General features: G+C 64.4%; 61 protein-coding genes and 1 tRNA gene (1 of these 62 cut by a window edge). 10 read left to right on the top strand and 52 right to left on the bottom strand.

Annotation, left to right across the window (positions count from 1 at the left end; all coding sequences use genetic code 11):
- On the bottom strand, positions 1-518 hold the beginning of the coding sequence (locus tag AS26_RS01695; RefSeq protein ID WP_062305616.1) for an NRAMP family divalent metal transporter. The gene continues 742 nt to the left of window position 1, outside the view; 518 of the gene's 1,260 nt are visible here — the first part of the coding sequence; it begins with the start codon at positions 516-518; its stop codon lies off the left edge, out of view.
- A gap of 146 nt (positions 519-664) precedes the next feature.
- On the opposite strand from AS26_RS01695, the gene csaA reads away from it, so the two are divergent.
- Positions 665-997, top strand: a complete 333-nt coding sequence (csaA, locus tag AS26_RS01690; RefSeq protein ID WP_062305613.1) for a chaperone CsaA — start codon at positions 665-667, stop codon at positions 995-997.
- Between the two features lie 9 nt (positions 998-1,006).
- On the opposite strand, the gene AS26_RS01685 is transcribed toward csaA, so the two are convergent.
- The 3 genes from AS26_RS01685 to AS26_RS01675 all read right to left on the bottom strand — a co-directional run bounded on the left by AS26_RS01685 (position 1,007) and on the right by AS26_RS01675 (position 3,931).
- Positions 1,007-1,963, bottom strand: coding sequence for an Mbeg1-like protein (locus AS26_RS01685; RefSeq protein ID WP_062305612.1), 957 nt, complete (start codon positions 1,961-1,963; stop codon positions 1,007-1,009).
- 188 nt (positions 1,964-2,151) lie between these two features.
- Positions 2,152-2,391, bottom strand: a complete 240-nt coding sequence (locus AS26_RS01680; protein WP_062305610.1) for an RING finger protein — start codon at positions 2,389-2,391, stop codon at positions 2,152-2,154.
- A gap of 175 nt (positions 2,392-2,566) precedes the next feature.
- Positions 2,567-3,931 carry a UDP-N-acetylmuramoyl-tripeptide--D-alanyl-D-alanine ligase gene (locus AS26_RS01675; RefSeq protein ID WP_062305609.1) on the bottom strand — a complete coding sequence of 455 codons (1,365 nt, stop codon included), beginning with the start codon at positions 3,929-3,931 and terminating at the stop codon, positions 2,567-2,569.
- A 49-nt stretch (positions 3,932-3,980) separates the two neighbouring features.
- On the opposite strand from AS26_RS01675, the gene AS26_RS01670 reads away from it, so the two are divergent.
- Positions 3,981-5,132: a D-alanine--D-alanine ligase gene (locus AS26_RS01670; protein ID WP_062305607.1), complete on the top strand. Its 1,152-nt coding sequence runs from the start codon at positions 3,981-3,983 to the stop codon at positions 5,130-5,132.
- Positions 5,133-5,168: 36 nt separating this feature from the next.
- Here the strand turns inward: AS26_RS01670 and AS26_RS01665 are convergent, their stop codons facing one another.
- The 7 genes from AS26_RS01665 to surE all read right to left on the bottom strand — a co-directional run bounded on the left by AS26_RS01665 (position 5,169) and on the right by surE (position 10,937).
- Positions 5,169-5,921: a DnaD domain-containing protein gene (locus AS26_RS01665; RefSeq protein ID WP_062305606.1), complete on the bottom strand. Its 753-nt coding sequence runs from the start codon at positions 5,919-5,921 to the stop codon at positions 5,169-5,171.
- 20 nt (positions 5,922-5,941) lie between these two features.
- Positions 5,942-7,237, bottom strand: coding sequence for an asparagine--tRNA ligase (gene asnS / locus AS26_RS01660; protein ID WP_062305605.1), 1,296 nt, complete (start codon positions 7,235-7,237; stop codon positions 5,942-5,944).
- Between the two features lie 93 nt (positions 7,238-7,330).
- Positions 7,331-8,842, bottom strand: coding sequence for an ATP-dependent metallopeptidase FtsH/Yme1/Tma family protein (locus AS26_RS01655; RefSeq protein WP_062305604.1), 1,512 nt, complete (start codon positions 8,840-8,842; stop codon positions 7,331-7,333).
- Positions 8,839-9,375: a hypothetical protein gene (locus AS26_RS01650; RefSeq protein WP_062305602.1), complete on the bottom strand. Its 537-nt coding sequence runs from the start codon at positions 9,373-9,375 to the stop codon at positions 8,839-8,841. Before AS26_RS01650 ends, AS26_RS01655 begins: the two co-directional genes overlap by 4 nt.
- Before the next feature lie 101 nt (positions 9,376-9,476).
- A complete protein-coding gene (locus AS26_RS01645) occupies positions 9,477-9,989 on the bottom strand; it encodes a hypothetical protein (RefSeq protein WP_062305601.1) in 513 nt (170 codons plus the stop codon).
- Positions 9,986-10,165 carry a YpmA family protein gene (locus AS26_RS01640; protein WP_012810959.1) on the bottom strand — a complete coding sequence of 60 codons (180 nt, stop codon included), beginning with the start codon at positions 10,163-10,165 and terminating at the stop codon, positions 9,986-9,988. Before AS26_RS01640 ends, AS26_RS01645 begins: the two co-directional genes overlap by 4 nt.
- 16 nt (positions 10,166-10,181) lie before the next feature.
- Complete coding sequence (gene surE / locus AS26_RS01635) at positions 10,182-10,937, bottom strand: 5'/3'-nucleotidase SurE (RefSeq protein ID WP_245629551.1); 756 nt, start codon at positions 10,935-10,937, stop codon at positions 10,182-10,184.
- 89 nt (positions 10,938-11,026) lie between these two features.
- Here surE and AS26_RS14380 point away from each other — a divergent pair, with 89 nt between their 5' ends.
- Positions 11,027-11,194 carry a hypothetical protein gene (locus tag AS26_RS14380; RefSeq protein WP_169793462.1) on the top strand — a complete coding sequence of 56 codons (168 nt, stop codon included), beginning with the start codon at positions 11,027-11,029 and terminating at the stop codon, positions 11,192-11,194.
- Here the strand turns inward: AS26_RS14380 and AS26_RS01630 are convergent.
- The 4 genes from AS26_RS01630 to AS26_RS01615 are packed head-to-tail and all read right to left on the bottom strand — an operon-like array spanning position 11,191 to position 15,305.
- Complete coding sequence (locus AS26_RS01630) at positions 11,191-12,507, bottom strand: amidohydrolase (RefSeq protein ID WP_062305598.1); 1,317 nt, start codon at positions 12,505-12,507, stop codon at positions 11,191-11,193. The two genes, AS26_RS14380 and AS26_RS01630, sit on opposite strands and share 4 nt — an antisense overlap.
- Before the next feature lie 19 nt (positions 12,508-12,526).
- Positions 12,527-13,558: an S-methyl-5-thioribose-1-phosphate isomerase gene (mtnA, locus tag AS26_RS01625; RefSeq protein ID WP_083515944.1), complete on the bottom strand. Its 1,032-nt coding sequence runs from the start codon at positions 13,556-13,558 to the stop codon at positions 12,527-12,529.
- Positions 13,555-14,352 (bottom strand): S-methyl-5'-thioadenosine phosphorylase, encoded by a 798-nt coding sequence (mtnP, locus tag AS26_RS01620; protein ID WP_062305596.1) that lies wholly within the window; start codon positions 14,350-14,352, stop codon positions 13,555-13,557. Before mtnP ends, mtnA begins: the two co-directional genes overlap by 4 nt.
- A gap of 35 nt (positions 14,353-14,387) precedes the next feature.
- The gene (locus AS26_RS01615) at positions 14,388-15,305 is read right to left on the bottom strand and encodes a DNA polymerase domain-containing protein (protein ID WP_062305595.1); all 918 of its coding nucleotides are present in this window, start codon (positions 15,303-15,305) and stop codon (positions 14,388-14,390) included.
- A 60-nt stretch (positions 15,306-15,365) separates the two neighbouring features.
- Between AS26_RS01615 and AS26_RS01610 the strand changes: the two genes are divergently transcribed.
- Entirely contained in the window at positions 15,366-16,310 is a 945-nt protein-coding gene (locus tag AS26_RS01610; RefSeq protein WP_062305594.1) for an ATP-dependent DNA ligase, read from the top strand.
- A 5-nt stretch (positions 16,311-16,315) separates the two neighbouring features.
- Here AS26_RS01610 and ku read toward each other — a convergent pair whose 3' ends face one another.
- The 7 genes from ku to AS26_RS01575 form a co-directional block, all read right to left on the bottom strand.
- Positions 16,316-17,140, bottom strand: coding sequence for a non-homologous end joining protein Ku (gene ku, locus AS26_RS01605; RefSeq protein WP_062305592.1), 825 nt, complete (start codon positions 17,138-17,140; stop codon positions 16,316-16,318).
- Between the two features lie 27 nt (positions 17,141-17,167).
- A complete protein-coding gene (locus AS26_RS01600) occupies positions 17,168-20,026 on the bottom strand; it encodes a helicase C-terminal domain-containing protein (protein ID WP_062305591.1) in 2,859 nt (952 codons plus the stop codon).
- 183 nt (positions 20,027-20,209) lie between these two features.
- On the bottom strand, positions 20,210-21,211 hold the full coding sequence (locus tag AS26_RS01595) for a biotin--[acetyl-CoA-carboxylase] ligase (protein WP_062305590.1): 1,002 nt from the start codon (positions 21,209-21,211) through the stop codon (positions 20,210-20,212).
- Positions 21,198-22,391 (bottom strand): tRNA cytidylyltransferase, encoded by a 1,194-nt coding sequence (locus AS26_RS01590; RefSeq protein WP_245629550.1) that lies wholly within the window; start codon positions 22,389-22,391, stop codon positions 21,198-21,200. The genes AS26_RS01595 and AS26_RS01590 overlap by 14 nt, the downstream gene beginning before the upstream one ends.
- A gap of 4 nt (positions 22,392-22,395) precedes the next feature.
- Positions 22,396-23,550: an N-acetyl-alpha-D-glucosaminyl L-malate synthase BshA gene (bshA, locus tag AS26_RS01585; RefSeq protein WP_062305587.1), complete on the bottom strand. Its 1,155-nt coding sequence runs from the start codon at positions 23,548-23,550 to the stop codon at positions 22,396-22,398.
- 31 nt (positions 23,551-23,581) lie between these two features.
- A complete protein-coding gene (gene dapB / locus AS26_RS01580; protein WP_062305585.1) occupies positions 23,582-24,310 on the bottom strand; it encodes a 4-hydroxy-tetrahydrodipicolinate reductase in 729 nt (242 codons plus the stop codon).
- Positions 24,303-24,659: a nucleotide pyrophosphohydrolase gene (locus tag AS26_RS01575; protein WP_245629549.1), complete on the bottom strand. Its 357-nt coding sequence runs from the start codon at positions 24,657-24,659 to the stop codon at positions 24,303-24,305. Before AS26_RS01575 ends, dapB begins: the two co-directional genes overlap by 8 nt.
- Before the next feature lie 130 nt (positions 24,660-24,789).
- On the opposite strand from AS26_RS01575, the gene spoVV reads away from it, so the two are divergent.
- Positions 24,790-26,079 carry a dipicolinic acid transporter SpoVV gene (gene spoVV, locus AS26_RS01570; protein ID WP_062305583.1) on the top strand — a complete coding sequence of 430 codons (1,290 nt, stop codon included), beginning with the start codon at positions 24,790-24,792 and terminating at the stop codon, positions 26,077-26,079.
- A 72-nt stretch (positions 26,080-26,151) separates the two neighbouring features.
- Here the strand turns inward: spoVV and AS26_RS01565 are convergent, their stop codons facing one another.
- Positions 26,152-26,955 carry an undecaprenyl-diphosphate phosphatase gene (locus AS26_RS01565; RefSeq protein WP_062305581.1) on the bottom strand — a complete coding sequence of 268 codons (804 nt, stop codon included), beginning with the start codon at positions 26,953-26,955 and terminating at the stop codon, positions 26,152-26,154.
- A gap of 171 nt (positions 26,956-27,126) precedes the next feature.
- Here AS26_RS01565 and AS26_RS01560 point away from each other — a divergent pair, with 171 nt between their 5' ends.
- Positions 27,127-28,173 (top strand): YkvI family membrane protein, encoded by a 1,047-nt coding sequence (locus AS26_RS01560; RefSeq protein WP_062305580.1) that lies wholly within the window; start codon positions 27,127-27,129, stop codon positions 28,171-28,173.
- 55 nt (positions 28,174-28,228) lie between these two features.
- Positions 28,229-29,107 carry a YitT family protein gene (locus AS26_RS01555; RefSeq protein ID WP_062305579.1) on the top strand — a complete coding sequence of 293 codons (879 nt, stop codon included), beginning with the start codon at positions 28,229-28,231 and terminating at the stop codon, positions 29,105-29,107.
- Between the two features lie 35 nt (positions 29,108-29,142).
- On the opposite strand, the gene AS26_RS01550 is transcribed toward AS26_RS01555, so the two are convergent.
- The 16 genes from AS26_RS01550 to AS26_RS01475 all read right to left on the bottom strand — a co-directional run bounded on the left by AS26_RS01550 (position 29,143) and on the right by AS26_RS01475 (position 44,986).
- Complete coding sequence (locus AS26_RS01550; RefSeq protein ID WP_062305578.1) at positions 29,143-29,715, bottom strand: YpiB family protein; 573 nt, start codon at positions 29,713-29,715, stop codon at positions 29,143-29,145.
- A gap of 134 nt (positions 29,716-29,849) precedes the next feature.
- A complete protein-coding gene (locus tag AS26_RS01545) occupies positions 29,850-31,253 on the bottom strand; it encodes a hypothetical protein (protein ID WP_062305576.1) in 1,404 nt (467 codons plus the stop codon).
- A 248-nt stretch (positions 31,254-31,501) separates the two neighbouring features.
- On the bottom strand, positions 31,502-32,347 hold the full coding sequence (locus AS26_RS01540; protein WP_062305574.1) for a prephenate dehydrogenase: 846 nt from the start codon (positions 32,345-32,347) through the stop codon (positions 31,502-31,504).
- An 8-nt stretch (positions 32,348-32,355) separates the two neighbouring features.
- Entirely contained in the window at positions 32,356-33,387 is a 1,032-nt protein-coding gene (gene aroF, locus AS26_RS01535; protein ID WP_062305570.1) for a 3-deoxy-7-phosphoheptulonate synthase, read from the bottom strand.
- Between the two features lie 85 nt (positions 33,388-33,472).
- Positions 33,473-34,276: a tryptophan synthase subunit alpha gene (trpA, locus tag AS26_RS01530; protein ID WP_062305568.1), complete on the bottom strand. Its 804-nt coding sequence runs from the start codon at positions 34,274-34,276 to the stop codon at positions 33,473-33,475.
- Positions 34,260-35,471, bottom strand: a complete 1,212-nt coding sequence (gene trpB / locus AS26_RS01525) for a tryptophan synthase subunit beta (protein ID WP_062305567.1) — start codon at positions 35,469-35,471, stop codon at positions 34,260-34,262. Before trpB ends, trpA begins: the two co-directional genes overlap by 17 nt.
- Entirely contained in the window at positions 35,449-36,147 is a 699-nt protein-coding gene (locus AS26_RS01520; protein ID WP_062305566.1) for a phosphoribosylanthranilate isomerase, read from the bottom strand. The genes trpB and AS26_RS01520 overlap by 23 nt, the downstream gene beginning before the upstream one ends.
- Positions 36,144-36,947 (bottom strand): indole-3-glycerol phosphate synthase TrpC, encoded by an 804-nt coding sequence (trpC, locus tag AS26_RS01515; RefSeq protein ID WP_062305564.1) that lies wholly within the window; start codon positions 36,945-36,947, stop codon positions 36,144-36,146. The genes AS26_RS01520 and trpC overlap by 4 nt, the downstream gene beginning before the upstream one ends.
- Complete coding sequence (gene trpD, locus AS26_RS01510) at positions 36,944-37,993, bottom strand: anthranilate phosphoribosyltransferase (protein ID WP_062305562.1); 1,050 nt, start codon at positions 37,991-37,993, stop codon at positions 36,944-36,946. The genes trpC and trpD overlap by 4 nt, the downstream gene beginning before the upstream one ends.
- A 156-nt stretch (positions 37,994-38,149) precedes the next feature.
- A complete protein-coding gene (aroH, locus tag AS26_RS01505; protein ID WP_062305561.1) occupies positions 38,150-38,518 on the bottom strand; it encodes a chorismate mutase in 369 nt (122 codons plus the stop codon).
- The gene (aroB, locus tag AS26_RS01500; RefSeq protein WP_062305560.1) at positions 38,515-39,606 is read right to left on the bottom strand and encodes a 3-dehydroquinate synthase; all 1,092 of its coding nucleotides are present in this window, start codon (positions 39,604-39,606) and stop codon (positions 38,515-38,517) included. The genes aroH and aroB overlap by 4 nt, the downstream gene beginning before the upstream one ends.
- Positions 39,603-40,760 (bottom strand): chorismate synthase, encoded by a 1,158-nt coding sequence (aroC, locus tag AS26_RS01495; RefSeq protein WP_062305559.1) that lies wholly within the window; start codon positions 40,758-40,760, stop codon positions 39,603-39,605. Before aroC ends, aroB begins: the two co-directional genes overlap by 4 nt.
- A gap of 102 nt (positions 40,761-40,862) precedes the next feature.
- Complete coding sequence (locus AS26_RS01490; protein ID WP_062305558.1) at positions 40,863-41,846, bottom strand: zinc-binding metallopeptidase family protein; 984 nt, start codon at positions 41,844-41,846, stop codon at positions 40,863-40,865.
- Positions 41,843-42,883, bottom strand: a complete 1,041-nt coding sequence (locus tag AS26_RS01485) for a M42 family metallopeptidase (protein ID WP_062305556.1) — start codon at positions 42,881-42,883, stop codon at positions 41,843-41,845. Before AS26_RS01485 ends, AS26_RS01490 begins: the two co-directional genes overlap by 4 nt.
- Positions 42,874-43,944 (bottom strand): M42 family metallopeptidase, encoded by a 1,071-nt coding sequence (locus AS26_RS01480; RefSeq protein ID WP_245629552.1) that lies wholly within the window; start codon positions 43,942-43,944, stop codon positions 42,874-42,876. Before AS26_RS01480 ends, AS26_RS01485 begins: the two co-directional genes overlap by 10 nt.
- Before the next feature lie 25 nt (positions 43,945-43,969).
- Complete coding sequence (locus tag AS26_RS01475) at positions 43,970-44,986, bottom strand: RluA family pseudouridine synthase (protein WP_245629548.1); 1,017 nt, start codon at positions 44,984-44,986, stop codon at positions 43,970-43,972.
- Positions 44,987-45,228: 242 nt separating this feature from the next.
- Here AS26_RS01475 and AS26_RS01470 point away from each other — a divergent pair, with 242 nt between their 5' ends.
- Both AS26_RS01470 and AS26_RS01465 read left to right on the top strand, forming a co-directional pair.
- The gene (locus tag AS26_RS01470) at positions 45,229-45,432 is read left to right on the top strand and encodes a hypothetical protein (protein WP_062305554.1); all 204 of its coding nucleotides are present in this window, start codon (positions 45,229-45,231) and stop codon (positions 45,430-45,432) included.
- A 77-nt stretch (positions 45,433-45,509) separates the two neighbouring features.
- Entirely contained in the window at positions 45,510-46,583 is a 1,074-nt protein-coding gene (locus AS26_RS01465; RefSeq protein WP_062305552.1) for a lytic transglycosylase domain-containing protein, read from the top strand.
- Here the strand turns inward: AS26_RS01465 and AS26_RS01460 are convergent.
- The 7 genes from AS26_RS01460 to AS26_RS01430 form a co-directional block, all read right to left on the bottom strand.
- The gene (locus tag AS26_RS01460; RefSeq protein WP_062305551.1) at positions 46,576-48,426 is read right to left on the bottom strand and encodes a nitric oxide reductase; all 1,851 of its coding nucleotides are present in this window, start codon (positions 48,424-48,426) and stop codon (positions 46,576-46,578) included. The two genes, AS26_RS01465 and AS26_RS01460, sit on opposite strands and share 8 nt — an antisense overlap.
- An 11-nt stretch (positions 48,427-48,437) precedes the next feature.
- Entirely contained in the window at positions 48,438-49,274 is an 837-nt protein-coding gene (locus tag AS26_RS01455) for a DEAD/DEAH box helicase (RefSeq protein ID WP_245629547.1), read from the bottom strand.
- A 408-nt stretch (positions 49,275-49,682) separates the two neighbouring features.
- The gene (locus AS26_RS01450; RefSeq protein WP_062305549.1) at positions 49,683-49,919 is read right to left on the bottom strand and encodes a biotin/lipoyl-containing protein; all 237 of its coding nucleotides are present in this window, start codon (positions 49,917-49,919) and stop codon (positions 49,683-49,685) included.
- 12 nt (positions 49,920-49,931) lie between these two features.
- Positions 49,932-50,636 (bottom strand): biosynthetic peptidoglycan transglycosylase, encoded by a 705-nt coding sequence (locus tag AS26_RS01445; RefSeq protein WP_245629546.1) that lies wholly within the window; start codon positions 50,634-50,636, stop codon positions 49,932-49,934.
- 12 nt (positions 50,637-50,648) lie between these two features.
- Positions 50,649-51,104: a cyclic-di-AMP-binding protein CbpB gene (cbpB, locus tag AS26_RS01440; RefSeq protein WP_062305548.1), complete on the bottom strand. Its 456-nt coding sequence runs from the start codon at positions 51,102-51,104 to the stop codon at positions 50,649-50,651.
- A 100-nt stretch (positions 51,105-51,204) separates the two neighbouring features.
- On the bottom strand, positions 51,205-51,408 hold the full coding sequence (locus AS26_RS01435; protein ID WP_062305546.1) for a hypothetical protein: 204 nt from the start codon (positions 51,406-51,408) through the stop codon (positions 51,205-51,207).
- A 95-nt stretch (positions 51,409-51,503) separates the two neighbouring features.
- Entirely contained in the window at positions 51,504-52,256 is a 753-nt protein-coding gene (locus AS26_RS01430) for a CheR family methyltransferase (RefSeq protein ID WP_245629545.1), read from the bottom strand.
- A gap of 43 nt (positions 52,257-52,299) precedes the next feature.
- Here AS26_RS01430 and AS26_RS01425 point away from each other — a divergent pair, with 43 nt between their 5' ends.
- On the top strand, positions 52,300-53,169 hold the full coding sequence (locus tag AS26_RS01425) for a patatin-like phospholipase family protein (protein ID WP_062305545.1): 870 nt from the start codon (positions 52,300-52,302) through the stop codon (positions 53,167-53,169).
- 39 nt (positions 53,170-53,208) lie between these two features.
- Here the strand turns inward: AS26_RS01425 and ndk are convergent, their stop codons facing one another.
- The 6 genes from ndk to AS26_RS01395 all read right to left on the bottom strand — a co-directional run bounded on the left by ndk (position 53,209) and on the right by AS26_RS01395 (position 56,578).
- Positions 53,209-53,667, bottom strand: coding sequence for a nucleoside-diphosphate kinase (gene ndk, locus AS26_RS01420; protein ID WP_062305543.1), 459 nt, complete (start codon positions 53,665-53,667; stop codon positions 53,209-53,211).
- Positions 53,668-53,744: 77 nt separating this feature from the next.
- Positions 53,745-54,710 carry a polyprenyl synthetase family protein gene (locus tag AS26_RS01415; protein WP_062305542.1) on the bottom strand — a complete coding sequence of 322 codons (966 nt, stop codon included), beginning with the start codon at positions 54,708-54,710 and terminating at the stop codon, positions 53,745-53,747.
- Positions 54,711-54,722: 12 nt separating this feature from the next.
- Complete coding sequence (locus AS26_RS01410; protein WP_062305540.1) at positions 54,723-55,427, bottom strand: demethylmenaquinone methyltransferase; 705 nt, start codon at positions 55,425-55,427, stop codon at positions 54,723-54,725.
- Position 55,428: 1 nt separating this feature from the next.
- Positions 55,429-56,136, bottom strand: a complete 708-nt coding sequence (locus AS26_RS01405; RefSeq protein ID WP_083515943.1) for a heptaprenyl diphosphate synthase component 1 — start codon at positions 56,134-56,136, stop codon at positions 55,429-55,431.
- 70 nt (positions 56,137-56,206) lie between these two features.
- The gene (gene mtrB, locus AS26_RS01400; protein ID WP_062305539.1) at positions 56,207-56,440 is read right to left on the bottom strand and encodes a trp RNA-binding attenuation protein MtrB; all 234 of its coding nucleotides are present in this window, start codon (positions 56,438-56,440) and stop codon (positions 56,207-56,209) included.
- Between the two features lie 61 nt (positions 56,441-56,501).
- Positions 56,502-56,578, bottom strand: a tRNA-Pro gene (locus AS26_RS01395).
- Positions 56,579-56,647: the final 69 nt, after the last annotated feature.

The raw sequence follows: 56,647 nt of genomic DNA, 5'->3' as shown, positions 1-56,647 counted from the left end.
AGCGCCCCCGGCACCAGCGCCAGTTCGAACAGCCCCATGGCGATCCCGACGCGTTCCACGCGCCTGTAGCTGCCCGTCAGGGCGAGCGCGATCAAGAGCACGGTCGCCGTCGACACCGTGTAGTACGGCGAGATGCCGAACAGTTCTCCGACGCCCGCAATGCCGGCAAACTCGGTCACCAGTGCGCCAATCGCGGACAAGAAGAGCGTGGACACGGAGATCCAGGCCCATCCCCGCCCGAAGTGTTGTCGAATCAATTCCCCATGTCCGCGCCCGGTCACGAGACCGAGGCGCACGGTCACTTCCTGCACCAAATAGACAATCGGGATCAGAACCAACTGAGGCAGCACCATCGCGTAGCCCCACTCCGCCCCGGACTGCGCGGCCGTGATGATACAGCCCGCGTCCGTGTTGGCGAGCATCACGATCACGCCAGGCCCTACCGTCGCGAGGAGCCGCCACCAAAAACCCCGCGCCGAACGCGGCACCTCCGCCTGGAGGATGTCCGTTTGTCCCATCTCGCCCATTCCCCTCGTTGCAAACACCATCTCGCCGCGGATAGGATTAGGGATAGACGGAGTTTGCCGAATCTCTATGCTATCGTTAGTCTAACCTAACACGAAACTTGATTGCAACAGTCAACATTCCGTGGAGGTGCTTGCGCGTGGCGCAGATCGAAGATTTTCAGAAACTCGACATCCGCATTGGAACCGTCGTGAGAGCCGAGCCGTTCCCGGAAGCGCGGAAACCGGCCATCAAGCTGTGGATCGACTTCGGAGACGAGATTGGGGTGCGCGCGTCGAGCGCGCAAATTACGCGGCGGTACACGCCCGAGGGCCTCGTCGGCAGGCAGGTCGTGGCCGTCACCAACTTTCCTCCGCGCCGCATTGCCGGGTTTTCCTCGGAAGTGTTGGTGCTCGGAGGACTGCCGGAGGAGGGCGATGTGGTCCTGCTCACGCCTGACGCGCCCGTGCCGAACGGCACGCCGATTGGGTGAGCGGCCGCGTCACGCCCGCTCTCCGGCGGCCGGCGCGGTCTCCGTGCCGTCGGCGTATGGGTAAAAGTAATGGTAAAACTCATACATCTGGTGTTTATCGTACACGGACGCGTCCGGATCTGGGTTTGGAACGTCGATGACGCTTCCGAGGGAGGTTCCGTAGCGGCTGAAGACGTCGCCGTCAAAGTGGTAGTCCTTGATGGCGACCGATGGATCTGCCATCGGCTGAAACCCTGTGCCGATGGAATTGAACACGATGACCCCTGCGATGTCCCACGGGCCGGCGACCCTGCGCTCCTCCAGGTAGACGGACTGCGCGAGCCAGCCACCCATCGAATGTCCGGTCAGGACCACGTGAATCGGCGATTCGTGGACCGCTTGCGACGCCCGAGCGCACGCCAAGGCGAAGAACGACTTCGCGGGGTTGAGTTGGTCAATCATATTGGGAACGCTCAAATAGATTCCCGCGTCGGCGACCAGATCCATGACGTTGTTGGTCGTACCGCGGTACGAGATGACGACGTCGGGCCCTTTCTGGTACGCTACCGCGTAGAATCCCGCCTGGGCCTCTTCGTTGTCGACCGCCAGAACCCGCCATCCGCGCAAATCGGCGAAGAATTCGTGGACGGCCTCTGCGTACGTCTCATGCCAGTCCATGTTGTTCACGCGTTCGATTTCGTCGAGGAGGGACTTCGGGCCGCGGTGGACGAGCGCCTCTCGTTCCATCTCGTCCATCGACTGCCCCACCTCCGCCGCCAGGTTGACGTACGACAGGTCGGTCATTTTCATCAACACGCCGTCGTAGATTCCGTCCGTGACATCGGACACGGATGAGACGGAGGCCGAGGGCTTTGCATCGGATTCGCGCACAACGGCATTCACGGTGAGAAATCGGAAGGGCACGACGAGCATCGCGGACGCGGCCGTGAACGCGAAGAGTCGCTTCCAAAACGACGGCGATCGCATTCGCTTTGCCTCCTCCCTTCTCCAACGCCAGCAGTATACCACACCCGTCCATCCGCGGGAGTCCATCCCGTGCGCAGAACCTCTGTATATTTGTTGCCACGATCCGACGCATTCAAACAAGTGGCGGGCGCGCCTCCCCTGGGGCACGCCCGCCTCCTCGATGGATTCCGACCTGCGACGAACGGCATCTATACATGAAACTTTCTCGTTTTGGACAGGAGTCGATCTGTTAACAGCTGTGAATTCAAGAAGTCGCGCGGACTAATGGTCGGCGTTTGGATGGCATAGTTGGATGCGAACGTGAGGAACAGGCGCTTCGGCTTGCCGTACTTTTCAATCACGCTCGCCTTCGTCATGCCGTGGCGCGTCATGCAGTGCACCGACGTCAGTTCCTGCAACAGTTCGTTGCAGATCGGACAAGTGACCACGAGGCATTCCCCTTTCGCCGCCTAGCCGAGATTCCGATGCGACAGTTTGAGACCCGCGGTGACATGTTCAAAGGTGCGACAATTCTATTTTACTCGAAAGATGCTGACGAACCGATCCGGATTCGCGCAAAATCTCGTGAAAATTCGGCGGCGAGGGCGGGGTACCCGCCCCGATTCACAGGGCCGCGATGGCGTCCACGGCGCGATCGAGCTGGATCGCTCGCGACGCCTTCACCAGCACGACGTCTCTCGGCTCGAGGTAGGATCCGAGACAGGATAGAAGCTCTTCCAAGGTCGGAAAGTGACGGACCACCGGCACGCCCGCCTCTTGTGCAGCGCGCGCCATCTCGATGGCCAACTCGCCGACGCAGAGCAGCCGGTCCACGCCGGCCGACGCGGCTTTGCGCCCGACTTCCCGGTGCGCCTCGCCGGCCATCTCCCCGAGCTCCAGCATGTCGCCGAGCACGGCGACGCGGTGCCCGGGCTTCGCAATGCGCTCGAGCACCTCGAGGCTCGCGCCGACCGACGAGGGGCTTGCGTTGTACGCGTCGTCGATCACCGTCACCTCGCCGGCATCCACGAGGCGCAGGCGGCCTCGCTGCGCTTCGACGCGGCCGAGACCCGCCTGAACGTCGGCCAAAGAAATGCCGAGTGCCTGCCCCACCGCGACAGCGGCCAGCGCGTTCATCACATTGTGCTGGCCCAGGAGCCGAATCCGCAGGTTCTCGGATCCTTTGGGCGTCTCGACCTTGAAAGACATGCCTTCCTGCGACCAATTGACCGAAGTGGCGCGGACGTCACACCCATCGCTCATCCCGTACCACAGGATGCGCGCGCGCGTGCGGTGCTGCATGCGGCGAAGCCACGGATCGTCTCCGTTTAGCACGGCCACGCCGTCTTGCGGCAAGCCTGCGATGAGCTCTGTTTTAGCGAGGGCGATGTTTTCCTGGCTCCCCAGGAGCTCGATGTGGTTGTACCCGATATGCGTGATGACGCCGATGTTCGGCCGAGCGATGAGGCACAGTTCTTCAATTTGTCCCAAGCCGCGCATCCCCATCTCGAGAACCATGGCACGATGCGAGGCTTGCCGCTGTAGAATGGTGAGGGGTAAGCCCAATTCGTTGTTCTGGTTGGCCGAGGTGTACACGCACGGGCCGAGCGCAGTGAGCACGGCGGCGACCATCTCTTTGGTCGTCGTCTTCCCATTCGACCCCGTGATGCCCACCACGGGACCGTCAAAGTGAGCGCGTTCCCATCGGGCGAGCGCCTGCACAGCCTGAAGGGCGTGTGGGACGCGCACCGACGGACCGAGCGTCTTGACGTCTTTGGTGACGACGGCTACACTGGCTCCGCGGCGAAACGCTTCGTCGACAAACTGGTGCCCGTCGACGCGCTGCCCCACAAAGGCGACAAACGCGTCACCTGGTTGAACCTGTCGATGATCGATGGCCACGCCCGTGACGGTGACGTCCGGAGCTTGGTCGACGAGGGGGATGCCCCCTACGACGTGGACGAAGTCCGCAAATGACATCGGTGTCATATGGTTCGTTCCCCTCTACGCAGGTTTTTGAAAAGGAGATGGATGTTCTGTGCCCAATCGCAAACTGAGGATCGGCGTCATCTTTGGCGGAAAGTCCGGTGAACACGAGGTCTCGCTGCAGTCGGCCAAGTCGGTGATGGATGCGCTGGATCCTCTCCACTATACCACGATACCCATTGGAATTTCGAAGGATGGGCGTTGGCACGTCGGGAAGGGCGCGTGGAAGGCCCTCGAGGCCAAGCAGCCAGCCGCGCTGCCGGCGAAGAGCGCCGAGAACGCCTCGTCCCCGTCGAAGCGGTTCATCAATCGGGAGATTCAGGGACTCTCGTCCGTCGAGGTCAGGCGCTCGCCCGACTGGCTCCCTCCGGCGCTCGTGAACGAGATCGACCTCGTCTTTCCCGTGCTCCACGGAACGTTCGGCGAAGACGGCACCATCCAGGGGCTCTTGGAGATAGTCGGAATCCCCTATGTGGGATCCGGCGTGCTTGCATCGGCTTTGGGCATGGACAAAATCGCCATGAAGCAGGTGTTTTCCGCGGTGGGAATCCCGCAGGCGCGTTGGGTCGGATTCACGCGCGCCTCGTGGACCCAGGACAACGGCCGGATCGTGCGGGAAATCGAGGAGCAACTCGGCTACCCCTGCTTCGTCAAACCCGCGAATCTCGGATCGAGCGTCGGCATTTCCAAAGCTCGCGATCAGCGGGAGCTCGTGCAAGCGGTGCACCTCGCCCTGACGTACGATCGACGCGTGATTGTCGAGGAAGCCATCGACGCCCGCGAGATCGAGATCGGCATCCTCGGCAACGACCACCCGATGGCCTCAGTGGCTGGCGAGATCCTACCCGAGCGCGAATTTTACGACTATGAAGCGAAATATCAGGACGGGGGCGCGGAACTGCGTATTCCTGCAGATTTGTCCGCGGAGGAGCGGAAGGCCGTGGAGTCGTACGCCATCCAAGCCTTCCAGGCCATCGACGGCGCGGGGCTCGCGCGAGTGGACTTTTTCGTCGAGCGCGGGACGGGGCGCGTGCTCGTGAACGAGATCAATACGATGCCCGGGTTCACGCGCTTCAGCATGTACCCGAAGCTCTGGGAAGCAAGCGGGCTCGCGTACGACAAACTGCTGGATCGCCTGATCGAACTCGCGTTGGAACGACATGCAGAGCGAAGCCAGCTTTTGAGATCGTATGACAAGGCGTAATGGACGAGCGCGGCTGGTTCTCCAGCCGCGCTCTCGTCAGTCGGGAAAGAGCTCATAGAAACTGGCGTAACGCTCGTCGCGCACGGGTTCGCGCGCAGTGGCGCGCGGCGAGGCGGATCGCGATCTCGACTTTGGCGGAGCGGCCTGGGACTCGCCCCGCCACTGAGCCTGTCGTTCGCGGTATTGTGCGCGATACTGTTCGAGGTCCTGGCGTGAGCGCACGTTGTGCTTTTGCCAGGTATACAGGACCCTATCGATATAGCGAAAACTGTATTTGTTGGCCAAGACGCTCTCCCTCAGCGCTTCGACGACGAGCCACTCTGGATAGCCGTGTTCGCCGAGCCACGCCCTGAGCTGGTCGCACTCCAAAGACGAGAGAGGGCGCCCAAATTCCTCTTCGAACAAGCTGACGAGGTCCTTCTCCGCGGGCGGTTGCACCATGCGCTGGCGCCCCTTCAGCTTGTCCCAGAGCGGCTGCAGATCGAAGTAGGTCACATGCGCTCCCTGATCGTCGTACCGCTCCCCGATGGCGAGAAACCCTTCCGTCACGAGGCGCTCCACACACGCCATGACCTCCTTGCTGGACATGCCGCAGCGTTCGCCCAGTTCATGGGGCGAGAGCTCCGTCGTGCCCTCTGTCTGCCCGCTCGCGAGGATCTGCAACAGAACGACGAGCTCATGCGGGTGCAGGCCAAGCTGAGCGAAGCGCCGCAGGAGATCGCACGGCACGGCGACGAACGGCGCGCTCAAGTAATCGCTGTTTCCGCCTGGCCGGCCCGAAGGTTCCATATCTTCGCCTCCCCTTGCGCTTACGGCGCCATTCGATACAGCATGCGGGGAAACAGAATCGCTTCTCGGACGTGATCGAGCCCGCAGATCCATGCAATGGTCCTTTCCAGGCCGAGGCCGAATCCGGAGTGCGGCACGGAACCGTAGCGCCGCAGATCGAGATACCACCCGTAGGTTTCCTCCGGCAACCGGTGTTCCTCAAAGCGCGATTTGAGGAGCTCGTAGTCGTGAATGCGCTGGCTCCCCCCGATGATCTCGCCGTAGCCTTCCGGCGCGAGCATGTCGGCGCAGAGGACCACCTCGGGCCGGTCGGGATCGGGCTGCATGTAGAAAGCCTTCAGCTTAGTGGGATACCGCTCGATGAACACCGGCGTGTCAAACTCCTGGGCGAGCGCCGTTTCGTGCGGCGATCCGAAGTCGTCGCCCCACGCGATGTCAAAGCCGTGATCGCGAAGCCAGCGAATGGCGTCGTCGTACGACATGCGAGCGAATGGCGCCCGAACCCGCTCCAGCCGGGAGATGTCCCGTCCGAGCAGCTCGAGCTCCGGCGCGCAGCGGTCGATGACCGACTGCACCACGTGCTCGACGAGCGCCTCCTGGATCCGCAGATTCTCCTCGTGCTCGACGAAGGCCATCTCGGGTTCCACCATCCAGAACTCGATGAGATGGCGCCTCGTCTTCGATTTCTCCGCGCGGAAGCACGGGCCGAAGCAGTACACCTTCCCCAGCGCCATGGCCGCGGCCTCCATGTACAATTGGCCGCTCTGGGTCAGATACGCCGTATCCTCGAAGTAGCGCGTCTCAAACAGCTCCGTGGTGTCCTCGCACGAGGCAGGCGTCAGGATGGGCGCGTCCACGCGCGTAAACCCGTTGTCGTCCAGAAATGCCTGGACGGCGCGCTCCACCTCCGCGCGAATCCGGAGAATCGCCCGCTGCCGCGGCACGCGGATCCACAGATGGCGATGATCGAGCAGAAAGTCGATCCCGTGCTCCTTGAGGGCGATGGGATACTCGTGCGCGACGTGCACCGGCTCGATGCGGCGGACGTCGATCTCGTATCCCCCCGGCGCGCGCGCGTCCTGGCGCACGCTTCCTTCGACGACGAGCGACGATTCCTGCGTAAGCGCATCGCTCGCCGCGAACGTCTCGTCCGAGACGTTGGACTTCACCACCACGCACTGAACAAGCCCCGTCCCATCTCGAACTTGAAGAAAGTGGATCTTGCCGCTTGAACGCTTGTTGTACAGCCATCCCCGCAACCGCACGTCTTGACCGACGTGATCAGCGAGTTGGCGAACCGTGGTCCATTCAGCCACGCGGTTACCCCCCATACACGTGCGAACGCGATACGCACCGATTATAGCAAAAACGCGCAGGGGCTTGGCTGCCCCTGCGCCAGCGGACGGCCCTCAGTCGCTTGCCGCGGTCATGGCCGACGTGAGCTCGGCGGACGCGAGCCCCTTCATCCACTGGCGAAACTCGGCCCCGTCCACACTTTCGTCGCGCACAACCTGCTTCGCGAGGCGGGCGATCTCGCCTTGATACGGCCGAAGCAGTTCTCGCGTCGCCCGCTCCCGTTCGGCGAGGATGAAGCGGACCTCGCGCTCGAGCAGCCGCTCCGGCAAGTGCTCCTCGTCGACAATGCCGAGCCTGGACAGCCCGCACTTCACCAGGGTCCTCGCCAACTGAGAGGCCTGCTGAAAATCGTTCTGCGCCCCCGTGCTCCGATTTCCGTACTGAAGCTCTTCCGCCAGACAACCGGCCAGCGCGATGTCAATCTGCTGTTCCAACTGTTCCTTCGTGTAGAGATACTGGTCATCTTCCGGGATCTGTCGAACAAAGCCGAGCGCTCGGCCCCTCGGAGCGATGGTGATGTGCGAGACCGCGCCCGGCCGCAACAGCTCCGTCACGATGGCATGGCCGATCTCGTGCACCGCCACGCGTTCCAGCTCCTCGTCCGTCGGACGCCGCCCCGTCTTTTCCCCCATCAGGACCTTGTCCACCGCGTCCCGGAACATCTCCTGCCGAATGACGGACTCTCCCTTCCGGAGCGCCATGATGGCCGCTTCGTTGACGACGGCTTCGAGCTGGGCACCCGAGAACCCAAAGGTTTCTCGAGCAATGTGTTCGAGATCCACGTCCGGCGCGAGGGGCTTGTTTTTCGTCTGGATGCGGAGAATGTGCAGCCGCCCTTCCTTATCCGGGAGATCGACGCGAATCTGGCGATCAAAGCGCCCGGGCCTGAGCAGCGCCGGATCGAGCATATCGGGCCGATTGGTGGCCGCCATGACGAGCACGAACGGATGCTGAGACGTGTTCATTCCGTCCATTTCCGTGAGCAGTTGGTTCAGCGTCTGATCATACTCTTGATGGCTGTGTTGCCCGCGCCGCCCGCCCACCACGTCGATCTCGTCCAGGAAGATGATGGCGCTGTCCTTGTTTTCCCGCTTCGCCAGCGCCCGAGCGCGGCGAAACAGATCGCGCACGCGGCTTGCACCCACGCCGACGTACATCTCGACGAATTCCGAACCCGACGCGGACAGAAACACCGAATCCGTGTAAGTGGCCGCGGCCTTGGCCATGAGCGTCTTCCCCGTCCCAGGAGGTCCTGTGAGCAAGATCCCTTTGATGGGGCGAATCCCGAGTTGCGAAATGCGGTCGCGATACCGCAGGAAGTCGAGCGCCTCCATCAATTCGCGCTTCGCAGACTCCTGTCCGCCGATCTCGTCAAACGACACGTCGGGCCGGACCGAAACGTCTCGGCCGGCAGGCGCTTGCCCATTCCGCCGGTCCAGGATCACCCAAAGCATGGCCCCCAATCCCGCGAGAAAAAGGACAGGGATGATTTGAATGACGTGGAGGATGCCCAAGAACGCCACTACAGCGATGCCGGTTCCGATGAGCCATTCTCGCATGGTCATGACGCCGCACCTCCCGCGCGCGCGTATGGAATCACGCGATACAGGTAGTAGGGGCCCTTTTGCAACTGGAGATAGATGTCGTTATTGTCCATCGTCAAGCGATAGGCCAGGTGGTACGACTTCGCCAGCCGCGCCACTTCCGAAGCCATTTGCGTGTAGTCCTCTTTGGCGATGCCCTGTTGAATGTAGAGCTCGAACACGCTCTCGAACAGCTGCGTCAACGGCCCCTCATGTGCATCGCCAAGGCGAACACTGACGTTTGTGCCAAGTTTCTGCTCTATTTCGTCGGATATGGCGTCGTAGGTCATCTGGAGATCGCCTTCTTTCAGCGCCTGAAAGGGCCCCAGTTGAACGACCACCACATCCGGGCTTCCCGTCGTGATATCGACTCGTTCCACACCGGCCACCGACTGCAGGCTTCTCTTCAGCGGGTTCAACAAGTTATAGTGTTGATAGGCCTGCCAGCCGCCGATGAGGAGCGCGAGCATCAGGAGCGCCGTCACGAAGATCGGCACAACGCGGATGCGAGACAACGACCTCGCCCCCTTCTATCGCTGGTCTGTGCGGCTGAAACCAGTATAGCACGCTGTCGAACATGTGTTCAGTCGCACTTGTTTCCCGCGTTTCCAGCCCTTCAGGAACGAGCGAGCGCGTTCTGCCACAGGAGCTGCCCCGTCCTCGCATTGAAATACAAAAAGGCCAGGCGCCCGTTCAGGCGCCCCATGACCTCGTACACCGCAGTCCCGGATTTGGCCCAGCTTGGCGCGCCCTCTTCGCTCGCCACATAGCCGAGCGTGATGGACTGGACTTCGAGACCGCGCGACGCCGCCCGCTTTTTCACCTCGCCGGGGGCGAGCACCGCCGTCGACGGCAGGACAAACGCTCTTTGCATCGCCGGGATGTAAAAGGCGTACCACGTCCGCCCGAAGCTATCTTCGCCGCGGAACACGTCCTCGACGCCCGCCGCGGTGAACACGCTGTAGGATTCCAACTGGTCGAGAGGCGTGTGATTCAGCACGTAGGCCGCGGCCTTTTGCTCAGCCGCCCAGTACGGGGTCAACAAGTTCCACAAGTACGTGAGAACGCCGATGCCGATCACGACCATCGCGATCGGCACCGAAGTCCATATGGTCCTGCGCTTCGTCATGTTGCATCCGTCCGGTAAATCGTAATCTGAACTTTGTCAGGATGCTGCTCTGACTTGGCCATCCCGAAAATGACGTCCTTATCTTTCAGATTTCGGTTGAGAAAATCGATCAGGCGATACAGGTCTTCCGAATTCGAACAGACCATGGTTGCATAGACGCTCCATTTGGAATCCAAACCATTCCACCCGCCGTCATGAACGAGATATCATGTCCTGCAAGAAAGAGTCGTTGGTGAAGTGGTATCGCAAGGGGGTCAAACTGATCTTGCCCGATCGCACCACGCCGATGTCGACAAGCCCATCGCCTGTCTCGTCAAGAATATCCCCTCCATAACGATACACTTCGTGCCCTTCCACGTCGAGTTCGCGCGAAAAAATGTCATGGTACCTCCGCACACCGAGGTCACACCACACGATGTCGGCGCGGGTCCACGTCTTCTTGCCGACGAAGGGAATATTGGCGCTGAGGAAGGTGTCGGCAGGCAGAGTGAGCTCGATGGCGAGTTCGATGAGCAATCGACACGCCTCTTGCGCCGAGGCGAAGTCGAACGGTGGCCCGACGTGGGACAGGGCGAGCGCCTTGACCCCTTGCAAGGCCGCCTCGCCCGCGATGGCGACGGTACCCGAGTAGAGCACATCCGTTGCCAAATTTGCGCCGGCGTTGATCCCGGATAGCACGAGATCAAACGGCCGCTCGGCGTGCAGCACGGCGAGCGCCCACTTGCAACAATCCACCGGCGTCCCGGAGATCGCGAACGCGTCCGACGCCCCCGGAACCTCACGTCGCTCCACGCGGATGGCTCGGTGCAGGCTGATCCCGTGGCTCGAGGCGCTTCGCTGCCGGTCAGGCGCAGCCACAATGACCTCCCCAAACGTCGACGCGACTTCCACCAGTGAAACGAGCCCCGCGGCCTGAATGCCATCGTCGTTGCTAATTAAGATGCGCATGACGGCGTTCTCCTCTCTCCTCACCTCACGCCTCATACGACCGCGGCGCGTCGCTCATACTTAGGAGTACGATACGGGGAGGTGGGCATATGACAGAGCGTGATGAGGCGATTCCCCCGTGGACGAACCGTACGTCGTTGCGCGATGACGTCCGCCGCTTTGTGCTTGAGGCGTACATGGACATTGCCGTGGCCGACATCCTGGACGAAAAGGACCTGATGGAACCCGACGTCCACGGCGAGATCGAAGACGACTAAGCGCGCGTCAACAGGTCCTTGAGCCGCCTCGCCTCGAATCGGATGCGTTCCACGTCGAGCGCCGTGGGCTCTCGGTTTTGCAGGACCCACTCGCCCGCGATCATCACGTCTCGAACGTCGTCGGCGCCAGCCGCGTACACCAAATCCGAGAGCAGGTCATGCGAGGGCGCAAAGTGCGGCGAGTGCGCATCGAGCAAGACCATGTCGCATGGCGCGCCGGCGCGCAGGGTGCCGTGGCCATCTGGGAGGAAGAGGGCGCGCGCGCCCCATTCCGTGGCGAGTGCGAAGGCCGTGGCCGCGTCGATGGACGTCGCGTCCTCCCGCACACCCTTGTGCAACGTCGCGGCCAGGCGCATTTCTTCAAACATGTCCAGGTTGTTGTTGCTCGCCGCGCCATCGGTGCCGAGCCCGACGGTCACGCCACGACTCAACATGTCGGGGAGCGGCATGATGCCGGAGCCAAGCTTCAGATTGCTCTGCGGATTGTGCGCGACGCGGACGTCGTGCGCGCTCAAGATCTCGATGTCGTTCTGCGTCACGTGCACGCAGTGCGCGGCGAGCGTCGGCACTTGAAACAGCCCTGCGCGCTCGGCCAAACCAATGGGCGTGAGTCCCTCCTGCGAGAGAAATTGATCCACTTCGCCGCGCGTCTCACTCAAGTGGATCTGGATACCTACCCCGAGTTCTGCAGCGAGATCGGCGATTTGCGACAGAAACGGTTCGGGGCACGTGTAGGGAGCATGCGGGCCCAGGGCCACCTGAATGCGCCCGTCCGCCTTTCCGTGCCAAGCCTGGACAAACGCGCGGCTCGCCGCAAGTCTTTCCGCCTGCACCTCGGGGTCCGTGGCGGCCAGGCCAATGGACAAGAGCGCCCGCATGCCCGAATCGGCCGCGGCCTCTGCCGCATGATCCATCATCATGTACATGTCGGCGTAGGCCGTCGTCCCCGATAACAGCATTTCCCAACACGCGAGCTGCGTACCCCAGTACACGCATTCGCCTGTGAGACGCGCCTCCAGAGGAAAAATGCGCTCCTGAAGCCACGTCATGAGCGGCAAATCGTCGCCCACACCGCGGAGAAGCGTCATCGCGGCGTGGCCGTGCGTGTTCACGAGGCCCGGAATCGCGATTCGATTCCGCTTCCGCCACCTCCGCACCACCACCTCGCCCGGCTCAGGCTCATAGTCGCCGTGGCCGTGGCGCACGACGTTGGCACCTTCGATCACGAAGTACGCCGGGCCAGGATACACGGTCTGCGAATCCACCACCGCGCCACCCACCTCGAGCACGGTGACGGCTCGTTCATGTGCCATTCTCCTTCATCCCTTCGTCCTAGCTTTTTCCGCGCGTGTCGCAGATCCGTGCCAACGATTCGCCGTAGGGCGGCAGGGCGACGCCGCGCTCCGTGATGATGCCTGCGATGAGGTGACCCGGCGTGACGTCAAACGCCAAGTGCCTCGCTGAGGCTCCTGCGGGCGCGATCGGTCTCCCCATCCAATGCGTGACTTCAGCCGCGCTTCGCTCCTCAATCGGGATGTCATCGCCGGATGGGGTGGACAGGTCTAAGGTTGTCGTGGGCGCCGCCACGTAAAACGGGATGCCGTGGAATGAGGCGAGGACGGCCAACGAGTAGGTGCCAATCTTGTTCGCCGTGTCGCCGTTTTTCGCAATTCGGTCGGCTCCGACAATCACCACGTCCACCCAGCCGAGCTTCATCGCGAACCCCGCGGTGGAGTCCGTGATGATGTCGTAGGGAATGCCCTCCTCCTGGAGCTCATACGCCGTGAGCCGAGCGCCCTGGAGATACGGGCGCGTTTCGTCCACGTAGACGTGTTCGAGCGTGCCCGCGTCTCGCATGGCCCGCAGAATTCCGAGCGCCGTGCCATATCCGACGGTCGCGAGGGAACCCGTGTTGCAGTGCGTCAGGACGCGCCCGCCGTGTTTCGCAATCCACTTCGCGCCGATCTCGCCAATGCGTCGATTCGTCTCGATGTCGCGCTCCGCGATGGCCACCGCGCGCTGGTAGAGCGCGTCCGCCTCTCCTCCCCGCGGCGCCTCTTCGAGCGCAGCCATGACTTCATCCACGGCCTGCATGAGGTTCACGGCCGTCGGACGAGCCGTCTTCATCCACGCCGCCACTTCCGGCAGCCGGGCTCGCACCTCGGCCGGTGCGAGCCGCCGGGCTTCGAGCGCGAGGCCAAACGCCGCCGCGGCCCCGATGGCCGGCGCTCCCCTCACCTGCATCGACCGAATGGCCTGGTAGACGTCCTCGGCGGTGCGGCACGTCACCCAGACGGTCTCATGAGGCAGCCGCGTCTGGTCGAGCAACATCAACCGGTCGGGCTCGTACCGGATGGCGTTCACGCCTCACTCTCTCCCATGAGCGGCACCTGGCCGCCGACCGCCGTTTTGCACGCGCAATCGCGCACTCCTGCGTCGCGAGCGATATAAGCAAAGAAGAGCCGCCGGATGTCCGCGACGTTCTCCCGCATCGCCTCGAGAACCTCCTCGTGGGACAGCGGCTTCGCGGCCATGCCAGCCGCCCAGTTGGTCACCATGCACACGGTGGCGTAGCACATCTCGGCTTCCTTCGCCAACGCGGCCTCCGGCATGCTCGTCATGCCCACCACGTCGCCCCCGAGGCGCGCGAACAGGGCGATCTCGGCTTTGGACTCGAACCTGGGCCCCTCCGCGCAGACGTACACGCCGCCGTGATGCACGCGGAGGCCGAGATCGCGCGCCACGTCAATCAATCCCTTTCGCACGCGGCCGCAGTAGGGGTCCGAAAAATCGATGTGCACGACCGGCCCCTCCTCGAAGAACGTGGAGGTCCGCCCTTTCGTCCAGTCGATCACGTCGTCGATCACGACGAGATCGCCAGGCCGAAACAGGCGGTTGAGCGAGCCCACGGCCGCCGTCGCCAACACGGTCTCGACGCCCAACTGCTTCAAAGCCCAAATGTTGGCGCGATAGGGGACGCGGTGCGGGGGCACACTGTGGCCGCTCCCGTGGCGCGGGAGAAACACCACTTCCTTGCCCTCGTAAGTTCCGACGGTCACCTCGACGTCTCCGTACGGGGTATGTACGCGTTCACGCGTGGCGCCAGGCAGATCTCCGGGTTGGTACACGCCTGTGCCACCGATGATGCCGTAACGCATGACGAGTTCCTCCACTCCGTAAGTCTTGTCCTCGATTATACTGAACGGACGCGCATTTGTCGCCAAGGTAAGGGGAGCGCGTCGTAGACGGCCTGGACCCGCGAGGCGGCGTTGCGCGGCGCGAGCGCCAACAGATCGCCTTCTCGCGCCAATCGGTCGCGCACCGCGTCGATGTCGAGTGCGCCTGGCGACACGCCGGATTCCAATTCGGGCCAGGACACCGGCGCCGACACGAGGGCTCGATCGACCGCGCGGGCGCTGTAGGCCGCGATGAGCGTACGCGTCGGCCCGTGCTGCGGCGCGTCCACGTACACCCGGCGCCCCCGATGGCGCACGAGCCTCTCGGTGGTGGCGAGCCCCGGCCAGCGCGACGCACAGTAGGCGGCGATGAAGTTGACCACCGGCCGCGTGACGGCGTACGGAAGCGGCTCCTCAAGCGGAACCCACACCTGCAGCCCGGACGCCCCCGTGGTCTTCGCCATGCCGTCGAGGCCGAGATCGCGAAGCACGTCGCGCAGGCGCAGGGCGAGCTCCCGCACGCGCTCGAAGTCGTGCGGGTCGGTTGGGTCGAGATCGAACGTGAGCGCCGTCGGGCATCCTGCGCCAGGGCCCTGAACGAGGTGAAGACCCGCGTGGAATTCGATGGCGCCGAGATTGCCGTAGTACAAGAGGGTCTCCACGTCGGGAATCGCAATCAGCGGGCGCTCGCCTGGCACCTCGCGCCGCGGCAGCGTCGGCGGCGCGTGCGGCGGGAGGTGCCGCTGATAAAATCGGCGGCCGCCGACTCCGTCCGGACACCGCACCAACGTGACGGACCGATGTCGCAGGTGCCGGACGAGATGTGCGCCGATTTGGGCAAGATAGGACATGTAGTCGCGCTTGCACACCCCGACAGCGGGAAAATACAGCTTGTCCCCATGCGTGAGGGTGGCCCGACGTTCGCAGCGCTTCATCCGCGTCACCTCTCGCCTAGGGTGCCAAGACGCACCCGTCGCTATGAGGGAGGGACCTTCATGCCGTTCTTTCGGCCGTTCGAACCCGTTTCAAGCCCAATCGTACCCACCGGAGACGGGTGGATTGCGCAGGTCAAGTGGGACGGCGTGCGCGCCGTGACCGAAGTGTCGAGCGACGGCGTGGAGATCTGGAATCGGCATGGAAGGCCGCGGACGCACACATATCCTGAGATCGTCTCAGCCCTCAGGCCGTTCCGGGGCTGCGCGTTCGATGGCGAAGTGGTGGCGTTGACGCGGGGCAAGCCCGACTTTTACCGTCTGCTTCGCAGGGACCAGGCGGCTACAGCGCGCCGAATCGAGCGGCTGATGGCCGAGATACCCGTATGGTACGCCGTCTTCGACGTCGTGCGGATTGACGGGACGTGGATTGGAGACTGGCCATTGGCGAAACGGCTCGACTGGTTGCTCGCGAACCTGTCGGGCCTGGACCATGTGCTCGCGACGGAAGGTGTGGAGGATCCCGCGGCGCTGTTTGCCGCCACGAAGCAGCTGGGGCTTGAGGGCATCGTGTGCAAACGGGTGGACTCCACCTACGCGCCGGGCCAGAAAGATGGGCGTTGGGTGAAAGTCAAGCACGCGCGGCACGCCATCGCGGCCGTCGGCGGCGTCCTGTACCGGGACGGGGCTCCGAATGCGTTGATGCTCGGCTTGTATGACGACCAGGCACGCCTGTTTCACGTCGGCAACGCTGGAGCGGGCCGCCTGCCTCGCCGGGCATGGATCGACGTCGTGAACCGAGTCCTCTCTCACGAGACACCGATTCCACCGTTCGCCCGCGCACCGAAGCCTGTGAGCGCATGCCGGTTCGCGCATCCCGTCGTCGCTGTGAAAGTTCGCTTTGCCGAATGGACGCCCCACAAGACGATGCGCCACCCGGTCCTTCTCGCCGCGCTGGACTTCCCTGCGACGCCCGCGGCGTGCGCCTTTGCGCAGGCCGACCCGTGACGAAATCAGGATGTCTTGCGCTTCTTCCGCTTCGCCTCGCGAGGCTTCTTGTCCTGTTTCGCGAGCTCCAGGCTCTTCTTGAGCGCCTCCATCAGGTCCACCACCTCGCCCGAGGCCTCGGCGCCCTTGGTCTTCGCTTCGGCCTCGCCGCGGCGCTCGGCGATCCAAGACTCCAACCGCGCCCTGCTCTCGTCTCGATACTCGTCGGGCACAAACGGCTTGGTGAGTTGCCGGATCAAGGTCTCGGCGACTTCCAGTTCATGCGCGTCGACGTCCACCGCTTCCTGAACATAGGGGAGTTCGGCGGTCGAGCGCACGTCCTCCGGCCAGGCGAGTGCGTGCACCACCAACACGTTCCCATCCGCGTCGCTCGCCCTCACGAGCGCCAGCGACTCCGCGCTCCGCAGCGTCATCCGGGCCACGCCGACGCGCCCCGACGCTCGCAGCGCCTGCCACAACAGCCGGTAGGCCTTCTTTCCGCTCGCCTCGGGCGCAAGGTAGTACGCGCCCTGAAACAGCACCGGGTCGATGTCGTCCGCGTCGGCGAACTGGACGAGATCGATGGTCTCTCCGCGGCGGCCTTGAAACGCGGCGAGTTCCTCGTCTTCCACCACGGCGAATTCGCCCCTTGCGTACTCAAAGCCCCGGACGATCTCGTCCTGGCTCAAGTCCACCTGACAGCGAGGGCAAAACTTCTTGTACGCTATCGGTGTCCGACACGCTTTGTGGAGTTGCCGAAAGTGAATGCCGCCCGTATCCGTCGCTTTGTACAGCCGCACCGGAATGTTCACGAGTCCGAAGCTCACCGACCCTCGCCACATGGCGTGCATGCCGCTCATCCTCCCTCGCGCACGCGCTTAGGGTGAGAGCGCAGCCGGCGCGCCATGCTCGGAGAACACAGGCGCGTCTCGCAAAAACTTCCGAACCTCTTCCACGAGCTGTCGCTCCGGCATGACTCGGGGGCGAAGGCCGGGAATGGACTTCCAAAACATCGATCCGTACCGCTGGGTCACCATGCGCTTGTCGAACACCACAATCACGCCGCGGTCCTGCTTCGTGCGGATCAATCGCCCGACGCCCTGGCGAAACCGCACCACGGCCTCGGGCAAGCTGAGCGCGCGAAACGCATTTTGACCGCTCGCCTGGAGGCGCTCCAACCGGGCGGCCGTCACCGGGTGCGTGGGCGGAGCAAACGGCAGTCGGACGATCACGAGCGAACGCAGCTGATCGCCCGGGAGGTCGATGCCCTCCCAGAACGTCTGCGCGCCAAACATCACGCTCTCCGGGTGAGCGCGAAAGGCTTCCAAAAGCGCGGCGCGGCTCCCGTCCACATCCTGCGCGAGCAGGCTCAAACCGCGCTCTGCAAGTGGCCCACGAGCCTGGCGCGCCGTCTCGCGCAGCAGCGCGTGACTTGTGAAGAGGACGAGCATCCTGCCGCGGGACGCCTCCGCGAGGTGTGCAATGGACGCGGTGAGCCAATTCGCCGCCTCTTCCGGCGGCGCCGACGCGATGTCCGGGACATCGCTCGGAATGTAGAGGCGCGCCTGCTTGTCCATCGCAAACGGAGACGGGACGGTGCGCGCAATCAAGCGGTCGTCTCGAGCGTGCTCCTCGAGGCCGAGCTTTCGAATGGCAAATTCAAACTCGCCGTTCACGGCCAGCGTGGCCGACGTCAGGATCACGGAGCGCAGGGGATCGAACAGGTGTTGCTTCAGCACGCGGGCGACGTCGATAGGAGCCCGATGCAGGCTCACCCGGGCTCGAGATCCGCCGGTTTGCACTTCCGCCCAGGTGACGTCGTCCGGGCCTTCGGTCAACACGTCTTGCATTCGGGCGATCCCGTCCAGCCAAGCGCCGAGGAAGCCGACGGCGTCGACGACCCGCCCGACGTGATCGTCGGAAGGCAGCGATTTGACCAGGTCGGCGAGCCTGGCGCGCAGCTCCTGGAGCCGTTTCACGCCGGCTTTCGTTTGATCCAAAGCCTCGCGGTAGGCCTGAAACGACTCGCTTTGCCGCCACGCCCCGTCGAGGCGCACCTCCGACTGCCCCGCCGGCACGTACGCCTGGATGGCCTGGAACGCCGCGTCCACCTCGGCGCCGACCGTCCCCACCCATTCCTTGCCCTCTTCGAGCCCGTCGATCACGGCGCCTCGCATGTGGAGCTCGTCCAACAGGCGCTCGACTTCCGCCAGCACGCCGGCCCGGCCGCGATCGCGCACGAGGCGATGGGCCAAGGCCGCCATGACGCCGCTGTGGACTTCGAACCCGAGGTGATTCGTCGCCTGTTCCTCGAGGTGATGAGCTTCGTCCACGACGAGATGCTCGTACTTGGGCAGCACGTGGTGATCGGAGCTCAGATCGGACATCACGAGCGAGTGATTGGTCACGATCAGATGCGCCGCCTGCGCGGCCTGCTTGGTGCGAAAGTAATAGCAAGGCTGGAAAAAAGGGCAGCGGCGATGGATGCACGACTCGCTCTCGCTCTGCACGCGAGCCCAAAGCCCTGGTCCCACGGACGACTTGGACAGCGTCTCGCGCGTGCCGTCGGGCGTTTCCGTCAGCCAGACCAGGAGCGACATGATGCCCTGGATGTCCTCCACGGGCGTGGCCATGGTCGCAAGGCGCGCTTCACTTCGCACTTTTCGCAGGCAGACGTAATTGTTGCGGCCTTTCTGGACGACCATCCGAAGCTCGTCCCCGAAGATCCGCCGAAGCAGCGGAAAGTCCCGCTCGGCAATCTGGTCCTGGAGCGAAAGGGTATGCGTGCTTACCACCACGGGTTCCCCCGTCGCCATCGCGATGAGCGCCGCAGGCACGAGATAAGCAAGCGACTTGCCCGTCCCCGTGCCCGCCTCCACCATCGCATGCTTGCCCTCTGCCAGCGCCTGCGCGACGGCCTCCACCATGGCCAGTTGCCCAGGGCGCGCTTCAAAACCAGGCATCGACGTCGCCAAGGGGCCGCCCGGGATGAGGAGGTCTTTGGCCTTCTGCACGATCTCGTCAAGCTTGGCGCGGTCAGGCGTGGGCGGCGCGGCGCGCTCGTCGGCCTTTTGGGGAAGATCGGGCTTCGTGTAATAGAGGCCGTGACGCTCCTCGAGCCTTCCCGCTTGAGGGCCCTCATGCAGGCGCAACACTTGCTCGAACCAGGCGGCCGTGATCGGAGAGAAGAGGCCCGCGAGCCCGGCCAGAAGCTCGAGGACGCCAGGCGGCAGGCGGCGCGCCTTCTCCTCGAGGCGGACCAGAAGATGATGTGCCGTGCGCGCGTCCGCCATCGCGCGGTGGCTCCCTTCGGCGGGCAGGCGCAGGCGGCGCGCGAGGTACTCCAGCCGATGGCTCATGAGCCTCGGCGCCAAAATGCGCGCCAGGCTCAGCGTACAGAGTCCATCCCCGGGATGGAGGGGCAAGCCGTACCGCGCGGCGCGGTGGAGCAAGAAGCTTCGCTCGAACGCCCAGTGATGGCCTGCCATCGGCGCGTCGCCTACAAACTCCGCAAACCGCATCAGGACCTCGCGCTCGGAGGGCGCGCCGGCGACGTCCGCATCTGTCAGGCCCGTCAACCGGGTGATGTCGTCGGGAATGGGACGCTCGGGGCGCACGAGGGCATGAAACGCGTCCACCATCTCGCCGCCGCGCACCCGCAGGGCGCCGACTTCCAAGATGTCCGCCCGCTCCGGATCAAGCCCCGTCGTCTCCAAATCCACGATGATCCATTCCACCCGCTTCGCACTCCCATTCTCGGTTTGTCCGACCCTCTTGCCCTTCCATTGTACTCGACAGCGCGTCTTCCTGCTCCGGAAATCCCGCGCCGACTTCGCCCGCCGCCATCGCACGCGACCGCCGCCGAGTTCCTAGGCCAGCGCTTAAACGCCAAGCGCATGCCGTGCATCCTGACGAAGAGGCTAGATGTGCTCGCGGTCGGAGAACAACACCTCGCCGCTCACGACGGTTCGCGTCACGCCGGGCGACGTCTCAATCACGAGACTCCCGTCGGGTTCCACGGACCTTGCCATCCCGCGCACGCGCTCGTCGCCCACCGCCACCTCCACCTCATGGCCGATGGTCGAGCAAAGCGCGATCCATTCCGCGTGAACCGCTTGAAAACCTCTCCCGTCCCGCAAATCGCGATACAGGCGGTCGAGCTCCGCCAAGATGTGGGCAAGGGCCTTCGGCCGGTCGATAGGCCGCCCCGTCGCATGGAGGATGGTCGTCGCGCGATCGCGGATCTCCTCAGGCAGCTCTTCCAGGGCAAAGTTCGCATTCAGGCCGATGCCGATGACGGCGTGATCGACCATTTCTCCCTCCGCGCGGATCTGGGCCAAGATGCCCCCCGTCTTTCTGCCGCCGAGAAGGATGTCGTTCGGCCACTTGATCTCGACGGGCACGCCGTCCGCGCGAAGCGCGCGGCACACGGCGAGCGCCGCGAGCAGAGTGAGATCGGGCGCGTGCCGCAGCGCACATGGGTTGCGGACGAACACCGTGAACCACATGCCGCCTCGCGGCGACGCCCAGGCGCGATCGCGCCGCCCGCGTCCGCCGGTCTGTTCGCCGGCCGTCACGACGGCACCGTGCGGAAGGCCCTTCTGCGCGAGCTCCAGGGCGGTCTCGTTCGTGGAAGCCCGCGATTCCGCCCACAAGATGGGCGAGCCGAGCAGGCAATCGGGCGGCAGGTGGGGCCGAACCAAAGGCGCCATCAGCTCGTCCGGAATCCGCACGGCCCGGTAGCCGACGCGGGGGGACGCCTCGAACGCGAAACCCAGCTGCTCGAGCGCTTTGATGTGCTTCCAGACGGCCGTCCGCGACAGCCCCAATCGGTGGCTCAGCTCCTCGCCCGAGACGGGACCGTCGGCGAGAAGGAAGGCTTCAATCAGCTGATCCCGCACGCGGGTGTCATCCTGGGCCATGGTCATCGCCTCTCTCTCGGCGCGCCATCGCCTCGCGGCGCAGCGCGTCCGCTTGATTCTCGATTTCACCCCGAAGAATGTGGCGCACCAAACGCCGTTGACATTCGCCAATCTCCTTGCCCCGAAACCCCATGGCCAGGAGCTCCTCTGCGGGCAAGGCGAGATCGGACCGATCCCAGAGCGGCTGCGCCCGGATGGCGCGCTTCCACCGCGCGACCTCGAACACGTCGCCGCGCGCCAAAAACGCGATCATACGAGCCGCCATCTCGGCAGACGCCCGCCCTGCCTCGTACAGCAGTTCGGGCGACGGCACGTCCATTCCCCGCACCCAGGCTTGGACGAGCCGCACGGCGCGCTCGATCTGCCGGGCCATGTCCTTGCCGTATGCGAGCGACTCGGCGAACTGGCGAGCGCACCGAGGGCCGTCGTCGACACCGACGAACCAAAGCGCCACGCTGGGCCAGCCCGGGGGCGGGGCGAGCGAGAAGGGCCCCTCGCGCGCGAGCCAAGAGAACCCCTCTTCCAGCCATGCGAGCGGTTCTCCCTTTCGCCGCCAGAGAAGGGTCGAAGCCAGCCCATCGAGGTGCGCGTGCCACGGCGCGCGCGATAGACGCTCTAATTCTCGCCCAATGCGCTCCAAGGCAATGGGACAGATGGCGTCCGCCGTTTCGATGAGCGCCGCCTCCGTGGCGGGATCGCACTTCAAGTCCAGCTGGACGCAAAACCGCACGGCGCGCACGAGGCGCAGCCCATCCTCGCGGAAACGCGCGGCGGGATCGCCGACCGCGCGCAGGAGCCGGCGCGCGAGATCGCCCCGGCCGTCGAACGGGTCCACGAGGCGGCCGTGCAAGTCGAGCGCCATGGCGTTGATGGTGAAATCGCGCCGCGCGAGATCCGCGTGCACGTCGTCGACAAACCGAACGAAGTCGGGGCGCCGCCCGTCGCCGTACGGGCCTTCGGCTCGAAACGTGGTGACTTCAATCCACACGCCCGCGGACCACACCGACACGGTGCCGTGGCGGATGCCCGTGTCCACCGTGCGGGCAAAGAGCGATTTCACGTCCTCCGGGTGCGCGTTCGTTGCCACGTCGAGATCGGCAGGCGTTCGCCCGAGCAGGAGATCTCTCACTGCGCCGCCGACGAGATACGCCGCATATCCCGAGCGGCAGAGCACTTCCATCACTTCACGCGCCGGGGCCGGGATGCGTATGCTCGCCGCGTTCAGCCGACATCACCTCGCGGTACAAAGCCTCGTACTCGCTGACCTTCGCGTCCACGTGAAACGCCTGCACCGCGCGCTCCCGGGCTCGCGCGGAGAACGCTCGGTACATGGCCTCATCCTGCAAAAGCTGGCAAGCGAGGTCCGCCATGTCGTCGACGTGGCCCACCGGGGCGAGAAAGCCGGTCTCCCCGTGCACCACCACCTCCGGAATGCCGCCGGCGGTCGATCCGACGACGGGCACGCCGCACGACATGGCTTCCAGTGCGACGAGGCCAAAACTCTCGCTCTCAGAAGGCAGCAGGAACAGGTCGGCGGCCGCAAAAAGCGGTGCCACCTCGTCCTGGCGCCCCAAGAAATGCACGCGATCCTCGAGACCCGCCTCCTCCACCTGGCGTTTGGCCGCCCCCCAATCGGGCCCTTCGCCGACGAGAAGCAGCTTGGCGGGCATGCGTCGGGCCACCCGCTCGAATACGGCGATCACGTCCGGAAGCCGTTTGACCGGCCGAAAGTTGGAGATGTGCAGGAGGACGCGCTCGCCGTTCGGCGCAAAGTGACGCTTCAGTTCGCCGCCGCACCCAGGCCGAAACACGTCGGGATCGACGAAGTTGTAGATGCAGCGAATTGGTTTGTCGGTCTCGAACAAGCGGGCCGTGTCCCGCACCAGGCTCTGGCTGACGGCCGTCACCGCGTCGCTTCGCTCAATGCCGAGCTTGATGATGGACTTGAGGCTCGGATCCTGAGCCAACACCGTGATGTCGGTGCCGTGCAGGGTCGTGACGACGCGGATGGGATGCGTCGCCATCTCTCGGGCCAGGTATGCACACACCGCAAACGGCAGGGCGTAGTGCGCGTGCAGCACGTCGAGCTGGTACTCGTCGGCCACGCGCGCCATGAGGCTGGCGAGCGCAAAGTCGTACGGTGGCGTCTTGAGCACTGGATAAGTGATGGGCTCGATCTGGTGAATGTACACGTGTTCCACAAACGCGCCGAGCCGGAATGGCACATCGGTCACGATGAAGTGCACCTCGTGTCCCCTGCGCGCGAGCGCCTTGCCGAGCTCGGTCGCCACCGCGCCAGACCCGCCCACCGTCGGATAACAGCTGATCCCTACGCGCAACGGCGTATCTCCTTTCTGCCGGCCCCCGCTCTCACCAAAGGAGTTTGTCCAACCCGTACACCAGCGTGCGGAGCGTCATGACGCGCCGCACGGCCAGGATGAGGCCGGGCATGAAGCTCTCGCGGCTCAGGGAATCGTGCCGGATGGTCAGCACTTCGCCGGCGCCGCCGAAGATGACTTCCTGGTGCGCCACAAGCCCCGGCAGGCGCACGCTGTGGATGGGCACGTCGTAGTCGACCTCCATCATGGCTTTCGTCCTCAGCGACGTGCCAGACGGCTTGTCTCGCTTGCCGTCGTGGTGAAGTTCGATGATCTCCGCGCGGGGCAGAAAACGCGCTGCCTCGCGCGCGAATCTCATCATCAGAAGCGCACCTATCGCAAAGTTTGGGCAGACGGCGGCGCCCACCTGCCGCTGGCGCGCCATCTCGTCCCATCGGCGCACGTCCTCGTCTGTGTAACCCGTCGCCCCTACCACGGCGCGCACGCCGCGCGAAAGGGCCAGGTCCACATGACGAACGACAGACTCGGGACCGGTCAGGTCCAACCACACGTCGGGCTTTTCCGTGTCCAACAGCCGCTCCGGGTCGTCGTACACGGCGCCGGACGCGGAGAGCCTTCGTTCGGCCTCCTCGTCGGCCCGCCGCACCAAGAGTCCGCAGATGGCGATGTCCTCCTCGCGCCTCAGCGCCTCAAGCGCCACCTGCCCCATGCGGCCGAGCGCCCCCGCCAGCGCCACCCGAATGGTGCCCGCTTCATCCATCTGCACGCCCTCCTAGCCCATCTTCTTCATGACCATCGCGTCGCGTCCAGCGATCGCGATCCCTCGTGGAAAACTTGTGCATCGTCGCCGAAAACGCCTGGTCGAGATTGATCTCCAGCCGATTCGCTAAACACGCGAGCACAAACAGGATATCGCCCATCTCGAGCGCGATATTTCCCTCCGGCTCGTCCGGCCTCTTCGGCTTTTCGCCGTAGTGATGGTTGATCTCGCGGGCCAACTCTCCAAGCTCCTCCGCGAGCCGGACGACGAGCGTCATGGGCTGAAAATATCCTTCTTTGAATTGCGATATGTAGCGGTGGACTTCCTGCTGCAATTCCGAGAGTTGCACGCGCCTTCTCCTCCTCGCGTCACCCATTATACCGGACCGGCTCCCACAAACATAAAAGACGAGGCTTGTCATAAGCATGTATGGACGATCCTGGGCCCGTACCTGGGTCCCGCAAAGGAGGGAAGCGCACTTGCGCAAAGAGAGACGCGGGCACCAGAGCACCGTCCTGTTGGCCGCCATGGCAGTGGTGTTCACGCTGGCGCTCGTGATCTACCCGAAGGTGGGGTACGAGGCCGGCATGCAGGGCCTCCGGGTGTGCTGGGAGATCATCATTCCGTCGCTCTTGCCGTTTTTCATCGTTTCCGAGTTGCTCCTCGGGCTTGGCGTGGTTCGCGGATTCGGCGTCCTCCTCGAGCCGCTGATGCAACCCCTGTTCAGCGTGCCCGGCGTCGGCGCATTCGCCCTGTCCATGGGGCTCGCCGCAGGATATCCCATGGATGCCGTGATCACGGCTCGATTTCGCCAGACCAAGCAGTGCACCCGGATTGAAGGGGAGCGGCTGTTGGCCTTCACCAACACGGCGGATCCGCTGTTCATGTTCGGGGCGGTGGCCGTGGGCATGTTCAAATCGCCTGCGCTCGGCGCGCTGTTCGCCCTCGCGCACTACATTTCCTCGTTTCTCGTCGGCGTCGCGTTTAAGTTTTGGGGACGGCGCGATCCCGACCATCTCAAGGAAGTGAAGGAGCGCGAAGAGGTGAGGCCAAAGGGCAACCTATTCGCGCGGGCGTACCGGGAGATGCTCGCCGCGCGCAAAGAAGACGGGCGCCCCTTCGGCAAACTCCTCGGAAACGCGGTGAGCGAATCCGTGCAGACCATTCTCATGATCTCCGGGTTCATCGTGTTCTTTGCCGTCGTGATCGAAATTCTCGAAGTGAGCGGCATCATGGGCATCTTGGGTTGGCCGCTGATGGAGGTGTACCGCCTGTTCGGGATCCATGCGGGATTGGTCCAACCGACCTTGGCGGGCGTGCTCGAGCTCGACATCGGCAGCGCCCAAACGGCGGCCGTCCCTGCGCCGCTCATCCAAAAGCTCGCGCTCGTGAGCGGCATCATCGCCTGGAGCGGCCTCAGCGTCCACGCGCAGGTCGCGAGTGTGCTGACCCACACCGACATCCGCATGCGCCCGTATTTTCTCGCCCGCTTCCTGCACGCCGCCCTTGCGGCGCTCCTCACCGTCGTTCTGTACGGCATGGGCGTCGGCCGCACCGCGCAAGGCGCTATGGCGCATTTGGCACACCATCTTCCCGCGCTTGCGCCGGCCATGGGGCACGGAGGTTTCTGGGAGACGTTCGCGCGCGCGGTGTCGAACAGCTTGGAACTGTGGCTTGGCATCTTCGCCGCCCTCACCGCCGCGTCCGCCGCGTTGCTCTTGCTGCGGCGAATCCGAGTGGTCGCCTTCTTCGTTCGCTCCCAAGGCTGAGATCATACGAAACGGCCAGGTATCGCCGATACGCGATGCCTGGCCGTTTTCGCGAAGGCCGTGGCTTTGTGGTCATGCGAGAGGGGGAAAGAACCGATGTTGGACCAACTGGTCGAACAATATCCACGCGGACAGCGCGAACGCGTAGACCGCGAACCAGCGCATTCTGGCGCGGGACATGAGCCACTTCGTCCACCGCACCGACAGGTACCCCGCGACGAGCGCCGCCAACATCCCGGCCAGCATGGTCCCGGGCGACAGAGACGCCGACCCGTGGGTTTCGACGAGATCGTCAAGTTTGACGAGGACGCCGCCCAAAATCGCCGGGATGGACAACAGAAACGAAAACCGCGTCGCCGCCTCCCTGGTCATGCCTCGCCAAAGTCCCCCGGCGATGGTCAGCCCGGAGCGCGAGAGAGCCGGCAAGATGGCAGCGCCCTGTAGCGCGCCAATCCACAGGCTGTCAGCGACGGTCATCGTCTTCTCGTTCTTTTGGCCGGCCTCCACGGCGTCCATCCACCAAAGGATGACACCTGTCAGCAGGAACTCGAGGCCGATGGTCGCGCCCGATGCAAAGAGATCGTCGAACCATTCCTCGAACAGCGCGCCGATCACGGCCGTCGGCAAGAGCGCCAAGACAAGCATCCACGTCTCGCGCGCCCTCGGATGCTGAAGGAGCCAGCGCACTTCCCTGCGCATCGCGTACATGACCGCGATCAGCGTCCCCACATGGAGCATCAGGACAAACGCGGTGTTGCGTTCGACGTCGACGCGAAGCAACTTCTCCAAGAGGACGATGTGCCCTGAACTCGAGATGGGTAAAAATTCCGTAAGACCCTGGACCGCTCCGAAGAGCACGGCCTCTCCGTAAGTCATCCCCGTTCCTCCCTGATACCACGACCTCCCTCCCGCAGACGCGCCATAGGCCTTGGCCCTCTAGATATGTATGGACAGGCGCGTCAGAACATGTCCGGGCCTGGCGGCATGTCCGGAGACCCATTTCCATACCATGTAGCGACAAGGACAACGAGGCGGGGAGGAACGAGCGTGAAGGCTGCGAAGCTCGCCTTGCAAATTGCCGCAGTGTACATCGGCACGGTGGTCGGCGCGGGATTCGCGTCTGGTCAGGAGGTCTACCAATTCTTTAGCCGTTTCGGAGCGTGGGGATTTGTCGGGATTGGCGTCGCCACATGCCTCTTCGCGTGGTGGGGATACCGTTTGCTGTCGCTCGGAGCCGAATGTCAGGCCGCGTCGTTTCGAGATCTCACGTCCCGGGCCCTGCCGCCGTGGCTCGCTCGAGGGATAGACGCGCTCATCATCGCGATGTTATTGGGCACCACCACGGCCATGCTGGCCGGCACAGGGGCGTTGTTTCGCGAGCAGTTGCACCTGCCGTACGCACTCGGCGTCATCTGCGCCATGGCGGTGACCGCCCTCACCACGGCCTTCGGCATGCGCGGGCTATTGGGCGCCAACGCCGCGATTGTCCCGACGCTCTGCCTCTTCGCCGTGGGGTTGGGCCTCGCCAACCTGATCCATCCATCGCAGAGGTGGGCCATGTTCCACCCTCACGCCGCATCAGGCTCGGCAGGGGGCGCCTTGCTTTCGGCGCTCGTCTACGCCGCGATGAACGTCGGCCTGTCGATCGGCGTGCTGGTGCCGCTCGGCGGCAGCATTCGGGACCGCAACGCCCTTCGCAATGGCGCCATAGTCGGCGCCTTGGGACTCGGCGCCCTGCTCGCCTCCGTCGCCGCGACCCTGTTCGCACACGCGCCGGACGCGTACGCCTACGCCGTGCCGATGGGGCGGATCGCCGCCTCCTACCCGCGGTTCGTGTCGGCATTGTTTATCGCGGTCCTCTTCGGGGAAATCTACTCCACACTGGTTGGCAATCTGTACGGTCTGCTCGGCGAACGGCCGACGACAAGAATGAAACGATTCGCTGCGGCAGGTTTGGTGCTATGCGTCTGCGCCGCGTTCACCGCCTTTGGTTTTCGGGCGATTGTCCAGTACGGGTACACGGCCTTCGGCTGGATTGCGCTGTGGCTCCTCACCCTTCTGACATCGGCGCGCCGCCCGTTGAAGACACGGTGATTCCGCCCGTATAATGGCTCATAGTACCAGCCAAGCGGCAAGGGAGTCACCCGTGATGAAGACATTCGAACGCAGCATACAATGGGGCGCCATTGCGGTGGGCGCCCTCATCTACGCCCTCGGACTGAACGGATTTCTGGTGGCCAATCACTTGGCCGAAGGCGGTTTTGTGGGAATCTCGCTGCTCCTGTTGTACAAGCTCCACGTCCCCATCGGGGTCTCCTTTTTCATTCTGAACATCCCGCTTCTCATCGTCGCCTGGAAGCAGTTCGGCCACGAGTTTGTCCTGAAGACGGCCGCAGGCGTCGCGGGCGTGTCCGCCTTCACCGAACTCACGCAACCTTTTCGGGTTCCTCTGCACGATCCCCTGCTGGCCGCGCTGTATGCGGGCGTGATCACCGGCATCGGGCTTGGCCTCATCTTTCGGGCCGGCGGCACCACAGGCGGTTCCGACATTATCGCGCGCCTGCTTCGCCACCACCGAGGAATCGGCATGGGCCAGACCCTCTTCGCCATCGATTTTGTCGTCATCCTGTCGGTCATGATGCTCATCGGCAAGGAGGTGGCGATGTACTCGCTCGTGGCGCTGTTCGTCGCGAGCCGCGTGATCGACTTCGTGATAGAAGGCGCCTCGAGTGGCCGCGCGATGATGATTGTCTCCGACCACCATCGCGACATCATTGAGGCCATCCATCGCGAGCTCGATCGCGGCACGACGCTGTTGCAGGCCCGCGGCGGGTACACCGGGGCCAGCCGAGAGGTGATCTACTGCGTGGTCTCGCGTGACGAGGTTTCGCGCGTGCAGCGCATCATCCAGAGCATCGATCCGTACGCGTTCGTGACGGTCAATCCGGTCCACGAGGTGCTGGGAGAAGGGTTCACCTTCGACGGTGAAGCAAGTTCGTCGAACAAGCGGCGCAAAAAATGGCTGTGAGGCTCGCAGCCACACAGCCCATTCCAGCGCAGGCATCAAGCGGGAAAGTCTTCGAGGGATTCGCCGCGATCGAACTGGATGAGCCGCTCGCTCGCCGCGAGAAAGGCGCGCTTGTCGCCCGCGTCCAGCGCCGCATCGACCGCCCGCATCAGCTGTTCTCGCCGGTACGCCCGCAGCGCCTGCTCAATCACCAGATCCGCCTGAACAGACAACATCTCTCGAATGGCGGGATCCAAATCCGGACGCGCAGGCTCCTCGAGGACCGAGGCGAATTCGGGGCATGTGCTTCGGTCCTTAAAGAACAGGCCCACGTAGATGTCCTCGTCCGGGTGCTGGTACAAATCCATGAACGCCTGCTCGACGTCGGTGGTCACCGGTTTGTTGCGCCGATAGTACCGAAAGGGCGCGACGTGCACACAAGTGGTCGAGACCACGATGACGCGCGAGAATTGACGGAAATTGTCTACGAAGTGAACGCGCTCGAGGATGTTCTCGCGCGACATCATGTAGCGCAGCAACATCTCGGCCTCACGGCTCTGCAATCGGTAGTTGGCTAGAAACCAGCGCAGGAAATGCTTCTTCTCAGCGACGCTCACGGTGGTTCCCATAGCCATTCTCCTCCCTGCTTCCCGAGGTCTCGGAAGCGTCCAGCGAGCATCCGCAAGTTTCGAATTGTGTGTTCATTGTATTCTGTGAACGAGCTCGCTTTTCCTGCACCCGGCGTGTTTTTCCGTTCTGGACGCTACGCCCACGATTCACCCGACTGGACATCCGCGGTATCCGCCCCGATCTCGCCGCGCGCTTCGGCCACCCAGCGAGCGAGCATCCGCTCGACGTTTTGCGGGATACCGTACAGCGCGTGTCGGACCACAAAGGCGCGCCACGCGTCGAAGTCATGGCCCTCCCGCAACCCTCGCGCGACCGTATGCGCCAGGATCCGATACGCGCGAACGCCACTCGACGGAATCCGCTCGACGAACGGAGCGATGGTGTCTTCCAGGCGCGGATCGGGCGACACGACGACCAATTCAAAATTGGGCTGCACGACAAGCGCCGGCCGGCGTTCGGTGAGGTCGGCGGTCGACTCCGCGTCGCCTTGTGATAATAATTCTTGACCGAGTTCGGTCGTTTGAAACCACTTCGGAGGAGATTCTGGTGTATCCGAACCAATTCTGGCGACGCCCAGGTGAACCAGCATCTTGACGATTCGGATTCGCCAAACATCCTCGGCGGAATCGTAATAAAAGGCGTTCACGAAGGGACGGCACACCTCGTACAGGGAAGCGAGATCGAGCCAATCCCCTCCCACGCGGCGGACGAGCTGCAGCACGTCCGCCAAGCGCGGAATCGCCCCCCGATAACTGACGATGTAGTGCCTCAGAAGGCGCCGCAACTTGGCCACTGTCAAGCGGGACTTCCACGCCGCAAAGCGCGCTTCGTCCACTTCCACGCGGCCGTCCTGCTCGACGAGCACCCCCTCGTCGCAGGCGAAATCGTATATCAGGGCCAGCCGGTCGGGGTAGGCGAACGCGCGCTTCCCGTATCCGAATCTCCACCGCGGCAGTTCAAGCGATTCCTCCACCTCAAACAGCTGCATCAGCTGCTCGAGATGGCGTTTGTACATGGCGCCGGTCGTCGTGAGGCGAACGTCGTGCCCGCGCACGTAGTCCACGAGCGCTTCGAAATCCACGAGGATGGCGTCTTCCTCATCCCGCACGCACGGCGGTTCCTCGCGGCGCTTCAGGACCTGAGCGCGCCAGGCCTTCACGTAATGATCGTGACATGCTTCCTGCACATCCTCCGGCACAACCAGCGGAAACTTTGTGGCGGGGTCCGGGTGCACGTACAGCCAGCCAGCCTCGAGCGCGCGTTCGATGGCCCCGTCGCCGAAGGGCGTGAGGAGCGAAGCCATTTCCTCGCGCGCAAAGGCGTGACGCGGCTGAAGCACGACACGCCGCATCGCGGCGTCCCACTCCGAGCACCACCGCTCCACCATGGTTTTGCGCGCCTCGGGATCGAGCCAAGCCTCCAGAATGGCCTGCAGAATATCGAGTTTCGAGTAGGGAACGCAGGTGACGTGGAGAGACTTTGCAATCCGTTGGAGTGTCGGGACGGACGCGTGGTTCAGGCATTCATTCAGGCGCATGCGGTTCCCTCCGCACCGTTTTCGCCTAGCATGCCCATGGCTATGCAATATTATCCTTTTGAACTTCTTTTTAGCACACCCTGACCTCCAACCCGCGCGACAAAAAAGAGGGAACTCGCTCGCGGCGAATTCCCAACACAGGAGATTCTGCTAGGAGTGGAGAGAAATCAGAACATAACACCCTTCGACTTGAATGATACACCCGTCTGTAAACGCTGTCAATACCACATCTGCTCCGATTTTTCAGATTAATTCGTGTTTCTCGCGTCGTCCGCTCGTGCGCGACGCCACTTCGCCTCTTCCAGCAGAATCCTCACTTCCGCCGCATCGTTTTGCTCGAGCGCCGCGCGAAATGCGCGCGCCGCCGATTCGAACCGCCGCAGCCAGGCGATGACGTGATCGCGGTTCGCACTGAGCGTCTGAACCCAGAATTCCGACGGCGACGACGCCAACCGCGTCACATCCCAAAACGCGGGACCCGCGACTTCGGCGATGGCCGCGGGATCCATTTCGGCCGCGAGGACGGCGCACTGGCTCGCGAGATGAATGCCGTGACTCGCGTCGGCCATGCGCCGGTCGTGGTGGTCCGCATCCGGAACCCAGACGACGCGAGCACCCAGGCTGCGCACAAGCTCCTCGATTTCCGCGGGCGGGCGGTGCGTGTCGAGAAAAATCCACGGTCTTCCTTCGAACAAGTTTTCCTCCGCGCCGAGCGGCCCCGGCTGCGCCTTGCCCGCCATAGGATGCGACGGGACGCCGCGCGATCCGGCGAGGACGCGATCCATGGCCTCCACAATGGGTCGCTTCACACTGCACACGTCCATGACCCATCTGGCTTTCCCGCGCACACGCGGAAGCAGGTGGACGGCGGCGTCCACCGGCACGGCGAGCACGGCGAGATCGTAGTCGGAGGGCGCGCTGTCCAGCGCGTGCCACACGCGGCGAAACGCACCGAGCTGTGCGGCCTGTTCCCGATAGGCTGCGTTCACCTCCATGGCATCGACATCCAGGTGCGGCATCCGACGAGAAAGGGCGAGGCCCATCGACCCGCCGATGAGTCCCGCCCCCACAATGAGCACGCGTTTCAGCGCCATGGTCCCCCTCACACCAAGCTGGCGGCAGGCTCGAACGTCTTCATCACCTGATGGATGGCCCGCACCTGGTTCGCCAGTTGGTCGAATTCCTCGAGGGTGATCGTCTGGTTGCCGTCCGACCATGCCTTAGAAGGATCCTTGTGCACCTCGACGATCACGCCGTGTGCACCGGCCGCAATCCCCGCCCGCGCCATGTCCGTCACGTAGCGCGCGTGACCGACGCCATGAGACGGATCGACGAGGATGGGCAGGTGAGACAGGTGCTTCACCACAGGCACGGCGTTCAGATCCAGCGTGTTGCGCGTGTAGGTCTCAAACGTCCGGATGCCGCGTTCGCAAAGAATGACGTTCGGGTTCCCCTCCGCCATGATGTACTCGGCCGACATGAGCCACTCTTCAATGGTGTTGGAAAAACCGCGCTTCAAGAGCACCGGTTTACCGGTCCGGCCCACCGCCTTGAGGAGCGGGAAGTTTTGCATGTTGCGCGCGCCAATCTGCAGCACATCGACGTACTCGGCCACGAGCGGCACGAGCCCTGGCTCCATCACCTCGGACACGATGGCGAGCCCCGTCTCCTCCCGCGCGTCGGCCAGGTACTTGAGCCCCTCCTCGCCGAGCCCTTGGAACGAATACGGGGACGATCTCGGCTTAAAGGCGCCGCCCCGCAGCATGTGCGCCCCACTTCGCTTGATGGCGCGCGCAATTTCCAGCAATCCTTCGCGCGTCTCCACCGAGCACGGCCCCGCGATGAGCGTGGGTTCCGGGCCGCCCACGACGTGACCGCGGATTTCAATCCGCGTGTCGTCCGGGTGAAAGGGACGGCTCGCGAGCTTAAACGGATAGCTCACCGTCACCAGCTTTTCCACGCCCGGCAGCGTCTCGATGCCGAGCTCATGCACCTTCTCCTTCGGGCCGATCACGCCGATCACCGTCGTCTCCACGCCGACCGACAGGTGCGCCCCGAGCCCTTTGCTCTGGAGCAACTCCATCACGCGATCGATCTCCGACTGCGACGCGCCCTCCTTCATGACCACGATCATGTGTCTCTCTCCTCCAAGCATTCTTTTTTGTACCCTTCGAATGGTTTGAAAAGTCTATCACAATCGGCGACAGGGGACAATCCCGTCAGCCCGGGTGCATGGCCCCCATCGCCGCTTGTTTGAGTTCCCGCGTGAACGCGCGCACGGCTTCGACGGGATCGCGCCCCGCTTCCGCCGCGTCCCCCACGCGGCGCACGTAGGCGCTGCCCACGATGATCCCGTCTGCGAATTCCGCGATCTCCCGCACGTGCTCCGGGCGGCTCACGCCAAATCCGACGCAGGCGGGCAGGTGCGTGTGCTTGCGGACGAGATCGACGAGTTCGCGAACCTGCCGCGACACGTGCTGGCGCTCGCCCGTCACGCCGAGGGACGACACGCAGTACACGAAGCCGCGCGCCGCGCGCACAATCGCGCGCACCCGCTCCTCGCCCGACGTGGGCGCCACTAGAGGCACGAACTGAATGCCGTGCGCCTCGGCCGCGGACGCCACCTCGGCTGCTTCCTCGAGCGGCACGTCCGGGACGATGACCCCGTCGCCGCCCGCCGCGGCCAACTCTGCGAAAAACCGCTCCGCACCGTACTGGATGAGAGGATTCACGTACGTGAACGCGACGAGCGGCTTCGGCGATCGCGCCCGAATGTCGCGAACCAAGCGCAGGCAATCCACGAGGCGCGTGCCCTGCTTCAGACTACGTACCGCAGCCGCCTGGATGACTGGGCCGTCAGCCAGGGGATCCGAATACGGGAAGCCAATCTCGAGCATATCCGCGCCCTCCTCCAGGATGGCGCAGGCAATGTTCAGTGAGCGCTCGTAATCCGGATCGCCCGCGACGACGAAGGGAATGAGCAGCTTATGCCCCGCTTGAAAAGCCTCACGAATTCGGTCCACGTTGCTCCTCCTCTCGCGCGGCCACCTGCTCCACGTCCTTGTCGCCGCGGCCAGACAGGCAGACAATGACGACGTCGTCCGAGCCGTAGCGCTTCGCTTCCCGCATCAGGTAAGCGATGGCGTGCGCGCTCTCAAGCGCCGGGATGATACCTTCGAGCTTCGACAGAAGGAAAAAGGCGTCGAGAGCCTCTTGGTCGGTCACCGGCACGTAGGTGGCGCGCCCCGTGGCCGCCAGATGCGCGTGCTCAGGCCCGATGCCCGGGTAGTCCAGTCCCGCCGAGATGGAGTGGGCGGGTTGGACCTGGCCGTATTCGTCCTGCAACAGCATGGTCTTCGCCCCGTGCAACACGCCCGGGCGCCCGCGCGCGATGCTGGCCGCATGGTAATCCGTCTCCAGCCCGCGCCCGGCCGCTTCGCAGCCAATGAGCTCGACATCCTCGTCTTCGATGAAGGGGTAGAAGATGCCCATGGCGTTTGAGCCGCCGCCGACGCACGCCACCACGCTGGTGGGCAGGCGGCCCTCCTGTTCGAGGATCTGGGCCTTGGCTTCGTCCCCAATGACGCGCTGGAAATCTCGGACCATCATGGGATAGGGATGGGGCCCCACGACCGACCCGATGATGTAATGGGTGTCGTCCACGTGTGCCACCCAGTGACGGATAGCCTCGTTCGTCGCATCCTTCAGTGTTCTTGTCCCCGACGTCGCGGCCACTACCTCCGCGCCGAGCATCCGCATGCGAAAGACGTTCAGCGCTTGGCGGCGCATGTCTTCTTCGCCCATGAACACAGTGCATTCCAGGCCAAACCGCGCAGCCACCGTCGCCGTCGCCACCCCGTGTTGTCCCGCGCCCGTCTCCGCAATCACGCGCCGCTTGCCCGTCCGAAGCGCGAGCAGCCCCTGGCCGATGGCATTGTTGATCTTGTGGGCGCCCGTGTGATTGAGGTCCTCGCGCTTCAGATAAATCTTGGGCCCCCCGAGGTACTGCGTCAGGCGCTCGGCGAAGTAAAGCGGGGTTGGCCTGCCCGCATACTGCTGCAGATAATACTTGAGTTCGGCTTGAAACGACGCATCGCGCGAGAGGCGCAGGTAATCGTGTTCCAATTGCAGGAGGGCCGACATGAGCGTCTCCGGGACGTACCGCCCGCCAAACGCGCCATATCGTCCCGTTTCATCAGGATATGGATAATGACTCATGGCCCCACGCCTCCATCGCCTGGATCAGCTGGTGAATGCGTCCGACGTCCTTGCGCCCGCCGGCTTCCACGCCCGAAGACACGTCGATGCCGACCGGACGCACCCGGCGCAAAAGATCTCGAACGTTTTCCGGCGTAATGCCGCCCGCGACCCACCAATCGAAGTTGAACGCTACTGCCATTTGGGTCAATCGGTCCCAATCAAACGTCCGGCCGTGCCCGCCGGTCACGCCCGGTTTGGCATCGGACGGCGGCTTCGCATCGAACAAGATGGCATCGGCGACAGCCGCGTGCGACCTGACGGCGTCGAGAAACGACGCCTCATCGTTGTCGGGATCGAACGCCACGGCGCGCCACACCTGGAACCCCGCCTTCCGAAGCCTGTCCTCGATGCCCTGCGGCTCTCCCCCGTGCAACTGCACGACGTCAACGCCAGCCCGCCTCGCAGCCTCGCCGATCTCGTCACACGATCCTCCGGACACCACTGCCACCGCAGTCACATCTGGGCGAATACGCTTCGCGGCCCGGACGAGTTGCCCCGCGTCCTCCGGCGCCACGTACCGCCTGGATGCCGGAACCATGACGAAGCCCACGTGGGTCACGGCGGGATGACGAAGAAACGACAGGTCATCGCCCGGCCGGAGTCCGCAGATTTTCAAGAGCGGGAGACGTCTCACTTCGCCACCGCCCCGAGCGGGACACAGAGCTCCGCCACCTGGGCTTGGACGGAGGCGAGATCCGCGTGGCGCATGAGGAGTTCGCCAACCAGGATCCCTCTCGCGCCCGCAGACGCCATGCGCAGGGCATCCTCGCGGCCCATGATGCCGCTCTCCGCAATGGCGAGGCACCCCTCGGGCAGCCGACGCAAAACCCGCTCCGACGTCGCGAGATCCACCTCAAAGGTCCGCAGGTCGCGATTGTTGATCCCTATGATGGTGGGCTCTGCCGCCACGGCGGCCTCCACCTCGGCCTCCCCGTGCACCTCGAGCAGTACTTCGAGGCCCCGAGATCGCGCGTACTTCGACAACGCCGCCAGGCGATCCGCAGGCATCGCGGCGGCGATGAGCAACACGATGTCCGCCCCCGCCGAGACCGACTCATCCACCTGGATTTCATCGATCACGAAGTCCTTGCGGAGCACTGGAAGCTTCACAGCCGACCGGGCCGCTCGCAGGTCCTCGAGTGCGCCGTGGAAGTACGTTTCGTCCGTCAAGACGGAGATGGCCAACGCCCCGCCCTGCTCGTAGACCCGGGCGCGCGCCGCGGGATCCACGCTTGCCTGCAACACGCCCTTGGACGGACTCCTGCGCTTGATCTCTGCGATGACACCCAGGTGTTGCGCGCTCCTCAGGCTCTCGGCGAGGGAGCGAAAGGGTTCCGCTCGCTCCGGAAAGGGGCCATCGCGATGCACGCGCTGCCACAGCGCCTCCACTTCGCGGCGCTTCGTTTCGAGAATCGTCTCCAAAATCGTGCTCACGGGCTCACCGCCTCCTCCACCCTCGCGAGCTTCCTCGTGCCCTGGACAAACGCGTTCAGGGCCGCGAGCGCCCGCCCGGCATCGATCAACTCGGCGGCCAGCGCCACGCCCTCGCGAACCGAGGCCGCCTTGCCTCCCACGTACAGGGCCGCGCCGGCATTATAGAGCACGATGTCGCGCTTTGCTCCGCGCTCATCGCCCGCGAGAACGCGTCGCACGATCTCGGCGTTCTCCTCAGGCGATCCGCCGCGCACCGCTTCGATGGGTGCCGACCGAAGCCCCACGTCCTCAGGGGCGAGCCGATACGTTCGGACCTCGCCGTCTCGGACCTCCGCAACCAGGGAAGGGCCTGCCAGCGAGAGTTCATCCAACCCTTCTGCACCATGGACCACCAGAGCGTGCTCGGATTCGAGGCTCACGAGCGCTTGACCCACCAGCGGGACGAGACGTTCGTGAAAGACGCCAAGCACCTGGCGCTTGGCGCCGGCGGGGTTGGTCAAGGGGCCGAGGATGTTGAAGATGGTTCTGAACCCAAGTTCCTTGCGCACCTGGGCCGCAACCTTCATCGCGGGGTGGTAGACTTGCGCGAAGAGAAAACACAAACCTGTTTCTCGGAGCAGCGCCTCAGAGGCAGACACGGGCAGATCAATCACGGCGCCGAGCGCCTGCAACACGTCCGCGCTGCCGCTCCGGCTCGAGGCCGCCCGATTCCCGTGCTTGGCAACCGGAATGCCGGCCGCCGCGGCGACAAACGCGACGGCCGTGGAGATGTTGAAGGTGTCCTTTCCGTCGCCACCTGTCCCACACGTATCCAGCGCGCCCTCGGGGGCCTGCAACCGAACCGCGTGGTTCCGCATGGCCCGGGCGAAACCGGCGATTTCCGCCGGTTGTTCGCCGCGGTGCGCCATCACGCTGACCAGCGCGGCCGCCTGGACCGGAGACACTTTCCCATCCAACCATGCACTAAGAAAAGCTTCCGCCGTCTCTTCATCCAATATCTTACCGGACACAACAGCGGTCAAGATATCCCGAACCATGTCCTGCATGACTCGACTCCTCTCACCTCGACGCCGTAGACCGGCGCCCTCCTCGACCTCAACTCAGCTCAACTGACGTCCATCGAGCTGTTACGACTATGTTAGCGGCCCCCGTCTCATTCGTCAACCAAAGGCGCGAAAGTTGGGCAGAAGAAGAGGGAAACCTCACCTCGTCGCGATGTCCGGGCGCAGTTGCACGGCTTCGCCCAAATACACGTGGACAAGCTCATCCTGGCGCTTGTCCGTGTTCAGATGAACCAGCACGCGAATGCTGCGCGGCAGCGAACCCGGCACGTTGATCTCCGTCGCGCACATCAAGGGAACCCATTGCCAACCGGGAAGTTGTCGAACCGCAAACGCCGGAAACGCTGCATTCAGGTCGGGCGTCATGGTCAGAATCACGCTCGCCACGTCGTCCACGTCGATGTCGTTGGCGCGGACCATCTCCTCCATCAGTTCGCGCGTCGCCCTCAGGATCTCCTCTCTGTCATTGCGGGCCACCGTCGTGGCTCCCCGCAGTCCCCTGACCTTCATGGACGGTGTCCCTCCCTCACCTCTTCGTAAGCCTGTCTCACCTCGTCGGGCTGCACCCTGCAAATCTCCACCCGACCAATGGCCGAAGGCAGCGCAAACGTCCACCCTGCGTGGGTATGCTTCTTGTCGACCGCCATCAAGCGAAGCACGGCCTCCACGTCGCCGTACGGAGGGCGAACGGGCAAGCCGTGCCGCTCGAGTACCGCCGCAATGCGCGCGGCGTCGTTCGGCGCAAGGAGGCCGCGCCGCTCGGCGATGACGGCCTCCACCACCAGCCCGATGGCCACCGCCTCCCCGTGGCCCAAGGCATACCCTGAATACTGCTCGACCGCATGCCCGACGGTGTGGCCCACGTTGAGCACCTGCCTGAGCCCCGACTCGCGTTCATCCCGATTCACGACGTCCACCTTGACCCTCATGGCTCGTGCGACCACGTCCACGAACGCAGCCGCATCGCCGAGGCCCGTCACGGGATTCGCTTCGAGCTGGCCAAATAACTCCTCGTCGCCAATGATGGCGTGCTTGATGACCTCGGCCATCCCGTTCGCCCACTGGCGCGCATCGAGGGTGGAAAGCGCCTCGGTGTCAAACACCACCGCGCGCGGGGGGTAGAAGGCGCCGACGAGATTCTTGCCCTCCTCGAGATTCACGCCGACCTTGCCCCCAATGGCGCTGTCGTGCGCGAGGAGCGTGGTTGGCACCTGCACGTAGGGAACGCCCCGCATGTAAGTCGCCGCCACGAACCCGGCCAAATCGCCCACCACACCGCCGCCAACGGCCAACAAGACGTCCCCTCGCCGAAAGCCGCGCCGAAGCAAGCCGTGGTAAAGATCCACCGCGGTCGCGAGGCTCTTGTGCGCATCGCCGGCGGGAAACGCGAGCAGGAAAACCTCGCGCCCCACCTCTCGCACCAGACCTTCGAGCTCCGCGGCAAATGCCGTTTGTTGAACCACGTCGTCCGTGATGAGCGCAAATGTTCGGCCCTCAAGCCCGAGCTCCTGCAGAAGACCGGGCAACAAGCGCCTGGCACCGGCGTCCACGAGGACGGGATACGCCCCCTGCGCGCTTTGCACGTCCAGCCGAATCATCGCTGGCTCACCCGCGCCTGATAGGCTCGAAAGGCATCTTGAATTTGCTCCAGCGAGTCGCCGCCGAACTTCTCCAGGAACGCGCCCGCGATGACCCAGGCGACCACGTTCTCACCGACCACCGAGGCCGCCGGGAGCGCGCAGATGTCGGAGCGCTCGATGGCCGCGGGCTCCGCTTCTTTCGTCTTCATGTTCACGCTCGGAAGCGGGTTGTACAGCGTGCTGATGGGCTTCATCGCCGCCCGCACGACGATGTCCTCCCCATTGGTCACACCGCCCTCGAGTCCGCCCGCGCCGTTGTGCGAGCGAAGGTAACGCGTGCCGTCGTACAAGATGGGGTCGTGCACCTTGGAGCCCATGCGCCGGGCCGCCTCGAAGCCGAGGCCAATTTCCACCCCTTTGATGGCCTGAATGCTCATCAAGGCCGCCGCGAGCCTGCCGTCCAGCTTGCGATCCGGCTGCGCGTAGCTGCCTAGGCCGATGGGGCAGCCGCGCACGATCACCTCGAAGATGCCGCCGACCGTGTCCCCCGCCGCCTTGGCCTCGTCGATGCGCGCCATCATCCGCTCGGCCGCCGCCTCGTCGGCACAGCGAACGGGAGACGCATTCGCCCGCGCCTCCAGCTCATCAAGCGTGTCGGGAAACTGGGTCGCCTTCACGTCGCACAGCTCGACCACATGCGCAGTGATGCGAATTCCAAAATGCTCTAAAAGTTGCCTCGCGAGCGCCCCCGCCGCCACCAGCGTGGCCGTGTTGCGCGCACTGGCCCGCTCGAGCACGTTGCGGATGTCCTCGTGATCGTACTTGATGGCCCCGGCGAGGTCCGCATGCCCGGGCCGTGGGCGGTAGATCTCCTTGAGGTCTTCGGGTTTGTCGCCAAACGGCGCCATTTTCGCCGACCAATTCTTGAAGTCTCGGTTCTGCACGACGAGCGTGATGGGCGTGCCGAGCGTCTTTCCGAAGCGCAGGCCGCTCGTCACCTGCACCTCATCCGACTCGATCTGCTGGCGATAGCCGCGGCCATAACCCTGCTGCCTGCGTCGCAATTGTTCGTCAATTTTTTCTTTGCGGATTGGAACATTGCTCGGAAAGCCGTCGATCACCACGGTGAGCGCCGGGCCATGCGATTCTCCTGCCGACAAGTAGCGCAACAAAGGCTGCCCCTCCACTTCCTGCTCTCTCCCATAAGCGTTCGTCTCTGCGAATTACCGGTAGTATAGCATACTCGGGGCAGGCGGCGCGCCCGCCCCCTCACATCAGCCTAACCACGCCTCGGCCGTCGCCACAGCGAGGTCCACGAGCCGTTCGGCGTCGGAGAGGTCCGCCGTCATCGCGAACGCCCCCGCCCGGCGCACGGGATACCCGAGCGCGACCGCCACACACCCCGCCCTGGCGAGTTGAATGGCGCCCGTGTCGCTCCAGGCTTCCCGGGACACCTCGTATTGAAGGGGAAGGTTCAACCGCAAAGCCGCGTCTTCCACGGCACGCTTGCCCTCGAGCGGCACCACGGTCGCGCGGTCCATCACCTTCAAGACGGGTCCCTTGCCGAGGCCAATCGCTGGGTGATCATGCCACATGTCGTCCGCGCTTGCCCCGTCCATCACAAGCGCATACCGCGGCTCCAACTGGAACGCCGCCGCTTGCGCCGCCCTCGCGCCGACGGCATTCTGCGCCGTGAAGGCCACGCACACGTTCCGCCCGCTCGCCGCGAGCTTGCGAAAGACCTCCGCGGCGACCGCGCAGCCAAGGCGGTTGTCCAGGGCCCGGCCCGTCACGAGGCTTTGCCCCCAAGTCACAACGGGAACCTCCACGGCGCCGGCCGTCCCGATGGGCGCGATGCGCTCGGCGTCTTCGCGCGATCGCGCCCCCACGTCGACCACGAGGGCGTCGAAGTCGAGATCGCCCTGCTTGGCCGGATCCGCGTGGACGAGGCCTGTCGCGCCGTTGATGAAACGAACCTGGCGCCCGACGCACTCGCGCGCGTGCACCTCTCCGACGGAGACCAAACGGAGATACCCGCGCGGGTCGATGTCGATGACCATGACCCCGGGCTCGTCGACGTGCGCGGCCAACAGGAGGAGAGGCCCATGGCCCCGCTTTCTCGCCATCCCGTTGCCGAGCGCGTCCACCCACGTCTCGTCCGCGGCCTCCCGGACGTCATCGAGGAGCGCCTGCACCACGGGCGCCTCGCTTCCGCTCGGCGCGACGAAGTCCATCAACCGCATCAGCCAATCCTTCATGGGCGAAATCCTCCCTTTGCGATCTCGTCGAGCACCGCGACCACGAGATCGACGGCGTGCATCACGTCGTCGAGCGACACCACCTGCGTCGGCGCGTGGATGTACCGCACGGGCACCGAGATGGCGCCGCCCAGCACCCCTTTGCCGATGCGGTGAATGGCGCCAAAGTCGTTGGAGCCACCCTTCACCCTGCGCCACTGCACCGGGATGTTGCGCGCCTTCGCGGTTTCCCAGAGAAACTCGGCAAACCGCCGATTGGCCACCGTCTGTGCGTCCTGCACCGTGATGGCCGGGCCTTTGCCCACCACGGTGGACTGACCGTGGGAAGGCGTGTCGACCACGTCGTGGGCCACGGTACCCTCGAGCGCGATGGCGATGTCCGGCTCAATCTGATACGCGGCCGCGTGCGCGCCCCGCAGGCCGATCTCCTCCTGGACGGTGAAGGCGGCGAACACCGCGAGGTCCCCCTTCCACCGCCGCAGCGCTTCGAGCAGAATGTAGCAGCCGACGCGATCGTCGAACGACTTCGCCTTGGCCATGCGGTGTGGAAGCTCTTCGTACTTCGTGGCGAACACCACGGGGTCGCCCGGCTTCACGTGGCGCCTGGCGTCTTCGGCGTCGCGGGCGCCGATGTCGATGTACAGCTTCTCCATCGGAATGGGCTTCTCCCGTTCGCTCGCTTCCTGAAGGTGAACGGGTTTGGCGCCAATCACGCCCGGAATGCGCCGCTCGCCGACAACGACTGGCTTCGACACGAGCACGCGCGGATCCACGCCGCCGAGCGGCCGGAAGCGGAGCAGTCCGCCCTCGTCCCGGCCTTCACCGATGTGGGTGACCATGAGACCGACCTCGTCCATGTGCGCGTCGAGCATCACCCGCAGGCCAGGGCGGTGCGCGCCGGCGGATGCAATGACGTTGCCGAGGACATCGGTGCGGACGGACAGCCCCATCGCGTCGAGCTCGCGGCGCACGATGCCGCGCACCTCGTCTTCAAAGCCCGTCGGGCCAAAGGCCTCCGTGAGTTCCTTCAGTAACATGTCAACTCCTCCACCTGCGCGGCGTCGACCTCCGCCACGTAATGGGCGAGCAGTCGCGCGCACTGCCAAATGTCGTCGTAGGCGACGGTCTCAACCGAGGTGTGCATGTACCGAATCGGCGGTCCGATGAGCGCCGCCGCCAGGCCCGGGCCGCTGATCTGAAACGCATTGGCGTCCGCGCCCACCGGCCGCTGCGACAGCTCGATTTGGTACGGGATGCCATATTTCTCGGCGCAGTCGACAAGGCGCTTGAACACCCGCCGATGGAGATTCGGGCCGAAGGAGATGGCGACGCCTCCCTCGAGCGGAAACGATTCATCCGGCGCCTGTCCAGGAAATGCCCCGAAGGTGACGTCCACGGCGATGGCGATGTCCGGCGCAAGGCCGAAGCTAGCCGTTCGCGCCCCCCTGAGGCCGACCTCCTCCTGTACGGTGAACACGGCGTACAGATCGGCGCTGTGCACCATGCCCTTGAGCAGGGCGAGCGCCTCCAACAGAACGGCCGCGCTCGCCCGATTATCGACCGACTTGCCCGCGATCCGCCCGTTCAACAGATCCAGAGGAGCGCGGTGAATCGTGACTCGATCGCCGATGCGCACGCGGGAACGCACCTCTTCCTCCGGGAGGGCGAGATCGACATACAGATCTTCGAGTTTCGCGGCCTTGAAGCGCTCGGAGGGAGGCGTGAGATGCGGCGGCTTGGCTCCGATGACCCCAAAGATCCGGCCGCTTTGCGTGTGCACCAAGACCTCTTGGCCGACGAGCGTCCGCGGATCGAATCCTCCGGCCTGGGCGAGCCGCAGAAATCCGCCCGCTTCGATGCGCGTGACCACCAGGGCAATTTCGTCGATATGTGCGGAGACGAGGACCCGCGGCCGACGCCCTTCTCCCACCCCCGGGACGAGGCCCACGAGATTGCCGAGCGGATCGGTCCAAATCTGGGCCGCGTATTCTGATAGATGTGGAAGAATAAGGTTGCGCACGTCCTCCTCGAACCCTGGCCCGCCGTGCGCTTCGAGCAACTGCTTGAAGACGCTCAAGTATTTGGGCAATGGAGACACCTCCTCATCCCGCACGCGCGCCCACTCAGGCATCGCTTTGCCCGTACATGGGATCGCCCGGCGGCTCAATGTCCTGTGCCTTGTCGCACCACGCCTCCATATCGTCCTGGCCGGAGACGGTCTGCCACAGCTCTCGCATGTCGTTCGCGACGGGCGCGCGCACCTTGCACATCGCACGGTCTTCGACGCGCGGCCAGGAGAGTGCGTACGCGTGGAGGGCCTGGCGGCCGAACGCCTTCTCGTAAAAGGAAGCCTGCCCCAGCGGATCGCGCCGGTTGGCGAGCGCATACGTGTAGTCGCGATCGCCCACGAGCGGCATGCCGTGAAAGGCCATCTGCGCCCGGATCTGGTGGGTGCGGCCGGTTTCCAGGACGAGCGCGACCAGCGCGAGCGGCCCAGCCTGCACCAGCGGAAGGACATGGGTGACGGCGCGATCGCCGCGGTCGGGAGGCACGACGATGCGCCGAGAAGGGCGGTGCGGATTCGGCGCCAGCCCGTCCACGAACGTGAGCCACCGCCCCGTTTCACAGCCCTCGGGCGCGTACACAATGGCCACGTAGCGCCTGTCGACGAGCCCCTGACGGAGCGCGCGGTCCAACTGATGATGCGCATGAGCGTGCTTGGCGATGAGGACCGCGCCCGACGTGTACTTATCCAACCGGTGGACGGCGTGTGGCACGCCGCCGCCGCGGCGTAGATAGTGCGCGGCAGCGGCCAAAAGCGATCCGCGGCGCTCGTGCGGAGACGGGTGCGTCAACATACCGGCGGGCTTGTTAACGACGATCACGTCGTCATCTTCGTAACAGATGTCCAGCGGGATATCCTCGGGTTCGACGGCGACCTCTTCTTCCGGCCGTTCCCAAGTGACGCGATCGCCATCCTGCACGGTCACGGAGAGGTACACCGGTTCCCCGTTCAGATAAAACCCGCCCGCCTGAATGATGCGCCGGAGCATCCTGCGGGACATGCCGAGCCGCCCGCTCAGCACGGCGGACAAACGCCGCCCCGCGAGCTCACTCGGCACCACGTATTCTTCCAACAACCGTTCCCACCCCCTACACGTCACAGGCCGAGGTGGCGCACGGAGAAGTACACGTACGCCACCCCGATGGCGACAAGACCGCCCAGTACCGCTGCATACAGCAACTTATCCAGGGTGCGCATGCCAACTCACCTCATTTTAACTTTCTCGGTGCGCACCTGCCCTATGCGGCGTTTGCGCTGCGCGAGAACGGGCCATAACGAATAGGGGTTCGTTCGCCCGAAAAAGAGGTGCCTTGCCGAATGTCCACCGTCCCGCACACCTACCGAGTGGTGGGCCGCGAAGCCGCGGTTTGGCATACGCCGCCCTGCGCTCACGGGTGCGATTATATCATTCAAATCCTCGGACCGGACCACGATGTGCAACTCGAATTCTGCCCGCTCGACGCGGAGCGATTCGCCGGCCTGTTGCTCGAAGCCGTCGAATGGAGTCATCGATCCGACTAGCTTGTCATACTTGTCCGCGCGGGCGCGTACATCTCTCCATAAACGGGCCTCAAGATGGTTTCAAAGGGGAGATGCGAATGTTCCGTCGTTGGCAGGCCGTCCTGGCCGGCGCGCTCGCGTTTCTCACGGCGTTGGGACTTTGGACGAGCGGTGGGGCTAACAGCGGGCCTTCCCCGATGGCGCCCGTCGACGACGCGCGCAGCCCTTTCGGGCGCGCGCCAAACGGATCCCCATCGCTTCGGCTGGAATGGGCAGAAGCCCCATCGCGCGAGGGAGAAACCTCGAGCTTCGGCGCGTTGGACGTGCGACTCGTGCACCGACCGAGGATGGCTCTCAACGGTCAGGCGGCGCGCGGCGCGTCCGAGGTCCGCGTGAAACCCGCGGCGGCGAAAGCGCCCACCCGAGCGACCTTCGTTCGCGTCCGTGCAGGCGAGTGCCTGTGGACCATTGCGGAGACCCACCACACGACCGTGGCGCAACTGATGCAATCCAACCACCTTCGTTCGACCGTTCTTCACGTCGGCCAGCTGTTGCGCCTACCCTCTGGCGCGCACCGGTCGTTCGCGTTGCCGAAGTCGCCGGAAGCGAGTTCCTCGTCCGTCGCCCCGAACCTCACCTACACCGTTCAACCGGGGGACTCGCTTTGGGAGATCTCGAACATCTTTGGCGTCTCCGTGTCCGCCATCTGCAGCGCGAATCACCTGACTCAAACGGCCATCTACCCCGGCGAACGGCTCATCATCGAACCCTCGAGCGCCTTCGGCGGACAGCAGGCGCAAAGCGTGTTCTTGCGCGAAGCGCCCTCATGGCTCATCCCCATCTACAAGGCCGCCGGCGCGAAGTACGATATTCCGTGGACCGTGCTCGCGGCCATCCACAAAGTCGAGACGGACTTCAGCACGGACGGGGACATCGAATCGTACGCCGGCGCCATCGGACCGATGCAGTTCATGCCGTCGACGTTTGCCGTCTTTGGCGTCCCAGCGCCGGGTCACAAGGTGGCGAACATCCACAACGTGGAGGACGCGATTTTTTCGGCCGCCAACATGCTGCACCAAGAGGGATTCAGCTCGGACCCGTATTACGCCATCTGGATGTACAACCACTCGGCCACCTACGTCGAGGACGTCTTGCACCTGGCTGTCACCTGACGTCGCGGACGGCGTTCTGCAAGATCCGTTTCAGCGCGCGCTCCAGCGCAGTCGGCACATCGTTTGGCGATCGCGCGATGGCGAACGCGTGTCCGTACAGGTAACGGACGGCGTCCACGAGCGCGGCATCCACGTCGCTCGCCACGACGAGGTGCACGACCTCGACACCGAGGGCGCGCGCCTCCCGAACGGCGCGGCGCGTATCCTCATAGCCCCCCGCGTATCCCTCGGCAGCTGGCCGAGCGTCGCTCACCAAGACCAGCCACTTCGACGCCTCGGCGAACCGGGACAGCCGCCAGGCGACGTGCCGGATCGCCGCGCCGTCCCGGTTGTCCAGTTCCGGTTGCAGCGCCCATACCGCTGCGAGCGCGTCGGGATCGCGCGATTGGTCAAATGGAACCACGTCCCAGATGACCGTCTCCAGAAACGAAGCGCTTGCCGAAGCGTCGTCTTCCCAGTACGCGGCCACGCCAAACGGCGCGCGCAGCGCGCGCAGCGCGTCACCCAGCATCACGATGGCTTCTTTGCACGCGGGCAAATACGGCTCCATGGAACCCGAGACGTCGATGAGGATTTCCACAGCGGCGTCGTGCGACAGATCCCGGTCTCTTCTCGCGAGCACCCGCGGATAGGGCTCGAACGCGATGCGCTCCGCGCGCCGCAGCGTGCGGCCGTGGCGCGACAATCCTCCTCGCCAAGCGCGGCGGCGCTCGAGATATTTCGCGAGGAGACTCTGCAGACGCCGCCTGTCTGGCGCCTGCGCGCGGCGGATGGATCGCAGCCATTCCAGAGCCTCGGCGGTCGGAGGAACGTAGCCGCGCTCCCGAATGACATAGGGACGGCCTGGCTGTTCCTCGTCGGCGAACAGCCCCTCGTGTCCGTGCTCTTGATCCGCATGCCCCTCATGCTGCGGGCCCATCTGACTGCGCCGCGGGGGGCCCGCCAAGCGCGAAAATGCCGTTTGCCCCACGTGCGCCACCTGATCTTCGCCGAGCCGGCCCGCTCGCGCCCCGGGCGCTGCGCCCGCGCCCGCATTCGCCGGTCCTTGAAGCAGAGCCCCGCGTTTGTCGTGCCGCGGCCTGGTCCAGATGTCCAGGCGGAGGTCCGACGCGGTCTCGGCTTCGTCATCGCGGCGAAGCGCCTGGCGAGATCGCGAGGCGGGCTGAAGGTCCGCACGCCCGCCTGCGTCGTCGGCGACCTCCCAAGCGAGTTGAAACCAGATGTCAGCCAAATCCTCCACGGATCCTCGCGCCATCGCCTGCGCCAGGCGATCCGCGGCCCATTGGACGGCCGCATGGGTGTCACCTGAGAGCGCGCGGCGCACCTCGTTCCCCAGCGCAAGAAGTTCGGCGAAGAGCTCCAGGTAAACGCCTTCGGCGGTGTTCGTCGGACCGCTGCCGCGCAATCTCCACTCGGCCTGTCGCCTGACGCGGCGGCGATGGAACGCCAGCCGCTTCGCGAACATCCTTGCGAGGCGCGGGCGCTCGCGAGCGAGCCAGGCCATCAGCCGGGCGTCCTCGACCGTGAGCAGCCACTGCCAGGCGAGCTTCGGGGCCTGGCAGGTCTCCCATTCCCGGCGCGCGCCCGCGAGAACGGCAAAGTCGGTCAACCGGGCGCTGCCCGCGGCGCGAAGGTACACCTCGGCGCGCTCAAGGGAGCGCCGCTCGGCGCCGCCCGCGGTCCGATACACGTCGGGCAGCTCGATGACGTGTGCCGCGGGACTGAAGCTGGACAGGCGCCCATACCTGCACTCCAGGTCACCGTCCCCCGACAAGGCGCGAGCGAGGCCGGTGTACAGCGAGAGCGACGGTTCATCCTCGTACGGGCTGGTGAAACGAAACATCCGCCTGCCCCCTACTCACCCCGAAAGTAGCTCGACGCGAGTTCCAGGACCAGATCCTGTTCCCTCGGATCGCTCAGCTTGCCGGCGATGGCGTAGCGAATGGCCCGAAGGGGCGGCATGTGCGTCGACAGGTCGCACGCGTCGAGGAGCGCGCGGACGGATGCCGCTTCGACGGGCAGTTCACCGACCTCACTGGCCCGGACGAGGTCGGCCGACAGCCGGACGAAGCGCTCGACGTGATCGGCGCTCGACAGCGCGCTGGCTTCGCGAATCAATTGCGCCAGCGCCTCACCCTGCACGTACGGCACGTCAAACACCACGAAACGGTTGAGCAGGGCCTCGTTGAGGGCCGAAGTGCCTGCGTATCCCTCGTTGATGGCCGCAATCACGCAGAAGTTCGGGTGTGCCACCACCACCTCCGCGGTGAGCTGGTTGGTCAATTGGCGGCGGTGATCGAGCGCGCCGTGCAAGATCGGGAGCACCTCGGGCCGGGCAACGTTCAGCTCGTCGATGTAGAGCATCCGGCCGAGCCGCATGGCCCGAATGACGGGACCTTCCACGTATTCGACAACGGTTCTGCCTTCGGAAATCCCGAGCGTGCGGTGGCCGAGAAGGGCCTCAAGGTCGAGATCGACCGAGCAATTCACGGACTCCATGTCGAGCCGAAGCCGATCCGCGAGCGCCTCGGCGAGGCGCGTCTTGCCGCTCCCTGTGGGCCCGCGCAGCAACACGTGTTTGCCGAGCCGGAGCGCCGTCTCGGCGTCCTCCACGAGGTGCGGCCGATCCGGAATGAAGCGCGGTGCGCCTCGCCTGGCGAGCGGCGTCTCCCGCCGGCCGTCGACATTCATGCGTCCATCGCTCCTTCCTGAATCCGGGCGCGTGTCTTTAGCGCGCGGATCACACGTGGCGTAGGATATGCCAGAACCGCGAAGAGGAGGTGGCTGAGATGTACGGCGTGTTTGGCAGCTACACGCAGTGGGCCGTCGTGTTTCTGATCATCTTCGTGCTGTTCTTCCTGTTGGTGCCCGCGTACGGCGCGGCCGCGACCTGCTGACATGCGGAAAGGCCGCCCGGCCGGGCGGCCCGTCTTCCGCGGCGACGCGCGCATGAAAAGCGCCCCAGCGAGCAAGATTAAGTGCGCAACCCGAAACCGATGCTGGGGGCTACGACATGGTGTTCATTGCCTGGTTCATCGTGGCATTCGTCGCCGCCGTTGTGATCGTGTACTTGGCAAACCCGCGCCGGCGCGAGTGAATTCAGCCTTCCTCGATCCGGCAGAGCACGTCGTCCATCCGGACGTGATCGCCCTCTTTGGCGACAATCTCCTTCAACACCCCGCTCACGTCCGAAGGCACTTCGACGGTCACCTTGTCCGTCGTCACCTCAAGCAGCGGCTCGTCCTTCTCGACGCGGTCGCCTTCGGCCTTGAGCCAGGACGTGACCACCGCTTTGGTCACGCTGTCCCCGAGTTGGGGAAGACGCACCTCCACCATGTGAACCCTCCTTCAATCGGCACGAAGCCGAATGGGCTCGCGCCATATGGCCTGCGCCTCCGGCGCAGAAAGCTGGCCGTCGTCCACCATGTTCTCCAACACCACTTGCTGACGCGATCGCGCCAAGGCGTAATGCGTCAATGGGTCGTATGCGGACGGGGCGTTCGGCAATCCCGCCACGAGCGTGAGCTCTCCTGCATTGCAATCCCACGGCGGCTTGCCAAAATACGTCTCACAGGCATTATACAGCCCGTACGCGCCATGGCCAAAGTACACGACGTTGGTGTACAGCGTGAAGACCTCTTGCTTCGACATGGTGTCGTAGAGGCCGATGGCGTACCACGCCTGCAACAGCTTGCGCCGCAGCGTCTTCTGCTTGCCGAGGAGCGTGTTGTCGACCAGCTGCTGCGTCAGCGTCGAACCGCCTTCGACGTAGCCGTCGCGCTCCACGTCCACCACGACGCTCCGCGCAATCCCAATCGGATCGATGCCGGGATCGGACCAGAAGCGCCGGTCTTCCGTGGCGATCACGGCCTCGCGAAAGATCGCCGGGATTTCGCTGTAGGTCAAGGGGTGCACGTGCTTCTCTCGCATGCGCACAGCCGCCGCCTGCCTCACGCGCGAGGCGATTGGATTCAGCGTGTGAAAATACGCGTCCTGCGCCAACCACAGGGCCACAAGCGCGAGAAGCGCCCGAATCAAGCCGCGTCGTCTCAATCCCTCACCGCCTCAGGGCCGTTTCCGCCCCTTGCGTATCACCCCATTGAGGTAGGCGAGAATGCCATGGCGCGTCAAAAGCCCGACAAATTTTCCGCTCTCGTCTTCCACGCACAAAAACGGTGCGTCGATGCTCAGTTGAAGTGCGCGCAGAAACGGCTCCGACCGCCCGATGCGGTGAAACTCGGTGCGCATCACGTCCTGGACGGTGAACGTGGAGAGGGCCTCAAATTCGATCCGCTCAAGCCCCAGAATCCTGTCCAGAATGAGCGTCTTGCTGATGATGCCCACCACACGCCCGTCCGTGGTCACGACGGGAATGGCGGAATAGCCGGATTTGATCAAAACCAACAGCGCATGCTCCGCGCTGTGCTGCGGATGAACGCAAGCCACATCGTCCGCGTCGATGATGAGGCGAGCAATGTCCTCGTCCTGCAAGGTCAAAGACTGCATAGTCTCCATAGACATAGACGAACGTCTCCCTGAAGCACAGGCTTCGCCTGTCGGTGTTCGCCTCGTATTTTACCAGAACGCGGTCGCCGCCGATACGGCGACGCCGCGCCTCCCCTCACAACACGGAACCCACGCGACGGTGCGACATGTCAGGCGGCGGCACGTGAGCTGGGTCCAGCCGTTCGTGCGCGATCTCGGGTGCGACGCCTCCGTCCTGCTGCAACCGGTCAATGCCGTCGAACACCGAATCCAGGTAGGCCTCGCTCCCGTGCGCCTGGTTGCCATCCGACACGGGCGTGTGGACGCGTTCGTCCGCCATGGTTCTCGCCTCCTTCGCATGGTGTCCCACCTGTATCGTGGCCACGCAAGGTCGGCGCTATTCGACACCAAGGACGAACGCCGTTCAGCTGGGGTTCAAGGCCCATCGGTTTTCTGGTAGAGGAAGGGAGCGACGAGGCGCAGCCCGCACAGGTCGATCCCGACCAACTGCTCGGTGCTGCCCACGAACAAATGACCGCCGGGCTTGAGCGCCCGAGCACATCCGGCGATGACCCGCTGTTTCGCTGCATCGGTCAAATAGATGAGCAAGTTTCGGCATACGATGAGATCGAGATCGCGAGGATACGGATCGGCGAGGAGGTCGTGCCGCTCGAAGCGCACGCGGCGGCGGACGGCGGCCGACACGCGCCAGCCCTCGTCCGTCGGCTCAAAAAAGCGCCGCAGGCGTTCCGGAGACACGTTCGCCAAGGCGCGCAGGGCAAAGATGCCCTGTCGAGCCTGTTCCAGTGCTCGCTCGTCCACATCCGTCGCCCAAATGTCGGCTTCCAAGCCAAGTTCAGCACAGAGGATGGCCAGGCTGTACGGTTCCTCGCCGTGGGCGCAGCCCGCGCTCCACGCGCGCAACGGCGCGACGGCCTGGACCTCAAGCCTCGCCCTGAGATCGGCCCATCGTTCGGGGTTCCGAAAAAATTCCGACACCTGAATGGTGACGCGATCGACCAGTTCCCGAAGCAGGGAGGCGTCGCGCGAGAGCGCCTCGGCGTAAGACCGGAAGTCCGAGAAGCCGCGCCTGTCGCGGAGATGGGCCAGGCGGCGCTCCATCTGAGGCCGCTTGTATTGACTGAGGTCGATACCGGCCAACTGTCGCACGCGCTCCACAAATTCCACGTACGGATCCAGTGTGAATCACTCCACAAAGGTGGGGGTTTTCGTGGCGGACAGAAAGTGGGATCTCGGCGTCGCGCTCTCCGGGGGCACCTTGAAAGCCGCGGCGCACGTCGGCGTGCTGTCGGCCCTCGACAGGTTGGGGATCACGCCAGACGTCATCGCGGGCACCAGCGCAGGATCGCTCGTCGCATGTCTCTACGCCTACGGGTATCGGGCCCAAGATCTCGAGCAACTTGCGCGCTCCTTTCCGGGCTGGCGGCTCGTGGACTATGGCTTTCCGGCCGCGAAGTCCATCTTGACCCTCGCGGCGAGCCGTCTCCGAATTTGCCAAGCGCAAGATCCCATTCCGCCGGGCCTTTTGCGCGGCGCGCGTTTTCGCCAGTACATTGAGCGCCTGCTCGCGCACCGCAGGCCGCAGATGCCGGTCTTCGCGCTGGCCACGGATCTCGTGTCGGGCCGCCCCATCGTCTTCACGCCGAACGACATCCGGATGGACGCCGTGGAACGAACGGAGGCGATGGCGCTCGCGGTGGCCGGCAGCTGTGCCCTGCCCGGCGTGTTCCCTCCCGTGCGACACGGGCCCTACCTGCTTGTGGACGGCGCCATGCGCCACTACGTGCCCGTGTCCGTCCTGCACCAACTGGGGTGTCGCCGCATTCTCGCCGTCAACCTGTACAGGCTGCCGGCCGAATTTCACCCCAAAACCATGATCGACGTCTTTCTACGCGCCTTCGACATCCTCCTGCGAGAATCGATTGACAACGATCTCGACGCGCCTTCGGTCCTCCTTCTGGAGCCCGAACTGAACGCCGTCAAGGGCCCTCCGTTTGAGCGCCTGCCGGGGTACATTCGCGCCGGGCGCGCGTGTGTGGAACGACAAGCGGATGCGATTCGGAACTTTGTGCGTCCGTGACCGACGAAAAAACCCGCGCACAAGCGCGGGCGGTCGTCATCACGCCAACCAGGCGTCCACGGTCCGGTCGTACGTCAGCGCGCCTTCCGGGAACCACAGTTCAATCTCTCGTTTCGCGCTCTCCGGCGAATCGGAGCCATGCACGACGTTCATGCCGATGGTCAGGCCGAGATCGCCCCGAATCGTCCCGGGAGCCGCCTCGGCCGGATTCGTCTTGCCCATCATCCCGCGCACCACGGCGATGGCGTTTTCCCCTTCCAGGATCATAGCGAACACCGGCGACGACGTGATAAATTGCACCAATTCCCCGAAGAACGGGCGCTCGCGGTGCTCCGCATAGTGCGCCTCGGCAAGCTCCTTCGAGACTTGCACGAGTTTGGCCGCGACGAGCTTCAGCCCCTTGCGCTCGAAGCGCGCGACAATCTCACCGACGAGTCCTCGCTGCACACCGTCGGGCTTTACCATGACAAACGTCTGTTCACGGGCCATGTCTTCCATCCCTCGCTCCATGCTTGTTGTCCGCGGACAGGCCACAGACGGCGTTATTGTAAGAAATTCTCCGCACCCAATGCAAGTCAGTACTGCCGCCGAAGGATGAAGGAGGTAAGGCCCATCAACTGCTCGCGGACCGCTTTACGGCTCACGCCCTGCAAGAGAAGCCTCGCCTTCTCGAGATACCGCTCCGCGAACTGCTCTGCGTCCTCGAGCGCGCCCGACGAGACGATGAGCCGAATGGCCTCCTCGGCCTCTTCCTCGCGCATGCCCTCGCGCACCAGATCCCGAAGCCGCTCGCCGATGCCTGGGCGAGACGCGGCCAGCAAAGCTGGCAGCGTGAGATTGCCCTGCCGCAGATCGCCACCCACGGGCTTGCCCACAATCTCCGCCGCGCCTGTGAAGTCGAGCAGGTCATCCACAATCTGAAACGCCATGCCCACCGCGTGCCCGAATCGGGCCAAGGCCGCCACTTCGCGCGCGGGAGCCCCGCCCACCATGGCGCCCAACTGGCAACTCAAGGAGATGAGCAGCGCCGTCTTTCGGTGAATGCGGCGCAGATATGTCATCACGCCCTGCGACCAATTGTAAAAGTCCTCAATCTGCTCGATCTCGCCCTCGCACAACAGCACGATGCCCCTCGCCATGAGACGATGAACTTCGAGGTTGTCCACCTCGGCGAGCAGCTGGATGGCCCGAGCAAACAGGTAGTCGCCCGTGTACATCGCGGCCAGATTGCCGTAGCTCTTTCTCACCGTCGGCTTGCCTCGGCGAAGATCTGCGCGGTCGATCACGTCGTCGTGCACCAAGGTCGCCATGTGAATCATCTCGAGCGCCGCAGCGATCTTCGCGACATCCAGAGACCACTCGCGCTCGCCAAGGCCGCAGATGAGCGCAAACAGGGGGCGAATCCGCTTGCCACCCGCCTCGAGCAACGTCCGGCCCGCTCTCGCGAGATCTGCGTGATCCGCGTGCGCGCGCTCGTCCAGCAGCCGTTCGACGCGATCGAGTTCATGCCGGTACAGGAGATAAATCTCATGGAATTCCACGCCGACCGCTCCTCATTTCCATCCGATGTGGAAAGCCGCGATGCCGAAGGTCAGCGGGCGGCTCCACACGTCGCGCAGGCCCACGCGGCGAAAGATCTCCTCGAGCCCCTTGCGGTCAGGGAAATCGATGAGCGACTCTGGCAGCCATGCGTACGGCTCCCGATCGCCCACGACGAGCTCGCCGATTTTAGGGAGTATGCGATAAAAGTAAAAGTAGTACAGCCGCCGAAACCACGCGACCTCAGGCTTGGACAACTCGAGCGAGACCACCGCGCCGCCCGGCTTCACCACCCGGGCCATCTCGCGCAGACAGCCTTCCGCGCTCGGCATGTTGCGCAGCGCAAAACCGATGGTGCACAAATCGAAGGTGTTGTCTGGGAACGGCAGGTTCATGGCGTCGCCGTGCACAAATTGGACGCGATCGCGAAACGGGAATCGCTCGCGACGCGCTTCCGCGACCTCGAGCATGGCCTCCGTGAAATCAAGCCCGATGACCCGGCCTCCGGGGCCCAAGCGCTTCGCGATGGCAAACGTCCACGCGCCCGTGCCTGCGGCCACGTCCAGCACCTGGGACGCCGGCGTGAGCGGCAACTGGCGCATGGCGTACTTGCGCCAAAGCCTATGCTGTTGAAAGCTCAGCACGGAGTTCATCGCGTCGTAACGCTTGGCAATCTTGGAGAAGACATCGTGTACGTAAGCCGACTTGTCTCCTTGCATCTCAACGCTTCCCTTCCGCTGCTTGAAGCCCTTGCGGCTCTTCGGGAAGGGCGTAATCCAGTACCGACCATGTCCCGCGCAGCCTTGTTGCGTCTTTGGGCGTCAGCGCGCTTCCGTCGCGTGCACGGGCCGGACCTGTGACGCGCGTGAACACGCGAACCTTGGCAGCGCCGGCCAGGACGCGGTGGCGAACTGCCTCCTCCACCTTCGCCATCCACGGTTCTGGATCCGCATGATAGTGGCGCACGAGCGCGCGCAGCAGCTCGGCCTCAATGGTCGACATGCGCTCCACATACGCATCCAGCGAAAGCGGCGACGCCATGAGCAAGTCCATCTTCGCCTCGTTGATCCGCACGACTGCTTCGCACAATTCATGCATGAGCCGGCGATCTCCGAGTTCGGCGAGGATGAGGTAGTATTTGCTACTGTCGTAATCCCCCGCCAAGACGACAAGCCCTTGCTCCGCCGCGCCCCACTCGTCGATCTCGTCATGAATGGAAAGTCCCTGCTCCAGCAGGAGCACGGCGGTGAGCACCCGCTCCGCTTCCACGTCGGGCACCGCAGCCGACTGCAGGATGGCATAGCCGAGATTGAAATGAAATAGACTCACCGCCTGGCGGACCTTCCGCTTGGCCAAGTAGTGGTGATCCATATGCGCCTTGGCGCAACGCGCGACGCGCTGAAACATTGCCTCCCGAGCGTCCGTCAAGCCGGTGTCATCTCCTTCGAACGGGCCGACCCTCGTATGCTGCGGATAGTATATCACAAACGGGGGACGCTCACGCGTCCTCGTCCGTGCGCACGATCCCGTACCGCGTGTAGATGACCGCCTTTCCTCGAACTTTGATGGCCGACGTGTGCTCCGTAAACTGCGCAATCATGACCTCGCTCTTGTCCAACTTCTCGGCGTGGTGGAACCGCGTCTGCGGGCCACGCGTCATCCCGTTGACCTGAACCCCGTTTTCGAGCGCCCGAATCACCACGTAGTCGCCGCTGTAGGGCGTGTCTGTCAAGGCCGCAGCCTCCTTCGATTCCGCTTAAAATACGAAGACCAGCGTTCAACACGCTGGTCGCTGGTCGGAATGACGGGATTTGAACCCGTGACCTCTACCTCCCCAAGGTAGCGCGCTACCAGGCTGCGCCACATCCCGACGTTCTTCGCTCTTTTCGTGAAGCCGTTAATGATTGTAACACGCGCCCCCGGTTTGCGCAAGTGCTCG

Origin of the sequence: Alicyclobacillus sendaiensis NBRC 100866 (assembly GCF_001552675.1) — a bacterium.
In the GTDB taxonomy this organism is placed as follows: domain Bacteria; phylum Bacillota; class Bacilli; order Alicyclobacillales; family Alicyclobacillaceae; genus Alicyclobacillus; species Alicyclobacillus sendaiensis.
Note: the sequence above shows the minus strand (reverse complement) of the source record. Positions and strands in the feature narration are given on the sequence as shown.

Coding starts and splice junctions, on each gene's coding strand:
- AS26_RS01685 (WP_062305612.1), bottom strand. CDS start 1,963: ATGCGATCGCCGTCGTTTTGGAAGCGACTCTTCGCGTTCACGGCCGCG.
- AS26_RS01675 (WP_062305609.1), bottom strand. CDS start 3,931: ATGACACCGATGTCATTTGCGGACTTCGTCCACGTCGTAGGGGGCATC.
- AS26_RS01665 (WP_062305606.1), bottom strand. CDS start 5,921: ATGGAACCTTCGGGCCGGCCAGGCGGAAACAGCGATTACTTGAGCGCG.
- AS26_RS01655 (WP_062305604.1), bottom strand. CDS start 8,842: ATGACCATGCGAGAATGGCTCATCGGAACCGGCATCGCTGTAGTGGCG.
- AS26_RS01645 (WP_062305601.1), bottom strand. CDS start 9,989: ATGACGAAGCGCAGGACCATATGGACTTCGGTGCCGATCGCGATGGTC.
- surE (WP_245629551.1), bottom strand. CDS start 10,937: ATGCGCATCTTAATTAGCAACGACGATGGCATTCAGGCCGCGGGGCTC.
- AS26_RS14380 (WP_169793462.1), top strand. CDS start 11,027: ATGACAGAGCGTGATGAGGCGATTCCCCCGTGGACGAACCGTACGTCG.
- AS26_RS01630 (WP_062305598.1), bottom strand. CDS start 12,507: ATGGCACATGAACGAGCCGTCACCGTGCTCGAGGTGGGTGGCGCGGTG.
- mtnP (WP_062305596.1), bottom strand. CDS start 14,352: ATGCGTTACGGCATCATCGGTGGCACAGGCGTGTACCAACCCGGAGAT.
- AS26_RS01615 (WP_062305595.1), bottom strand. CDS start 15,305: ATGAAGCGCTGCGAACGTCGGGCCACCCTCACGCATGGGGACAAGCTG.
- AS26_RS01610 (WP_062305594.1), top strand. CDS start 15,366: ATGCCGTTCTTTCGGCCGTTCGAACCCGTTTCAAGCCCAATCGTACCC.
- ku (WP_062305592.1), bottom strand. CDS start 17,140: ATGCACGCCATGTGGCGAGGGTCGGTGAGCTTCGGACTCGTGAACATT.
- AS26_RS01595 (WP_062305590.1), bottom strand. CDS start 21,211: ATGGCCCAGGATGACACCCGCGTGCGGGATCAGCTGATTGAAGCCTTC.
- AS26_RS01590 (WP_245629550.1), bottom strand. CDS start 22,391: ATGGAAGTGCTCTGCCGCTCGGGATATGCGGCGTATCTCGTCGGCGGC.
- dapB (WP_062305585.1), bottom strand. CDS start 24,310: ATGGATGAAGCGGGCACCATTCGGGTGGCGCTGGCGGGGGCGCTCGGC.
- AS26_RS01565 (WP_062305581.1), bottom strand. CDS start 26,955: ATGACTTACGGAGAGGCCGTGCTCTTCGGAGCGGTCCAGGGTCTTACG.
- AS26_RS01555 (WP_062305579.1), top strand. CDS start 28,229: ATGAAGACATTCGAACGCAGCATACAATGGGGCGCCATTGCGGTGGGC.
- AS26_RS01550 (WP_062305578.1), bottom strand. CDS start 29,715: ATGGGAACCACCGTGAGCGTCGCTGAGAAGAAGCATTTCCTGCGCTGG.
- AS26_RS01545 (WP_062305576.1), bottom strand. CDS start 31,253: ATGCGCCTGAATGAATGCCTGAACCACGCGTCCGTCCCGACACTCCAA.
- AS26_RS01540 (WP_062305574.1), bottom strand. CDS start 32,347: ATGGCGCTGAAACGCGTGCTCATTGTGGGGGCGGGACTCATCGGCGGG.
- aroF (WP_062305570.1), bottom strand. CDS start 33,387: ATGATCGTGGTCATGAAGGAGGGCGCGTCGCAGTCGGAGATCGATCGC.
- trpB (WP_062305567.1), bottom strand. CDS start 35,471: ATGAGTCATTATCCATATCCTGATGAAACGGGACGATATGGCGCGTTT.
- trpD (WP_062305562.1), bottom strand. CDS start 37,993: ATGCAGGACATGGTTCGGGATATCTTGACCGCTGTTGTGTCCGGTAAG.
- aroH (WP_062305561.1), bottom strand. CDS start 38,518: ATGAAGGTCAGGGGACTGCGGGGAGCCACGACGGTGGCCCGCAATGAC.
- aroB (WP_062305560.1), bottom strand. CDS start 39,606: ATGATTCGGCTGGACGTGCAAAGCGCGCAGGGGGCGTATCCCGTCCTC.
- AS26_RS01490 (WP_062305558.1), bottom strand. CDS start 41,846: ATGAAGGATTGGCTGATGCGGTTGATGGACTTCGTCGCGCCGAGCGGA.
- AS26_RS01485 (WP_062305556.1), bottom strand. CDS start 42,883: ATGTTACTGAAGGAACTCACGGAGGCCTTTGGCCCGACGGGCTTTGAA.
- AS26_RS01470 (WP_062305554.1), top strand. CDS start 45,229: ATGTCCACCGTCCCGCACACCTACCGAGTGGTGGGCCGCGAAGCCGCG.
- AS26_RS01465 (WP_062305552.1), top strand. CDS start 45,510: ATGTTCCGTCGTTGGCAGGCCGTCCTGGCCGGCGCGCTCGCGTTTCTC.
- AS26_RS01460 (WP_062305551.1), bottom strand. CDS start 48,426: ATGTTTCGTTTCACCAGCCCGTACGAGGATGAACCGTCGCTCTCGCTG.
- AS26_RS01455 (WP_245629547.1), bottom strand. CDS start 49,274: ATGAATGTCGACGGCCGGCGGGAGACGCCGCTCGCCAGGCGAGGCGCA.
- AS26_RS01450 (WP_062305549.1), bottom strand. CDS start 49,919: ATGGTGGAGGTGCGTCTTCCCCAACTCGGGGACAGCGTGACCAAAGCG.
- cbpB (WP_062305548.1), bottom strand. CDS start 51,104: ATGTCTATGGAGACTATGCAGTCTTTGACCTTGCAGGACGAGGACATT.
- AS26_RS01435 (WP_062305546.1), bottom strand. CDS start 51,408: ATGGCGGACGAACGCGTCCACACGCCCGTGTCGGATGGCAACCAGGCG.
- ndk (WP_062305543.1), bottom strand. CDS start 53,667: ATGGAAGACATGGCCCGTGAACAGACGTTTGTCATGGTAAAGCCCGAC.
- AS26_RS01410 (WP_062305540.1), bottom strand. CDS start 55,427: ATGCAAGGAGACAAGTCGGCTTACGTACACGATGTCTTCTCCAAGATT.